This window comes from Methylobacterium marchantiae (assembly GCF_042679825.1).
In the GTDB taxonomy this organism is placed as follows: Bacteria; Pseudomonadota; Alphaproteobacteria; order Rhizobiales; family Beijerinckiaceae; genus Methylobacterium; species Methylobacterium marchantiae.
The window spans coordinates 1-57,671 of sequence record NZ_JBHTND010000027.1 but is presented as its reverse complement, the minus strand read 5'-3'; the positions used below and the strand labels follow the sequence as shown (position 1 = coordinate 57,671).

Annotated in this window: 47 protein-coding genes, 1 tRNA gene and 1 riboswitch (1 of these 49 running past the window's edge); of the genes, 25 read left to right on the top strand and 23 right to left on the bottom strand. The window is 63.1% G+C overall.

The window, feature by feature from the left end:
- Positions 1-1,857, top strand: the 3' portion of a protein-coding gene (locus tag ACFQ4G_RS17425; protein ID WP_238208901.1) for a multicopper oxidase domain-containing protein. 1,326 nt of this gene lie to the left of the window's left edge; 1,857 of the gene's 3,183 nt are visible here — the last part of the coding sequence; its start codon lies beyond the left edge, outside the window; the stop codon is at positions 1,855-1,857.
- Positions 1,858-1,967: 110 nt separating this feature from the next.
- Here ACFQ4G_RS17425 and ACFQ4G_RS17420 read toward each other — a convergent pair whose 3' ends face one another.
- The 5 genes from ACFQ4G_RS17420 to ACFQ4G_RS17400 all read right to left on the bottom strand — a co-directional run bounded on the left by ACFQ4G_RS17420 (position 1,968) and on the right by ACFQ4G_RS17400 (position 6,362).
- Complete coding sequence (locus ACFQ4G_RS17420; protein ID WP_238208900.1) at positions 1,968-2,600, bottom strand: thiamine phosphate synthase; 633 nt, start codon at positions 2,598-2,600, stop codon at positions 1,968-1,970.
- Positions 2,597-3,391 (bottom strand): thiazole synthase, encoded by a 795-nt coding sequence (thiG, locus tag ACFQ4G_RS17415; RefSeq protein WP_238208899.1) that lies wholly within the window; start codon positions 3,389-3,391, stop codon positions 2,597-2,599. Before thiG ends, ACFQ4G_RS17420 begins: the two co-directional genes overlap by 4 nt.
- Positions 3,392-3,412: 21 nt before the next feature.
- Entirely contained in the window at positions 3,413-3,625 is a 213-nt protein-coding gene (gene thiS, locus ACFQ4G_RS17410) for a sulfur carrier protein ThiS (protein ID WP_238208898.1), read from the bottom strand.
- Positions 3,622-4,842: a glycine oxidase ThiO gene (thiO, locus tag ACFQ4G_RS17405; RefSeq protein WP_379040706.1), complete on the bottom strand. Its 1,221-nt coding sequence runs from the start codon at positions 4,840-4,842 to the stop codon at positions 3,622-3,624. The genes thiS and thiO overlap by 4 nt, the downstream gene beginning before the upstream one ends.
- Positions 4,843-4,916: 74 nt before the next feature.
- Positions 4,917-5,047: riboswitch (TPP riboswitch) on the bottom strand.
- A 64-nt stretch (positions 5,048-5,111) separates the two neighbouring features.
- Positions 5,112-6,362 carry an adenylate/guanylate cyclase domain-containing protein gene (locus ACFQ4G_RS17400; RefSeq protein WP_238208909.1) on the bottom strand — a complete coding sequence of 417 codons (1,251 nt, stop codon included), beginning with the start codon at positions 6,360-6,362 and terminating at the stop codon, positions 5,112-5,114.
- Positions 6,363-6,527: 165 nt separating this feature from the next.
- Between ACFQ4G_RS17400 and ACFQ4G_RS17395 the strand changes: the two genes are divergently transcribed.
- Positions 6,528-6,812, top strand: a complete 285-nt coding sequence (locus ACFQ4G_RS17395; protein WP_238208897.1) for a hypothetical protein — start codon at positions 6,528-6,530, stop codon at positions 6,810-6,812.
- 241 nt (positions 6,813-7,053) lie between these two features.
- On the opposite strand, the gene rpoD is transcribed toward ACFQ4G_RS17395, so the two are convergent.
- The 3 genes from rpoD to ACFQ4G_RS17380 all read right to left on the bottom strand — a co-directional run bounded on the left by rpoD (position 7,054) and on the right by ACFQ4G_RS17380 (position 11,729).
- Positions 7,054-9,054 carry an RNA polymerase sigma factor RpoD gene (gene rpoD, locus ACFQ4G_RS17390; RefSeq protein WP_238208896.1) on the bottom strand — a complete coding sequence of 667 codons (2,001 nt, stop codon included), beginning with the start codon at positions 9,052-9,054 and terminating at the stop codon, positions 7,054-7,056.
- Between the two features lie 200 nt (positions 9,055-9,254).
- Complete coding sequence (gene dnaG, locus ACFQ4G_RS17385) at positions 9,255-11,174, bottom strand: DNA primase (protein ID WP_238208895.1); 1,920 nt, start codon at positions 11,172-11,174, stop codon at positions 9,255-9,257.
- Positions 11,175-11,267: 93 nt separating this feature from the next.
- Complete coding sequence (locus ACFQ4G_RS17380) at positions 11,268-11,729, bottom strand: GatB/YqeY domain-containing protein (RefSeq protein ID WP_238208894.1); 462 nt, start codon at positions 11,727-11,729, stop codon at positions 11,268-11,270.
- Positions 11,730-11,948: 219 nt separating this feature from the next.
- Between ACFQ4G_RS17380 and carA the strand changes: the two genes are divergently transcribed.
- The gene (gene carA / locus ACFQ4G_RS17375; protein ID WP_238208893.1) at positions 11,949-13,187 is read left to right on the top strand and encodes a glutamine-hydrolyzing carbamoyl-phosphate synthase small subunit; all 1,239 of its coding nucleotides are present in this window, start codon (positions 11,949-11,951) and stop codon (positions 13,185-13,187) included.
- Between the two features lie 202 nt (positions 13,188-13,389).
- Complete coding sequence (locus tag ACFQ4G_RS17370; RefSeq protein ID WP_238208892.1) at positions 13,390-13,767, top strand: hypothetical protein; 378 nt, start codon at positions 13,390-13,392, stop codon at positions 13,765-13,767.
- Between the two features lie 52 nt (positions 13,768-13,819).
- Here the strand turns inward: ACFQ4G_RS17370 and ACFQ4G_RS17365 are convergent, their stop codons facing one another.
- Positions 13,820-14,260, bottom strand: a complete 441-nt coding sequence (locus ACFQ4G_RS17365) for a pseudoazurin (RefSeq protein ID WP_238208891.1) — start codon at positions 14,258-14,260, stop codon at positions 13,820-13,822.
- Positions 14,261-14,579: 319 nt separating this feature from the next.
- Between ACFQ4G_RS17365 and carB the strand changes: the two genes are divergently transcribed.
- The 6 genes from carB to ACFQ4G_RS17335 all read left to right on the top strand — a co-directional run bounded on the left by carB (position 14,580) and on the right by ACFQ4G_RS17335 (position 22,388).
- Positions 14,580-18,065 carry a carbamoyl-phosphate synthase large subunit gene (gene carB, locus ACFQ4G_RS17360; protein WP_238208890.1) on the top strand — a complete coding sequence of 1,162 codons (3,486 nt, stop codon included), beginning with the start codon at positions 14,580-14,582 and terminating at the stop codon, positions 18,063-18,065.
- A 127-nt stretch (positions 18,066-18,192) separates the two neighbouring features.
- The gene (gene greA, locus ACFQ4G_RS17355) at positions 18,193-18,669 is read left to right on the top strand and encodes a transcription elongation factor GreA (RefSeq protein WP_187273304.1); all 477 of its coding nucleotides are present in this window, start codon (positions 18,193-18,195) and stop codon (positions 18,667-18,669) included.
- A gap of 17 nt (positions 18,670-18,686) precedes the next feature.
- On the top strand, positions 18,687-19,226 hold the full coding sequence (locus ACFQ4G_RS17350; protein WP_238208889.1) for a hypothetical protein: 540 nt from the start codon (positions 18,687-18,689) through the stop codon (positions 19,224-19,226).
- A gap of 30 nt (positions 19,227-19,256) precedes the next feature.
- The gene (locus ACFQ4G_RS17345) at positions 19,257-20,285 is read left to right on the top strand and encodes a mitochondrial fission ELM1 family protein (RefSeq protein ID WP_379040702.1); all 1,029 of its coding nucleotides are present in this window, start codon (positions 19,257-19,259) and stop codon (positions 20,283-20,285) included.
- A gap of 5 nt (positions 20,286-20,290) precedes the next feature.
- Positions 20,291-21,265 (top strand): thioredoxin-disulfide reductase, encoded by a 975-nt coding sequence (trxB, locus tag ACFQ4G_RS17340; RefSeq protein ID WP_238208888.1) that lies wholly within the window; start codon positions 20,291-20,293, stop codon positions 21,263-21,265.
- A gap of 232 nt (positions 21,266-21,497) precedes the next feature.
- Complete coding sequence (locus tag ACFQ4G_RS17335) at positions 21,498-22,388, top strand: LysR family transcriptional regulator (protein ID WP_238208887.1); 891 nt, start codon at positions 21,498-21,500, stop codon at positions 22,386-22,388.
- Positions 22,389-22,400: 12 nt separating this feature from the next.
- On the opposite strand, the gene msrP is transcribed toward ACFQ4G_RS17335, so the two are convergent.
- The 4 genes from msrP to ACFQ4G_RS17315 form a co-directional block, all read right to left on the bottom strand.
- Complete coding sequence (msrP, locus tag ACFQ4G_RS17330) at positions 22,401-23,357, bottom strand: protein-methionine-sulfoxide reductase catalytic subunit MsrP (protein ID WP_238208907.1); 957 nt, start codon at positions 23,355-23,357, stop codon at positions 22,401-22,403.
- A gap of 142 nt (positions 23,358-23,499) precedes the next feature.
- The gene (locus ACFQ4G_RS17325; RefSeq protein WP_238208886.1) at positions 23,500-25,203 is read right to left on the bottom strand and encodes an AMP-binding protein; all 1,704 of its coding nucleotides are present in this window, start codon (positions 25,201-25,203) and stop codon (positions 23,500-23,502) included.
- An 85-nt stretch (positions 25,204-25,288) separates the two neighbouring features.
- Positions 25,289-25,993 (bottom strand): hypothetical protein, encoded by a 705-nt coding sequence (locus ACFQ4G_RS17320; RefSeq protein ID WP_238208885.1) that lies wholly within the window; start codon positions 25,991-25,993, stop codon positions 25,289-25,291.
- Positions 25,990-27,492 (bottom strand): leucyl aminopeptidase, encoded by a 1,503-nt coding sequence (locus tag ACFQ4G_RS17315; RefSeq protein WP_238208884.1) that lies wholly within the window; start codon positions 27,490-27,492, stop codon positions 25,990-25,992. Before ACFQ4G_RS17315 ends, ACFQ4G_RS17320 begins: the two co-directional genes overlap by 4 nt.
- Before the next feature lie 236 nt (positions 27,493-27,728).
- Here ACFQ4G_RS17315 and lptF point away from each other — a divergent pair, with 236 nt between their 5' ends.
- The 6 genes from lptF (at position 27,729) to ACFQ4G_RS17285 (ending at position 35,734) form a co-directional block, all read left to right on the top strand.
- On the top strand, positions 27,729-28,898 hold the full coding sequence (gene lptF, locus ACFQ4G_RS17310; protein WP_238208883.1) for an LPS export ABC transporter permease LptF: 1,170 nt from the start codon (positions 27,729-27,731) through the stop codon (positions 28,896-28,898).
- 9 nt (positions 28,899-28,907) lie between these two features.
- Positions 28,908-29,996: an LPS export ABC transporter permease LptG gene (gene lptG, locus ACFQ4G_RS17305; RefSeq protein WP_238208882.1), complete on the top strand. Its 1,089-nt coding sequence runs from the start codon at positions 28,908-28,910 to the stop codon at positions 29,994-29,996.
- Positions 29,997-30,052: 56 nt separating this feature from the next.
- Positions 30,053-32,689 (top strand): LPS-assembly protein LptD, encoded by a 2,637-nt coding sequence (locus ACFQ4G_RS17300; protein ID WP_238208881.1) that lies wholly within the window; start codon positions 30,053-30,055, stop codon positions 32,687-32,689.
- 49 nt (positions 32,690-32,738) lie between these two features.
- Positions 32,739-33,758 (top strand): 4-hydroxythreonine-4-phosphate dehydrogenase PdxA, encoded by a 1,020-nt coding sequence (gene pdxA / locus ACFQ4G_RS17295; protein ID WP_238208880.1) that lies wholly within the window; start codon positions 32,739-32,741, stop codon positions 33,756-33,758.
- Positions 33,755-34,591, top strand: a complete 837-nt coding sequence (rsmA, locus tag ACFQ4G_RS17290) for a 16S rRNA (adenine(1518)-N(6)/adenine(1519)-N(6))-dimethyltransferase RsmA (RefSeq protein WP_238208879.1) — start codon at positions 33,755-33,757, stop codon at positions 34,589-34,591. The genes pdxA and rsmA overlap by 4 nt, the downstream gene beginning before the upstream one ends.
- 351 nt (positions 34,592-34,942) lie before the next feature.
- On the top strand, positions 34,943-35,734 hold the full coding sequence (locus ACFQ4G_RS17285; RefSeq protein WP_238208878.1) for a DUF2189 domain-containing protein: 792 nt from the start codon (positions 34,943-34,945) through the stop codon (positions 35,732-35,734).
- Between the two features lie 33 nt (positions 35,735-35,767).
- On the opposite strand, the gene ACFQ4G_RS17280 is transcribed toward ACFQ4G_RS17285, so the two are convergent.
- Entirely contained in the window at positions 35,768-36,220 is a 453-nt protein-coding gene (locus tag ACFQ4G_RS17280) for a response regulator (RefSeq protein WP_238208877.1), read from the bottom strand.
- A 55-nt stretch (positions 36,221-36,275) separates the two neighbouring features.
- Positions 36,276-36,743: a BLUF domain-containing protein gene (locus ACFQ4G_RS17275; protein ID WP_238208876.1), complete on the bottom strand. Its 468-nt coding sequence runs from the start codon at positions 36,741-36,743 to the stop codon at positions 36,276-36,278.
- A 246-nt stretch (positions 36,744-36,989) separates the two neighbouring features.
- On the opposite strand from ACFQ4G_RS17275, the gene ACFQ4G_RS17270 reads away from it, so the two are divergent.
- The 3 genes from ACFQ4G_RS17270 to ACFQ4G_RS17260 are packed head-to-tail and all read left to right on the top strand — an operon-like array spanning position 36,990 to position 42,144.
- Complete coding sequence (locus tag ACFQ4G_RS17270) at positions 36,990-38,378, top strand: flagellar hook protein FlgE (protein ID WP_238208875.1); 1,389 nt, start codon at positions 36,990-36,992, stop codon at positions 38,376-38,378.
- 37 nt (positions 38,379-38,415) lie between these two features.
- A complete protein-coding gene (flgK, locus tag ACFQ4G_RS17265) occupies positions 38,416-40,293 on the top strand; it encodes a flagellar hook-associated protein FlgK (protein WP_238208874.1) in 1,878 nt (625 codons plus the stop codon).
- Between the two features lie 60 nt (positions 40,294-40,353).
- Positions 40,354-42,144: a hypothetical protein gene (locus ACFQ4G_RS17260; RefSeq protein ID WP_238208873.1), complete on the top strand. Its 1,791-nt coding sequence runs from the start codon at positions 40,354-40,356 to the stop codon at positions 42,142-42,144.
- A 1-nt stretch (position 42,145) separates the two neighbouring features.
- Here ACFQ4G_RS17260 and ACFQ4G_RS17255 read toward each other — a convergent pair whose 3' ends face one another.
- On the bottom strand, positions 42,146-43,705 hold the full coding sequence (locus ACFQ4G_RS17255; protein ID WP_238208872.1) for a M3 family metallopeptidase: 1,560 nt from the start codon (positions 43,703-43,705) through the stop codon (positions 42,146-42,148).
- 180 nt (positions 43,706-43,885) lie between these two features.
- Between ACFQ4G_RS17255 and ACFQ4G_RS17250 the strand changes: the two genes are divergently transcribed.
- Together ACFQ4G_RS17250 and fliP are read left to right on the top strand one after the other, a co-directional pair.
- Positions 43,886-44,323, top strand: a complete 438-nt coding sequence (locus ACFQ4G_RS17250; RefSeq protein WP_238208871.1) for a hypothetical protein — start codon at positions 43,886-43,888, stop codon at positions 44,321-44,323.
- Positions 44,324-44,413: 90 nt separating this feature from the next.
- A complete protein-coding gene (gene fliP / locus ACFQ4G_RS17245) occupies positions 44,414-45,178 on the top strand; it encodes a flagellar type III secretion system pore protein FliP (RefSeq protein WP_238208870.1) in 765 nt (254 codons plus the stop codon).
- A 22-nt stretch (positions 45,179-45,200) separates the two neighbouring features.
- Here fliP and ACFQ4G_RS17240 read toward each other — a convergent pair whose 3' ends face one another.
- The 4 genes from ACFQ4G_RS17240 to ACFQ4G_RS17225 all read right to left on the bottom strand — a co-directional run bounded on the left by ACFQ4G_RS17240 (position 45,201) and on the right by ACFQ4G_RS17225 (position 49,611).
- Positions 45,201-45,506 (bottom strand): hypothetical protein, encoded by a 306-nt coding sequence (locus ACFQ4G_RS17240; RefSeq protein WP_238208869.1) that lies wholly within the window; start codon positions 45,504-45,506, stop codon positions 45,201-45,203.
- Positions 45,503-47,803: an FdhF/YdeP family oxidoreductase gene (locus ACFQ4G_RS17235; RefSeq protein WP_238208868.1), complete on the bottom strand. Its 2,301-nt coding sequence runs from the start codon at positions 47,801-47,803 to the stop codon at positions 45,503-45,505. The genes ACFQ4G_RS17240 and ACFQ4G_RS17235 overlap by 4 nt, the downstream gene beginning before the upstream one ends.
- A gap of 360 nt (positions 47,804-48,163) precedes the next feature.
- Entirely contained in the window at positions 48,164-49,252 is a 1,089-nt protein-coding gene (locus ACFQ4G_RS17230) for a quinone-dependent dihydroorotate dehydrogenase (protein WP_238208867.1), read from the bottom strand.
- Positions 49,249-49,611 (bottom strand): DUF952 domain-containing protein, encoded by a 363-nt coding sequence (locus ACFQ4G_RS17225; RefSeq protein WP_238208866.1) that lies wholly within the window; start codon positions 49,609-49,611, stop codon positions 49,249-49,251. The genes ACFQ4G_RS17230 and ACFQ4G_RS17225 overlap by 4 nt, the downstream gene beginning before the upstream one ends.
- Before the next feature lie 203 nt (positions 49,612-49,814).
- Here ACFQ4G_RS17225 and ACFQ4G_RS17220 point away from each other — a divergent pair, with 203 nt between their 5' ends.
- The 3 genes from ACFQ4G_RS17220 to ACFQ4G_RS17210 all read left to right on the top strand — a co-directional run bounded on the left by ACFQ4G_RS17220 (position 49,815) and on the right by ACFQ4G_RS17210 (position 52,767).
- On the top strand, positions 49,815-50,447 hold the full coding sequence (locus ACFQ4G_RS17220) for a S24 family peptidase (protein ID WP_238208865.1): 633 nt from the start codon (positions 49,815-49,817) through the stop codon (positions 50,445-50,447).
- Positions 50,448-50,544: 97 nt separating this feature from the next.
- The gene (locus ACFQ4G_RS17215; RefSeq protein ID WP_238208864.1) at positions 50,545-51,657 is read left to right on the top strand and encodes an ATP-binding protein; all 1,113 of its coding nucleotides are present in this window, start codon (positions 50,545-50,547) and stop codon (positions 51,655-51,657) included.
- A gap of 138 nt (positions 51,658-51,795) precedes the next feature.
- Complete coding sequence (locus ACFQ4G_RS17210; RefSeq protein WP_238208863.1) at positions 51,796-52,767, top strand: Tim44 domain-containing protein; 972 nt, start codon at positions 51,796-51,798, stop codon at positions 52,765-52,767.
- 96 nt (positions 52,768-52,863) lie between these two features.
- On the opposite strand, the gene ACFQ4G_RS17205 is transcribed toward ACFQ4G_RS17210, so the two are convergent.
- Entirely contained in the window at positions 52,864-54,501 is a 1,638-nt protein-coding gene (locus ACFQ4G_RS17205) for a peptide chain release factor 3 (RefSeq protein ID WP_379040696.1), read from the bottom strand.
- Between the two features lie 105 nt (positions 54,502-54,606).
- Positions 54,607-55,359: an SDR family oxidoreductase gene (locus tag ACFQ4G_RS17200; protein ID WP_238208862.1), complete on the bottom strand. Its 753-nt coding sequence runs from the start codon at positions 55,357-55,359 to the stop codon at positions 54,607-54,609.
- 90 nt (positions 55,360-55,449) lie between these two features.
- On the opposite strand from ACFQ4G_RS17200, the gene ACFQ4G_RS17195 reads away from it, so the two are divergent.
- A tRNA-Gln gene (locus ACFQ4G_RS17195) sits at positions 55,450-55,524 on the top strand.
- A gap of 1,174 nt (positions 55,525-56,698) precedes the next feature.
- Here the strand turns inward: ACFQ4G_RS17195 and ACFQ4G_RS17190 are convergent.
- Positions 56,699-57,337 (bottom strand): HAD-IA family hydrolase, encoded by a 639-nt coding sequence (locus ACFQ4G_RS17190; protein WP_238208905.1) that lies wholly within the window; start codon positions 57,335-57,337, stop codon positions 56,699-56,701.
- Positions 57,338-57,671 lie beyond the last annotated feature (334 nt).

Below are 57,671 nucleotides of genomic sequence, written 5' to 3'. Positions count from 1 at the left end.
GTGACGCTGCCTACCGAAGGCGATCTTGTGCTCGAGATGCCCCCGCGCGGCGGCGGTGCCAGGACCATCTCACAGCCCGGCATCCTCTACACCAGTAATGGCACCTCGAACCCGACGGCGGTGCTCGGCAGCCTCAGCGTGCAGCCCTCTGCAGTGAGCTATGTCGACGGCTTCTTCGCTTTCCCGACCCAGAAGCTGGCGACCGCGAGCCCTGCCAGCACCGGCGGCACCACGATCGCCTTCGCAGAGGGACAGAAGCTAGGCGCCTACACCTCCTTCGTGGACCTCACCGACGCCACGCCAGACGTGACGCGCAAGATCCTGATCTCCGGAGGATTTCTCAACGACAAAGCGACGGTCAGCGACCCCAAATCCTTCGTCTACGCCTTCGACGCCGCGGCCTTTCCCAACATGCCGCTGATCCAGCCCCGGCTCGGCTCCGTGGAGGAATGGCGCTTCGTCAATCACAACAACGACGAGCATCCGATCCACGTCCACGTGAACGATTTCCAGGTCATCGACTATTACGACCCCACCACCGGACTGCGCACCGGACCCGACCGTTTCGGCGTCGACAACGCCAATGCGCCGGCTCCGACCATGCAGATCGACGAGAGTGTCATCGAGCCGGGCATCCTCACCATCCGCTCACGGTTCGACACCTATGACGGCCTGTTCGTCATGCATTGCCACCGCCTCAATCATGAGGACAACGGGCTGATGGCGCTGATCAACGTCATCCCGGCAATCTCAAGCTACGCTGTCGTCGTGCCCGGCACTAGCGGCAGACCAACCGAGGTCCGTGTGCTCGACGGCGCGGACAACCGACTCATGGCAACACTCACGCCCTTCCCCGGCTACGAGGGGAGCCTGAGCGTCGCCATGGGCGATATCGACGGAAACGGCGTGCTCGACCTCCTCGTCGGCTCGGGTCAGGGGCTAGCCCCGGAGGTGATCGTCTATTCGGGGGAGGCGAGGCCCGGCAAGACCGCCTTCGCAACGGAATTGACGCGTTTCCCGGTCTTCGAGCCAGCGGCGCGCGGCGGCATCAGCGTGGCGGCAACGCAGGTGGACGGGACGACCGCCGATAATATCGTCGTCGGCTCCGGTCCCGGGGCGCAGAGCGCCGTGCGCGTCTACGGCACGGCACTGCCAACGCCGGGTACCGCTCCCAAACTGTTCGCGAGCTTTAGCCCTTATCCAAGCGACACCGCGGGCGTCAGCCTCGCCACCGGCTTCGTCGACTTCTCCACCGGGCGCAACAGCATCGTCACCGCACCTGGCCCTGGCACACCGACCGAAGTCAAGGTGTTCGCCTTCCCGCTCCTCAAACCGATCGCCGGAGCCACGCCGGCAGGCCATGCAGATATGCATGGCGCCAGCATCGACACGCCAGTGAACACCGCGCGATTCAGCCCATTCGGGCCTGCCTACAAAGGCGGCGTCTCGCTCGCGACCGGGTGGCTCGCCGGTGCCCTCGGCGGAGCGAAGCGCATCGTCGTCGGCCAACTCGCTGGGGACGGCACCGTAAAGGTATTCTCCAGCGGCTCGGCCTTGGATGGCGGTCCGGACATGTACCTTCATAGCCCGACCGAACACGGACACGGTGCTCACTTCCGCGAGATCGCCAGCCTCAGCCCGTTTGGCACGTCCGGCGCCGTCCATGTCGCGGCGACGAGCACAACCATGGGAGCGAACCTGCTGGTGGGCGGTGCAGGCACTTCGGGGACCGACGCACGCGTGCTCAAATTCGAGTTCGTCCGCTCGGGCACCGATGCATCGCGTCTGGAAGCGCGCGCCTTGGGAGAAGCCGTATCACTGTCTGGAGCACCCGCCGTGATCCTGGGTGGCGACTGAGTGCATGCTCCGGCATCAAGTCCCGGATACTGCATCGGGGACGATGCTCCATGCTTTCGCTCCTTACGGCGTCTTTCGGACCAGCGGCAGGCCTATTCCGAAGCGACGGCTCAGCTTCGATCATTCCACGCGTCGAGATGGGCGCGCACCGCCGATCGCGTATCGTCTGCCCTCATCACCCCTCCCATCACGGCGACCCCGGCAAATCCGGCCTCGCGGCAGGCGGCAGTGTTTAGAGGGGTGATACCGCCGAGAGCGAGAACCGGGATTTTCTGATCCCGGCAGGATCGCAGGACCTGCGGGCCAAGGGCGGGACCGTATCCCGGTTTGCTCAGCGTCGGGAAGATCGGGCTCAGAGTGGCGTAATTTACGCCAGCCGCCTCCGCCCGATGGATATCGTGCGGCGAATGGGCCGAAATCCCGAGAGTGCATCCGGCTGGAAGATCCCTCCGTGCCGCGTCGATATCCCGAGCCGTGGCACCCCCGCCGAGATGGATGCCGTCGGCACCGATGGCACAAGCCAGCGCCACGTCCCCGCCAATGACGAGCCGAGCACCGGCTTCGCGCACTGGTCCCAATATGTCTTCAGCGAGAGATCGCCGCTCGACCGTTGCAAGGTCACGATCCCTGAACCAGATCCAACGCGCGCCGCCGAAGAGAGCCGCCTCGATCCGTTCGACCAGCGGGCGAGGACTGCCCGTCCTATCCGTCACCACGAGGAGCTGCGACGGAGCGGGCGTCACGAACCGACGAGGCCGAGTTGAGGACTCGATGGCTCGGCGCGGCTACGTTTGGGGATGCGGCCGGCGAGATGAGCGAGACGGCCGGCCTCGACGGCATGGCGCATGGCGCGGGCCATGCGGACGGGATTGTCGGCCTTGGCGACGGCGGTGTTGAGAAGGCAGCCGGCCGCGCCGAGTTCCATCGCCACGACGGCGTCGGAAGCGGTTCCGATTCCGGCATCGACGATGACCGGTACGCCGGCGCGTCGACAGATCAGTTCCAGATTGGCGGGATTGGCGACCCCCATCCCCGAGCCGATGAGCGAGCCCATCGGCATCACTGCCGCACAACCGATATCGGCGAGGCGTTGGCAGATGACGGGATCATCGTTGCAATAGGGCAGCACAGTGAAACCGTCATCGACGAGGTGACGGCAGGCTTCCAGCAACTCGGAAACGTCCGGATAGAGCGTTTCCCGATCACCGATCACCTCGACCTTGATCCAGGTCGTATCGAGCGCCTCCCGTGCCAGTTCCGCCGTCATGATCGCGTCTCGGGCGGTCTCGCATCCCGCGGTATTGGGCAGGAAGCGGTAGCCCTTCAGGCGCCGCACGGTGTCGGAGCCATGGCCCTGAAGCGAGACCCGGCGGATCGAAGCGGTGACGATCTCGGCGCCGGACGCCTCCACGGCATCGACCATGATGCTCTGCGTCGGATACCCGGCCGTGCCGATGAAGAGGCGTGAACTCAACGTGACGCCGGCGATGACCAAAGCATCCTCGGCGGTGGCTTCGATCTTGTGACCGTTCATGATCTCGATTCCTCGATGATTCTAGCCGCCCTGCATGGCGCGCACGATCTCGATCCTGTCGCCCTCGGCGACAGGCGTGGTGTCCCAGTCGCGGCGACGGATGACCGTGCCGTTCAGCGCGATGGCGATGCCCTGCGGGCTTTCGATTCCTGCTTCCCCCGCCTCGATCCGGAAGAGCGCGGACAGATCGGCTGCCTCGATCTCCCGCGGCTTTCCGTTGATGGTGAGCCTCATGCGAAGGCCCTCCTCTCGGTCCGAGCCGGCCGCTGAAACCGACCGAAGCCGAAACCGCCCGCGAAATACGGTAGTGCACCGATGGTGACGAGGGCGACAACGGCATCCGCGGTGGCGGGGGCCAGGAGGTAGCCGTTGCGATGGTGGCCGGTAGCGGCAACGAGGCCCGGGGCTAGCGTATCGATAATCGGCGCATCGTCGTCGGAGGTTGGCCGAAAGCCGCTCCAGACCGCTTCGACCTCCATTTCTTCGATACCTGGCAGGATGCGGCGCGCACCTTCCAGGAGGGCGTAGAGGCCGCCCGCGGTGACCCCTGGAACGAAGCCACAATCCTCCACCGTCGCGCCGACAATGATATGACCATCGGCTTTCGGTGCCATATGGACCTGCTCGGTCCAGACCATATGCGAGAGACTGCCCGTTCGGACCGTGGTCTTCAGTGCCAGTGATTGACCGCGAAGAGGTCGGACAGGCAGAGCAAGCTCGTCCGGGAGAAGCCCCGCTTCGCCGCTCCACGCACCGGCGGCCAGGATCACGGTTCCGGCAGCCACAAGCCCGCGAGGCGTGATGACACCGCGGACGCCGCCGCTCTCCCAATCGAGGGCCTCGACCGGACAATGCTCGACGATGATCACACCGGCAGCCTGTGCTGCACGGGCGAGCGCTGCCATGACCAGGCGCGGATCGACCTGATGATCTCCGGCGCAGAACACCCCAGCGGTAACCGAGGGACGCAGGGCGGGCTCCCGGGCGCGCACCTCCGCCCCCGAAAGCCAGCGCGCGGATAGGCCCGACTTGATCTGCAGGTCGTGCCGGAAGCGCAGGCGATCCACTTCGTCGCGGCCGATCGCCAGGACCAGGGTCCCGTCTTCGCGATAATCGATACCGATGCCGGAGGCCGCTTCGAGTTCGTCGCGAAAGCGCGGCCACCGCGCCAGGCTCTCGAGCGCAAGTGGCAGCAGAGGATCGGAGCCCGGCTCGTGTTCGGCGGCGGGCGCCAGCATACCTGTAGCAGCGAGACTCGCCCCGGCACCGACGGTATCGCGCTCGATCACCGTAACGGAAAACCCGGCCTCGGCCAGACGCCAAGCCGAGGACAGCCCGATCAATCCGGCGCCGACCACGATGACGTCGCTGCGCGCGGGAATCGCACCATGTTCGATAACGATGCCGGCGGTTCGGCGCGAGCCGATCGTTGATATGGCTGAGACGTCCAAGAGGAACCTCCGCGTGATCCGCAGAGATTGGTGTCCTTCAGCTTCTGATCCGAAGCATGTCGGGCTTCTTTGATGAAAAACCCGCGGTCCAATCCCTACGCCGGTATGAGCCGGTTCAGGTTCAAAGGATTTCCGCGCCGCCCGGCCTCTCGGTCCAAGCTCATCGGTTTCTCAGCCCCTTGACGGGGATCTCCCTGGAACAGGCCTGATGTGGGCAAGGATGCGACCGCGGTCAATCCCCTACACGTCGCAAGAAGTCCGGACCGGTATCAAAGCGCTGCAGGTGTCCGACCGGGCCGATAGACGCCCATCGGTTCGGCGAACCCATCCAGGGCATGCTCACCAAGCGATTCCGACTCGTCCCAAAGAAAATCGACGAAAGGCTTCGACATGAGGAGAGGCTCGCCGAGCGTCTTGTTGAGGCGGGCGAGGCGGCTCGCGAGATTCACGTCGCGGCCGATGACGGTGAAATCGAGCCGCGCGCCGGAACCGACATTGCCGTAAGCCGCCTCGCCGTGATGAAGGGCGATGCCCGCCACGACCGGCTTTGCGAAACGGCCGATGGCATTCGCTTCGTCGAGTGCGGCCAGAGCGGTGCGAGCGGCGATGAGAGCGCCCTTCGCAGCGCCACCCAGGTCGTCGCCGCGCTCGCGAAAGATCGCAAGGAGCCCATCACCGAGATATTTGAGCACCTCGCCGCCTTCGCGCTCCACTGCTGGTACGAGACAATCGAAGAAGATGTTGAGAAGATCGACGGCCTCTTCCGGCGTCATGTTCGCGGAAATCTGGGTGTAGTCGCGCATGTCGGCGAATAGGATCGCTGACCGGATCCGTTTGACCTGACCACGGCGGATATCGCCGGACAGAATCGCCCTGTGCGGCTCATCGCCGACATAGATACGCAGGACCTGATCCAGCGTCTTATTGACGATCCGCATCTCCATCACCGCCGCCAGAGTCGGCATGACGAAGCGCAAAATAGCGATGTCCTCGTCCCGAAATCCATTGGACGCGCGGGTCGCGAAGGTGATGCCGTTGCGCGTGCCGTTGGTGAAGAACAGCGGTGCGACGATGTAGTGGGTGTAGCCCTCGGCCTTCAGTTCCGGAATGATCGAGTAATGCAGATCCATCGGCTCCGTTAGGTCGACGATGAGCCACTCGCCGGTCTCGTGAACGGTGAAGAAGGGGCTCTCCTGATAAGCCTTGTCGGAGGCGTCGCCATGCGGGAACAGGCGGACCGTCGATCCTGTCTCACGCGTCCAGAAACGGCCGACGCCGGAATACTCAGAATGCAACGTATCGATGGCGGTCGATGCCCGATCGACGGGTACGCCGAGACCGTTCAGTCGTTCAGACATTCCCGCGAGCAGGCCGTCCGCTTGCGGAAGGCGGGCGCCTTCGCTCAGGAGCCAGTCCCGCAGAGCCACGCAGTCCTGCAATGCGCCGAACGGAACGTCGTTGGCCTCCGACCCGTCTGCATCGGCAGTGGGCGGAGGGTGAGGCGGACCGAGTTCGAGCATAACGCCAAGGTGGGTCGGAGAGAGACGGGCGGCAACGGGCGCCGCCAAAATCGTGACGATTTCTGAAGCGAAACGCAGCTGAAAGCGTGCCATGCTGAATTAAAATTTTCCAGTATGGGCCTTCTACGAAGCTAAAGTCCCTCCGAGACATAGAGTATCCCCATCGTGTCCGTCACCACGCTGATCGGTCTGGCCATCCCTGCGACAGCACAATCCCGGCGCGAGCGTCCGCCGGCCGCGCATACGAACCTGCAGGCTTTGGCCGATCCGGAAATATCCAGCCTGCCGCCGACCACATCCGGCCACGCCGAATCGAACGAGGCTCATATCCGGCGACAAGCATCCTTCGACAAACGCATCGATCAGCGTGGCGAGAGGGCGAATCGCGTCTCTGTGCAACGGCTGTTCGATAGATGCTCCTTGATCGGCAGGGGAGATGTCGCGGAATAATAGTCGGAAAAGCGGACGGGTCCTGCCTGATGCTGAGAGCATCTATTTTGGCTCTCGTGGATTCGACCCTTCGAGAGCGGGCGACGAATAGGATTTCGATACGAAGCACAGCAGTCCGTTTCGAGCCCGTGCAAACCCGGATTCGGTGAAAATGTCCCAAACGACAATGGCGCACCTCTGGGTGCGCCATTGTCGTCTTCGATGGAATGTCGGCCGTCCCTAACTGCGGACCACACGGTGCTCAGTTGTCGAGGAAACTCCGGAGCTTCCGCGATCGGCTCGGATGCTTCAGCTTTCTCAGTGCCTTCGCCTCGATCTGACGGATACGCTCACGGGTCACCGAGAACTGCTGTCCGACCTCTTCGAGCGTGTGATCGGTGTTCATGCCGATGCCGAAGCGCATGCGAAGCACGCGCTCTTCGCGTGGCGTGAGCGAGGCCAGCACGCGAGTCGTGGTCTCGCGCAGGTTCGACTGGATCGCCGCATCGATTGGCAAAACGACGTTCTTGTCCTCAATGAAGTCGCCGAGATGCGAATCCTCCTCGTCACCGATGGGCGTCTCCAGGGAAATCGGCTCCTTGGCGATCTTCAGGACTTTACGGACTTTCTCCAGCGGCATCGCTAGTTTCTCGGCCAATTCCTCCGGGGTCGGCTCACGACCTATCTCGTGCAGCATCTGGCGCGAGGTGCGGACGATCTTGTTGATCGTCTCGATCATATGCACTGGGATACGGATCGTCCGGGCCTGATCGGCGATCGACCGGGTGATCGCCTGTCTGATCCACCACGTGGCGTAGGTCGAGAACTTGTAACCGCGACGATACTCGAACTTATCGACGGCCTTCATCAGGCCGATATTGCCTTCCTGGATCAGGTCAAGGAACTGCAGGCCGCGGTTGGTATATTTCTTGGCGATCGAGATCACGAGGCGGAGATTGGCCTCGATCATCTCCTTCTTGGCCTGACGGGCTTCGCGCTCGCCCTTCTGGACCATGTTGACGATCTTGCGGTACTCGCCGATCTCGAGACCGGTCTCGGAGGCGAGCGTCAAGATCTGCTCGCGGAGGTCGGCGACCTGCTTGGCACCCTTCTCGACGAGATTCTTCCAACCCTTGCCGCCAAGCGTACCGACGCGCTCCATCCAGTTCGGATCGAGCTCCCATCCCTGATAATGCCGAAGGAAGTCGTCGCGGGCGACGCCATGGCTCTCGGCATAGCGCATCAGGCGGCCTTCATGGCTGATCAGGCGCTTGTTGATGTCGTAGAGTTGCTCGACCAGTGCCTCAATGCGGTTCGAGTTCAGCGACAGCGACTTGACGTCGGCGACGACGGTGTCCTTCAGGTCGGACTGCTTCTGGCTCTGAGCCGAGCTCTGCTTACCGCCCCCAGCCTTCAGGTCCGCGTGCTCGTTCTGGAGCTTGCGCAACTTCTTGTAGTTATTGGCGATATTGTCGAACGTCTCGAGAACGCGCGGCTTGATCTCGGCTTCCATCGCCGCGAGCGAGACGTTGTTCTCCATGTCGTCTTCGTCGTCGCCACCCTCGGCCGGGATCGGCGCTTCGGCCTCAGAGTCGTCGCCCTCCTCACCCTCGGTGAGCTGGGGGGCGTTCTTCGCGTCCGGCCCGGCATAGGTCGCTTCGAGATCGATGATGTCGCGCAGGAGCACACGCCCGTCCACGAGCTCATCTCGCCAGATGATGATGGCCTGGAAGGTCAGTGGACTCTCACAGAGCCCCGCGATCATCGCCTCACGACCGGCCTCGATGCGTTTGGCGATCGCGATCTCGCCCTCGCGGGATAGAAGCTCAACCGAGCCCATCTCACGCAGATACATGCGCACCGGATCGTCGGTGCGATCGGTCGGCTCCTTGGCGGTCGTCTCGCGCACGGCCAACGGCTTGGCGGGAGCGATCTCGGCGACTTCCGTACCCTCGGCAGCATCATCGTCGTCGGAGGCTTCGCCATTGGCGGGTTTGTCGCCGCCAGCATCCTCGGTCTCTTCCGCCTCGACGACGTTGATGCCCATCTCGGAGAGTTGCGACAGCACATCCTCGAGCTGGTCCGGATCGGACTGGCCCTCTGGCAGCACCTCGTTGATTTCCTCGTAGGTGATGTAGCCACGCTTCTTGGCGAGCTTCACCATCCGCTTGACCGAGGCATCCGTCAGATCGAGGAGCGGTCCGTCGGTCTGTTGCTCCGGAGCAGCATCCGTGTCGTCCCGTTCCGTTGCCTTCGTCGCCATGTTCCGCCTATTGATGTCCTGGTCGCGTTGAGCGGGAGCGTTCGGCTCACTCCGCGTCGTCCACGCTTCCATTCTAAGTGATGTGCGGCGCGCACGAAGCGACCGCGTCGATATCTCATATGTCGGTCTACAAGCCAGACGCTTGACCAACTGTTAACCATGCGCCGCGAAAGGCGCTCCAAATCTCAGTTCGTCGCGGACTACGAAGCCGCCGTATCGTCTGATTCCGGCACGTCGGCGTCAGCCTCTGCCCCTGCGATCACGGCCATACGTTCCTTGACGTCACATAGCCAAGCAAAGTTGGCCTCGGACTCATCCTCGACCAATGCTCTCTCGGCAGAGCGAAGCTCGCTATTTAGCGCTCCAGATTTCCGGTGCAAGATCACGGCCTGACGCAATGCGTCTTCCAGACGCATCCGATCGGCATGCGGATCGAGCGTCCAGCGATCTCCTGGCCTGACATGGGATGCCAGTCGCGCTGCTGCATCTTTGAGCCCTGCCCTGCTCAAGCGGCTCTCCAGAACCTCGACATCGGGCTGATCTGCATCGGCGGCCTGATCCAGCAACAGAGAGCGCAGCGCCTGCGCATCGGGATCGTCGAGTTTCAGCGCCGCCAGGTCCTCGGCTTCTATCCCCAACAATTCCGGGTGGGCCAGCAAACTCGAGACGATCATCGCCTCGCGATCCCGGAACATGGCGGTCCCGCCCGAATTCGTCGATCCCGCAAATAGCGGATTGAACTTCGTCGTGATTCGCGGCGATGGAGGCGGGTCGCCTAGCCTGGGGCGCCGCTGAAACGTCGAGGCGCTCCCGTTGCGTGGCTCGTAGTTGTTGCGCCGTGAACCGCCACCTCCGGGCGACAAGGCCCGCAGGCGCCCCTCTATTTCGTCCTTGTAGAAGCGACGCACCGTCTCGTCGCGGATCGAGGCGACCATCTCTCGCAGGCTCTTGGCGAGGCCGGCCTTGCGCTCCGGCGTGTCGATGGGCGTCGTCTCGGTGGCACGCGACCAGAGCACCTCGACGAGGGGTCGTGCCCCTTCGAGCACGCGGTCGATGGCAGAGGCGCCGGCGGAACGGAGAAGATCGTCGGGGTCCTGCCCTTCCGGCAGGATCGCGAAGCGAAGCGACTTGCCGGGCGTCAGTCCCGGCAGAGCCACGTCGAGCGCCTTGAAGGCCGCACGTTGGCCGGCCCCGTCCCCGTCGAAACACAGGATCGGCTCGTCGGCGTTGCGCCAGAGCAGAGCCAATTGTTCCTCTGTCAGCGCGGTGCCGAGACCGGCCACCGCATTCGGGTGCCCGGCCATGGTCATGGCGATGACGTCGACATAGCCCTCCACCGCGATGATCGTCCCGCGATCATGGGCGGCCTTGCGGGCGCCGTGCAGGTTGTAGAGCACGTGCCCTTTGTGAAAGAGCGGCGTCTCCGGCGAGTTCATATACTTCGCCTTGGCATCGGCCTGCATCGCGCGACCGCCGAACGCGATCACCCGGCCCCGGCTGTCGGTGATGGGAAACATCACGCGGTCGCGAAATTTATCGAACGGCACGGCGATGTCGTCGCCGCTGACCAACAGGCCGAGTTCGGCCATCAGCTCCTTGTCTACGTCCTTCGCGGCGAGATGGTCGCGCAGGCCGTAACGCTCGGACGTGGCGTAGCCGAGCCGGAACCGCGCGCGAATCTCGGGACCTAGGCTGCGCCGGTCGAGATAGGCGCGGGCGCTTGTGCCGAGGCGGCCCTTGAGCTGGTCTTCGTAGTAGGCGGCGGCAAGTTCCATTACCTCGAAGGCACCGGTGCGCTTTGTCTCCATCTCGCGCGTATCGGCACTGGGCGTGGGCAGGGTCACACCTGCTTCGCCCGCCAGTCGCTCGACCGCCTCAGGGAAGCTCAGCCCCTCGGTCTCCATCAGGAACGTGAAGACGTCGCCATTCTTGCCGGAGGAGAAGCAGAAATAGGCCTGCTTCTGATCGTTGACATAGAAGGACGGCGTCTTCTCAGAATTGAACGGCGACAGGCCGCGCCATTCGCGGCCAGCCTTTTTCAGCCGAACCCGCCGCCCGACCACGTCGGAGGCGGGAAGCCGCGCCCTGATCTCTTCGAGGATGTGGGGTGGGTAACGCACGGGACGACCAGACCTTTGCAGGCCAGCATTCTAGCCGACCGCGTTTAAGGAGTCCCGAACGCTTCGACGCACCGCGCCTTCACGCCTTTGAGGTCAAGACTTGGCGTTCAGCACGTCCTTCACCAGTCCGCTCGCCTTGCCGAAATCCATCCGGCCGGCGAATTTGCCCTTCAGGGCGGCGATGACCTTGCCCATATCCTTCGGGCCGGCCGCACCGGTTTCCTCGACGGCCGCTTCGATCGCGGCCCTGGTCTCGGCCTCATCCATCTGCTGTGGCAGATAGCTTGCGATGATGGCGGCCTCGGCCCGCTCGTTCTCGGCGAGTTCGGGCCGGCCGCCCTGGTCGTAGACGCCGGCCGATTCGTTGCGCTGCTTGATCATCTTCTGCAGCAGCGCGAGGATTTCCTCTTCGGAGGCCGGCTCCTTGCCGAGGCCGCGCGCCTCGATGTCCTTGTCCTTCAGTGCAGCCTGGATCATCCGCACGGTGGCGAGCTTGGCCTTGTCGCCGGCCTTCATAGCTTCCTTCATTTCGGTGGTGAGGCGGGCGCGTAACATTTGGTCGTCTCCTGAAAATCGTCTCGGTGGCTGGACTTGGCGCCCGGATGGTCTGCGAATTGCTGCTAGCAGCCGAACGGGGTGGTTGAGCCGGTCGATAACAGGAGCCACATTGACCCCATCACGGCCCGCTCGTTATGAGCGCCGCACAATGCGCCACCTGCACGCGCCGTCGCACCGGCGTCGATGGGTTGGCCGGACATAAGCGAGATCGCGACGATGCTGCAAGACGAAGGCGCCCAGGCGCAGCCATCCTCCACGCCCGCACACTGGGCGGAGCCCGTCGCCACCGCCCTCCTCGTACTGGCGGACGGAACTATCCTCGAAGGCTTCGGTATCGGCCAGACCGGCGCCGCCGACGGCGAGGTCTGCTTCAATACCGCGATGACCGGCTACCAGGAAATCCTGACCGACCCGTCCTATGCCGGCCAGATCGTCACCTTCACTTTCCCGCATATCGGCAATACGGGCACCAACGACGAAGATCTGGAGAGCCTCGACGCGGCCCCGGCCTCCGGCGTGCGCGGCGCGGTCATCGCCTCAGCCGTGACCAACCCGTCGAGCTGGCGCTCATCGAGCCATCTCGATGCATGGCTGAAGGCACGCGGCATCGTCGGCATCACCGGAATCGACACGCGGGCTCTGACCGCCCTTATCCGTGATCATGGCATGCCCAACGCCATCATCGCCAACGATCCAGACGGCCGATTCGACCGCGAGGCACTCAAGGTGCGCGCCGCCGCCCTCGTCCCAATGGAAGGGCTCGATCTCGTCCCGCCGGTCACGAGCCGCGAAAATTCCAACTGGTCGCAGACGACCTGGGCGGTGAAGAGCGGCTACGGCACGCGGCAGATCGGCGAAGGCCTCAAAGTCGTCGCCATCGATTACGGGGTTAAGCGCAACATCCTGCGCCTGCTCGCCCAAGCCGGCTGCGACGTGACCGTCGTACCTGCTACCACCTCGGCCGAAGAGATCATGGCGATGAAGCCAGACGGCGTCTTTCTGTCCAACGGGCCGGGCGATCCGGCCGCCACGGGCGAATACGCGGTCCCGGTGATCCGTGAACTCCTCGACCGGAAGGTGCCGACCTTCGGCATCTGCCTCGGACACCAGCTCATGGGTCTCGCGCTGGGCGGTCGCACGGTGAAGATGGCTCAAGGCCATCACGGCGCGAATCACCCGGTCAAGGACAAGACCACGGGTAAGGTCGAAATCGTGTCGATGAACCACGGCTTCGCCGTGGACCCGGCCAGCCTTCCGGTGACGGCGGTCGAAACGCATGTCTCGCTGTTCGATGGCTCGAATTGCGGCCTCACCCTCACCGACCGCCCGGCCTTTTCGGTGCAGCATCATCCGGAAGCCTCGCCGGGCCCGCGCGACAGCCACTATCTGTTTGAGCGTTTCGTGACGCTGATGCGCAGCGGCAAGGCCGAGATGGCCCCCACCACCGCCGCGTAGGGCCGTATCGCTCGCCTCGCCGGGCGCATTTTTGCGCCTTCCAACAAACTCCGGCGGATCGCCGCCGGAGCATTCGCGAAATGGTTCCCGCGCCCGTCACAAAAAACCCGACTTTGAGCTGCACTGCCCGAAGCCAGCGACGATCGGCACGATGACGCTGCCGCGACAATCGTCCTGCTGCTATGAGCACGGGGTTTTCCACATGACATTCGACGACGCGCGCGATGATTTCTCGCGCCTGCATCGGGTCTTCTCGTTCCATCTCGGCGTGGCCGTCGCCCTCGCTTGGATGACCGCCCTGTATTCGGCCTGCTACGCCCCCTGGGTCCGCAACATCCGCGCGCTCATCGACCCGGCCGGCGGCGCCCAGACCATCGAGAGCACCTGGTCCTTCCTGTTCGTGCTCCCCGTCGTCCTCACGATCGCCTGGCTCAGCCTATTCTTCGGCCGCGAGATCCTGCGCCGTTCGCAGACCCTGCCCAACGTCGCCCTCGAATTCGCCGCTGCCGCCGCCGTGGCCTTCGGCGTGTTCTATCTCTCCATCGATCGCGCGGTGGCCGCCCTCTATATCGGCCTCTGACGGCACCGCACGGGAAGTCGGAGGCGGCTTGGCGCCGCCTCCTCTCTATAAGTCACTGAACCTGGGCGAGCAGGGGCTCGAACCGCTTGGCGGCGAGCTTGTTGTGCGTCACCGCCTTCGCCGCTTCGAGGTTCTCCGGCTTGTCGCCGACCACCACCACGGCGACCATGCCCATAAGGTAATGCGGCGAGCACTTGATGCCGTAGACCCCGGGCTTGTCGAACTTGACGACCTCCTCCTTGCCCAGGACGGTCTTGAAGGTTTCCGCTCCCTCGGGCGCCATGCCCTTGATCAGCTCGGCATTGTGCCCCTTGTCCTGGGGGACGAACTTGATGCTGTCGCCCGGCGCCAACTTCACGAAGGCAGGGTCGAAGACCATCAGACCACCCGGCCCGCTGTTGAGGGTCTTCACGGCGATCTCGGCGGCGAAAGCGGCTGGGCCGGTGGCGATGCAAAGGGCCAGCGTGCCCACGAGCGTTCCTAGCTTTGTCATTCCCATCCTCGATTTAGTCTTGTTCGAGATCGACGAGGCGCCGATCGTCTTAATTACACGGCTCTGTCGAGGGTGCAATATTTCGCATCTTCTTAGATTTATAGTTATTATAGCCTGATTGTCCTTGGAGGCGGACCGGCGGCCGTCCGGGGCGGGCACAATCGTCGCCAAGCCTCTCGGCGCTCTTCCAAAACCCTCCCGCCGCGTGTAGACGCGAACCCTAACGATCATTCACGCCGCTCGCGTCCATATCCGGCCCGCTCCAGATTGTGGCGCCTTGGCTTGACGGACGCGCGCGTCCGTCAAGCCAAGGCGCCAGATGCCGAAACGCACCGACCTCTCCACGATCCTCATCATCGGTGCCGGTCCGATCGTGATCGGGCAGGCCTGCGAGTTCGACTATTCCGGGACGCAGGCCTGCAAGGCGCTGCGCGAGGAGGGTTACCGGATCGTGCTGGTCAATTCGAACCCGGCGACCATCATGACCGACCCGGACATGGCGGATGCGACCTATGTCGAGCCGATCACGCCGGAGATCGTCGCCAAGATCATCGAGAAGGAGCGCCATGTCCTTCCCGGCGGCTTCGCCCTGCTGCCAACCATGGGCGGCCAGACGGCCTTGAACTGCGCCCTTTCGCTCAAGAAGCTGGGCATACTCGAAAAATTCGACGTCCAGATGATCGGCGCCACGGCCGAGGCCATCGACAAGGCCGAGGATCGGCAATTGTTTCGCGACGCGATGACCAAGATCGGCCTGGAAACGCCGAAATCGGCTGTGGCCAACGCGTCCGCCGCCAAGAAGGTGGATCGCGAAAAGTACCTCGCCGAGATCGCCCGGATCGAGACCTCCACCGAGGAGACCGCCCGCCCGGCCGCCCTCGCCGCGTTCGAGAAGAAGTGGCATGCGGGCGAATCCGACCGGCGCAAGCGCTACGGCGAGCATGCCATCGGGCAGGCCCTGATCGCGCTCGCTGAAGTCGGCCTCCCGGCGATCATCCGGCCCTCCTTCACCATGGGCGGCACCGGCGGCGGCATCGCCTACAACCGGGAAGAATTCCTCGACATCGTCGAGCGCGGCATCGACGCTTCGCCGACCAACGAGGTCCTGATCGAGGAGAGCGTTCTCGGCTGGAAGGAATACGAGATGGAGGTCGTTCGCGATAAAAACGACAACTGCATCATCGTCTGCTCCATCGAGAACATCGATCCGATGGGCGTCCATACCGGCGATTCCATCACTGTGGCCCCGGCCCTGACGCTCACGGACAAAGAGTATCAGGTGATGCGCGACGCGTCGCTCGCGGTGCTGCGGGAGATCGGCGTGGAGACCGGCGGCTCGAACGTACAGTTCGCCATCGACCCGGCTACAGGCCGAATGATCGTCATCGAGATGAACCCGCGCGTCTCGCGCTCGTCCGCTCTGGCCTCCAAGGCAACGGGCTTCCCCATCGCCAAGGTCGCTGCCAAACTCGCCGTGGGCTATACCCTCGACGAGATCGCCAACGACATCACCGGAGGCGCGACCCCGGCTTCGTTCGAGCCGACCATCGACTACGTCGTCACCAAGATCCCGCGCTTCGCCTTCGAGAAGTTCCCGGGCGCCGAGCCGACGCTCACCACGGCGATGAAATCGGTGGGCGAGGCCATGGCCATCGGCCGATGCTTTGCCGAATCGCTGCAGAAGGCGTTGCGCTCACTGGAGACCGGCCTCACCGGCCTCGACGAGATCGAGATCGAGGGCCTCGGCAAGGGCGACGACCACAACGCGATCAAAGCCGCGCTCGGCACGCCGACCCCGGATCGCCTGCTGAAAGTGGGACAGGCACTCCGCCTCGGCGTCAGCCATGACGAGGTCCACGCCTCGTGCAAGATCGACCCGTGGTTCCTGGAGCAACTCCAGGCGATTATCGACCTTGAGAACCGGGTCAAGGCGCATGGCATCCCCACCACACCCGGCGCGCTGCGCCAGCTCAAGGCGGCGGGCTTCTCGGATGCCCGCCTCGCGGTGCTCGCCAAGACCGACGAGGACAGCGTCCGCGCCGCCCGCCGGGCACTGGGCGTCCGCCCGGTGTACAAGCGCATCGACACCTGCGCGGCCGAGTTCAAGGCGCCCACCGCCTACATGTACTCGACCTACGTGGCGCCCTTCGCCGGCACCGTGGTCGACGAGGCGCAGCCCACCGATGCCAAGAAGGTCATCATCCTCGGCGGCGGACCCAACCGCATCGGCCAGGGCATCGAGTTCGACTATTGCTGTTGTCACGCCTGCTTCGCCCTCACCGAGGCCGGCTACGAGACCATCATGGTCAATTGCAACCCGGAGACGGTCTCAACCGACTACGACACCTCCGACCGGCTCTATTTCGAGCCGCTGACGCAGGAGGACGTGCTCGAGATCATCGAGACCGAGCGGCAGGCCGGCACGCTGCACGGCGTCATCGTCCAGTTCGGCGGCCAGACCCCGCTGAAGCTCGCCCGCGCTCTCGAAGCGGCCGGCGTGCCGATCCTCGGCACCTCACCGGACGCCATCGACCTCGCCGAGGACCGCGACCAGTTCAAGCGCCTTCTCGACAAGCTCGGGATGAAGCAGCCGAAGAACGGCATCGCCTATTCCGTCGAGCAGAGCCGCCTCGTGGCCTCCGATCTCGGCCTGCCCTTCGTGGTGCGCCCGAGCTACGTGCTGGGCGGCCGCGCCATGGCGATCATCCGCGACGAGGTCCAGTTCGCCGACTACCTCCTCGACACTTTGCCGAGTCTGATACCGTCGGACGTGAAATCGCGCTACCCCAACGACAAGACCGGCCAGATCAACACGGTTCTTGGCAAAAATCCGCTTCTGTTCGACCGTTACTTGTCGGACGCCACCGAGATCGACGTCGACGCCATCTGCGACGGCAAGGACGTCTACATCGCCGGCATCATGGAGCACATCGAGGAGGCCGGCATCCATTCGGGCGACTCCGCCTGCTCGCTCCCGTCGCGTTCGCTCTCACCCGAGACCATTGCAGAGCTCGAGCGGCAGACGAAAGCCATGGCGCTCGCGCTCGGCGTCGGCGGTCTGATGAACGTTCAGTATGCGATCAAGGATGGCACGATCTACGTTCTGGAAGTGAACCCGCGGGCCTCGCGCACCGTCCCTTTCGTGGCCAAGGTCATCGGCGAGCCGATCGCCAAGATCGCTGCGCGGGTGATGGCCGGCGAGGCCCTGGCGAGCTTCAAACTCAAGCCGAAGGTGCTCGACCATATCGCGGTCAAGGAAGCGGTCTTCCCCTTCGCCCGATTCCCGGGCGTCGATGTTCTGCTCGGCCCCGAGATGCGCTCCACCGGCGAGGTCATCGGCCTCGACGGCAGCTTCGGTGTCGCCTTCGCCAAGAGCCAGCTCGGCTCCGGCACGCAGGTCCCGAAGAGCGGTGCGGTGTTCGTCTCCGTTCGCGATGCCGACAAGGCCCGTATTCTGCCGGCGATCCGGCAATTGTCCGAGGCCGGCTTCACGATCGTCGCCACCGGAGGAACGCAGCGCTACCTCGTCGAGAACGGCGTGCCGACCGAGCGCGTGAACAAGGTGCTCGAGGGCCGGCCGCACGTGGTCGATTCGATCAAGAACGGCGACATCCAACTGGTGTTCAACACCACCGAGGGCGCAGGCGCGCTGTCGGACTCGCGGTCCCTACGGCGGGCGGCCCTCTTGCATAAAGTGCCGTACTATACCACTCTAGCCGGAGCGATGGCGGCGGCAGAGGGGATCAAGGCCTATCTTGAGGGCGACCTCCAAGTCCGCGCTTTGCAGGAATACTTCGCAGCCTAACATTTGATGTGGCATCCGTCTTGAACGGGCACATCAAGTGACGAGGCTTCAGGACCATCTTACTCTGGCCCGGAGGGAGCTTTTTGCTTCCGACCGGGCCTATTCATTGTGGCGCGAGACGATGACGATAGACAAGGTTCCGATGACGGTGCGCGGTTTCGCTGCTCTGGAAGCCGAGCTGAAGCATCGCCAGCAGGTGGAGCGCCAGCGCATCATCCAGGCCATCTCCGAAGCTCGTGCCCTCGGCGATCTGTCGGAGAATGCCGAGTACCATGCCGCCAAGGAAGCGCAGTCCCACAATGAGGGACGCGTGATGGAACTCGAGAGCATGATCGCACGAGCCGAGGTGATCGACGTTACCAAGCTATCGGGCACCAAGATCAAGTTCGGCGCCACGGTGAAGCTCGTCGATGAGGATACCGAGGAAGAAAAGACCTACCAGCTCGTTGGCGAGCCGGAAGCTGACGTTCGTTCGGGACTGGTATCGATCACGTCTCCCATCGCTCGTGCCCTCATCGGCAAGGGAGTGGGCGATACGGTCGAGGTGACCACGCCGGGAGGTGGTAAGTCCTACGAGGTCGTAGCCGTCCAGTACGGCGTCTGACGCCCTTGGGTCGAAACATGCGTCAGACGGTGCTCGGCCGATTCCTCTGGAGCTGGCGAAGGGTTTTCATCGGCAGTTGTGCCGTGATGATCTCGGCAGTATCGGCTGAAGCCGAGGGGCTTTCCTCCTTTGGGGCAGCACGCCTGTCCGGAATCAGAGTCGATGTCGGGCCACTTCTGGCGCAGGGTGGTGGCGTACCCGCCGAGGCGTTGCGAGGAGATCTTCTCAGCGCACTGAACAACGCGTTCGCCGACAAACTCGGTGGGGCCGGGCCAGTTCTGGTGATCCGGATCAAGAGTCTTTCGCTTCGGCCCTATACCGGCAGCGAAGGCGGCGGTCGCAGCGGATTTGGTGGCGGTTCGCCATCAGATTATCTCGACGGAGAAGCGCTGCTCGTCGGTCGTCGCGGGGAAGTCCTGGCTCGCCATCCGCAGCTTTCGGCGCTTCCATCGAGTTCGGGTGGAGCATGGTACGATCCGGATTCCGAGCGCCGGCGCGTTGCCGCGATCGCTCAGCACTATGCCGGTTGGCTGCGTCGGGCTTTCCCGTCTGACTGACTGGCATTGTCGATATCGGGAGCGTCCAGCATGATGCGGTCTGCTGCGGAAACCTATGCCGCCAGCCTCGCCCATGTTAGGGCCTGGATCGTCACGGACGGTAAGGCCGGCGACGAGAATCAATGCATCGGACTCGCGGAGACCCTGGGTCTCGATTTCGAGATCCGCCGCGTCTCACCGCGTCCTCCCTTCGGCTGGCTCGCGCCCTGGGGTCCCATCGACCCGCGCGATCGGCCGGGCCATCGCGGCGGCGTTCTATCGGGTCCATTCCCGGAGATCGTAATTGCTTCGGGGCGCCGTGCAGTTCCGTATCTCCGTGCCATCCGCAAGGCTTCGAAGGGGCGGACCTTCTCGGCATTCCTGAAGGACCCCCGCACCGGCCACGATACCGCAGACTTCATTTGGGTACCGGATTACGACGATCTTCGCGGGCCGAACGTCCTCACCACTCTCACCGCGCCACATCAGGTCACGGCAGCCCGCCTGGCCGCAGCGCGCCGGAAGCCCGATCCACGCCTGAGCGGATTGGCGAAGCCTCGCGCCGCCGTGCTGGTTGGGGGCGATAGCCGCCACCTCAGCTATCGCTCGGCCGACATGAAGCGATTGCTGGCCAACCTAACGAAGCTCGCCGACGGCGGCGTGTCTCTGATGCTCACCGTATCTCGCCGCACGCCACCGCCGTTACGGACGGCACTCCAGCGCTTGGTCGAACAGAAGAGCGGGTTCTTCTGGGACGGCACGGGAGCGAACCCCTATGTGTCAATGCTGGCCATCGCGGATGCGATCGTCGTCACATCGGATTCGGCTAACATGGTCGGAGAGGCGGTGAGCACCGGAGCACCGGTTCTTCTCTTCGATCTCCCGAAGACCTACATCCGTCATAGACGGCTGTTTGCCGGATTGGCTATGGCCGGCGCCCTGAAGCCCTTCATCGGACGCCTGGAAGAGTTGTACTACACACCTCTCGACGCGACGCCGGTCATCGCAGAAGCGATGGCCCGCGCCTATATCGAGCACTGCGCCGGCTTGGCATCTGCGACGCGATCGCAGGAGACGTGAGACATATGGCTCCCCATCATTCGAAACTCATCATCATCGGCTCCGGCCCCGCGGGCTACACCGCCGCAATCTATGCCGCCCGCGCCATGGTCAAGCCGCTGCTGATCTCCGGCTTTCAGCCGGGTGGCCAACTCATGATCACCACCGATGTCGAGAATTATCCGGGCTTCGCCGACCCGATCCAGGGGCCGTGGCTTATGGAGCAGATGCGGCTCCAGGCCGAGCATGTCGGCACTGAGATCGTCTCGGAGTACATCACCAAGGTCGATCTTCAGGCGCGTCCATTCCATCTGGAGGCGGATTCTGGCGAGACCTACACCTGCGATGCTCTCATCATAGCCACGGGCGCCCAGGCGAAGTGGCTCGGCCTTCCGTCTGAAGCCAAATTCCAGGGCTTCGGCGTCTCGGCCTGCGCCACCTGCGACGGATTCTTCTTTCGCGGCAAGGAAGTGGTGGTCGTGGGTGGCGGCAACACCGCCGTCGAAGAAGCGTTGTACCTCGCCAACCTCGCTTCCAAGGTCACGGTCGTTCATCGCCGCGGCGAGTTCAGGGCCGAGCGCATCCTTCAAGACCGGCTATTCAAGCACCCAAACGTCGAGGTCGTTTGGCATCATGCGATTGAGGAGATCTGCGGAACGCAGAACCCAACATCTGTCACGCATCTGCAACTCAAGGACATGCGCTCGGGCGAGATCACCGAGCGCAAGGCCGACGGCGTGTTCGTCGCCATCGGGCACCAGCCGGCGACATCCATCTTCGAGGGTCAGCTCGCCATGCGCCATGGCGGCTATATCGAGACGAAGCCCGGCACGACCGAGACCGCGATCCCCGGCGTCTACGCTGCCGGCGATGTCACCGACGACGTCTATCGTCAAGCGATCACGGCAGCCGGCATGGGATGCATGGCAGCGTTGGAGGCCGAAAAGTATCTGGCAGCCCTGGATCTTGGTGAAACCCCTCGCCAAGCTGCAGCCGAATAGGGAAATCTCCGTTCGGCGCCTTGCATCCGGCCTCAACCTAATCGCAAGATCGTTGTCCTAAAATCAGCGTGGGTCGAGTTTCATCGGCTCGTCGTCCCGTGTTGCGCGGCTGAACCGTATCGAACGGCGGCCGGGCACTCCGAAATACGGCAAGGTCCGATCCCTGCCCGAACTGGGTCCGGCATCAGGCGCTTGGCCGCCGGCACGGGTCTGCGTGAGGGGGTAGGACGCCGTGGACTGGGACAAGATCCGAATCTTTCTCAATGTCGCCGAGGCTGGCAGTTTCACCCGTGCCGGCGACGATATCGGCCTTAGCCAGTCGGCGGTAAGCCGCCAGATCAGTGCGCTCGAACGGGAATTGAAGGCACCGCTCTTCCATCGACATGCCCGTGGATTGATTCTCACCGAACAGGGCGACCTTCTGTTCCGAGCGGCGAGGGACATGAAGCTGCGCCTGGAGAACACCAGGGCACGACTGGTGGAGACGAGCGAGCGCCCGAGCGGTGACCTCAAGGTGACGACAACGACCGGCCTCGGCACGTCGTGGTTGGCGCAGCGGATCGCCGAGTTTCTCGATCTTTACCCGGATGTCCGCGTCGAACTCATCCTGACCAACGAAGAGCTCGACCTTGCCATGCGCGAGGCCGATGTCGCGGTTCGGATGCGGCGCCCTGCGCAGCCCGACCTGATCCAGCGGCGTCTCTTCACCGTCCATTACCACGCCTTTGCGTCGGCCGATTACGTGAAGCGGTTCGGCGAACCCAAAGCGATCGCGGATCTCGACAACCACCGCCTCGTGTCATTCGGCGGGAACGAACCATCCTATCTGCTGGCGACGCACTGGCTCTCGACGGTGGGCCGCGAAGGCCAGGAACGGCGCAGCATCCACTTCACGGTGAACAACATCGCCGCTCTTCAGAAGGCCATGGAGACCGGCGCCGGCATCGGTATCCTCCCCGACTACGCCGTCGAGGGCCAGACCGGCCTCATGCAGGTCCTTCGCGACGTCGAGATGCCGCACATGGAGAGCTACCTCGTCTATGCTGAGGAGATGCGCTCTGTGGCGCGCGTTCAGGCCTTCAGAGACTTTCTCGTCGCAAAGGCCCAGCGCTGGACTTATTAGCAAGCGTTTCCTTCAGACGAACAGCCGCTCGTTCTCGAGCCCTTTATAGAGCCCCGCGACCTGCTCTCCGTAACCGTTGTAGATCAGCGTCGGCACCCGCTGATCGGTGCCAAGCACGCGTTCTGTCGCCTGGCTCCAGCGTGGATGCGAAACGGCCGGGTTCACATTGGCCCAGAATCCGTATTCCGATGCCTGCAGGCCCTCCCAGAAGGTTTTGGGCCTCTCGGCGACGAACGACAGCTTTACGATCGACTTCACCGATTTGAAGCCATACTTCCACGGCACCGCGAGGCGGATCGGTGCGCCGAATTGGTTGGCGAGCGGCTTGCCGTAGACACCGGTAGCGATGAAGGCGAGGTCGTTGTTCGCCTCCTCCATCGTCAGCCCCTCGACATAGGGCCAAGGGTAGAGGAACGAGCGCTGACCCGGCGCCATGGACTTGTCCATGAACGTTTCCATGCGGACGTACTTCGCCCCCGATGCCGGCTTTGCGAGCGCCACCAGCTTCGATAGAGGGAAGCCGGTCCAGGGTACCGACATCGACCACGCCTCGACGCAGCGGTGACGATAAAGCCGCTCTTCCAGGACCATCTTGCGCACCAGATCGTCGATACCGATCTCGAACGGCTTGTCGACGAGACCGTCGATCTTGATGGTCCAAGGTCGGGTCTTGAGTGCGTTCGCCGCCGGAAGCACGGTCTTCGACGTCCCGAATTCGTAGAAGTTATTGTAATCCGCCGAAAATTTCTCGGGCGTCAGGGGCCGGTCGAGACTGTAGGCTTCGTTCCGCGCCGCCGGGTAAAGGCCGCCTTTAGGATCGGCAGCGGCGAAAGCATCCTCTGTTCCGATCAAAGACGTCACGGCGAGGCCTGCGGCACCCCCAAAGATAGAGCGGCGGTTCAAGAATATGCTCTCGGGCGTGGCGAAGCGCTCCGGCAAGTTCCAGGTGCGATGGCGCTTGATATACATATGACGTCCTCGAATAGGGTCCGGCTTGCCGCACGCGGTGCGGCCCTGTCCCGTGAACATCGGCCCCACCGCTCCCGCACGCAAGCACGGCCGACTCTCCTCATTCGGCGAGAAGCCGTCGCAGGTTACATTATAAAGGGCCTCAAACCCGTGGCGACTCGTCGCGCAAGGCCCTGCGCAGTACCTTGCCGACATTGGTCTTCGGCAAGACCTCGTGGAAGACAATGCGCCGGGGCACCTTGTAGCCGGTGAGCTGCGAGCGAGCGTAGGCACGCAGCGTGTCGATGCCGACACTCTTATCCTTTAGCACCACGTGGGCGACGACCATCTCGCCGGTCTCCTCGCAGCGCGTGCCCACCACCGCACATTCGAGCACGCCTGGATGGCCTACAAGGATTTCCTCGACCTCGTTCGGATAGACGTTGAAGCCCGAAACCAGGATCATGTCCTTCATCCGATCGACGATGCGGACCTGACCGTCCGCCTCGAAGACCGCGACGTCGCCGGTACGGAAGTAGCCGTCGCTTGTCGTGGCGCGGGCTGTCTCGTCCGGCCGCTTCCAGTAGCCGGCCATGACCTGCGGTCCGCGCGCGCAGAGTTCGCCCGGTTCCCCCGGGAGAACGTCCCGTCCCTCATCATCGCGCACTGCGACATCGGTGGAGGGAAGCGGAAATCCGATCGTGCCGGTCCAGTCGACATGGGGCACGTTCACACAGACGACCGGGGAGGTTTCTGAAAGTCCGTAGCCTTCGACGATGGACTTACCGGTGATCGTCTTCCACTTCTCGGCCACAGGAGCCTGGACGGCCATGCCGCCGGCGATGACGAAATCGAGTTGAGAGAAATCGACCTCTGCGATCCTGGGATGATTGTTGAGCAGGTTGAAGAGCGTATTCACTCCGGAAAAGTGGGTGAAGCGATTGCTCTTCAGGATCTTGACGAAGCCATCAGCGTCGCGGGGATTTGGAATGAGCAGGCAACAACCGCCAATCTTCATGAAGAAGAAGTAGCAGCAGGTCAGGGCGAAGATGTGATAAAGCGGCAAGGCCGTGACCATCACGCGCTCGACGTTGTCGGCTCGCGAAGCTCCGAACCACGCTTGGCACTGCGCCACATTGGCGACGACGTTGGCATGCGTCAGCATCGCGGCCTTCGCGACCCCTGTCGTCCCGCCGGTATATTGCAGGAAAGCTAGATCCTGCGGCCCTACCGACACGGTCGCTTTCGGAAGGCTTCGGCCCTGTCGCAACACTGTCTCGAAGCGTGAAGTCTTCGCGTCGGGCAAGCTGTAGGTCGGCACGGCTTTCTTGATGTGGCGCGAGGCCAGGTTGATGATCCGCCCCTTGAGCCCGAGCCCATCGCCGGGGCCTGCGATGACGATGCGGTCCAGAGCGAGATCGGCAAAAGCCGAGGAGACGGTGTGGGCGAAGTTCTCGAGGACGAAGAGCGCACGCGCTCCCGAATCGTTGATCTGCGCCGTCAGTTCGCGCGGGGTGTAGAGCGGGTTGACGTTGACGACGACGCAGCCGGCCAGCAGCACCCCATAAATCGTAGCCGGGTACGCGGGAACGTTCGGCATCATGATCGCGATCCGGTCGCCCTTCGCGAAGCCATGCGCGATCAGCCACGCCGCGATCGCATCGGCGGACTCTCCTAGCTCGGCATAGGTGATGGATTTGCCGAAGCAGCGGATCGCCGGTCGCGAAGCACAATGCTCCGTGCTGGTGCGCAAGAGGTCGATGAGTGTGCGCTGGCTCGTAGTATCGATCTCGGCCGGCACGCCAGGCGGATACATGGAAAGCCATGGGCGCGCGGAAACAGGCGCCTGGACCATGCCTTGGATCATCGCGATCCTCCCTCTGATGCGCGGGGCGGCTTAGTGCCGCCTTCGTTCACATGTAAACTATCTTTCCGGTATCCTGGGTTCAGGATCAAGCCGCAAACGATGCTTGCCGGGGTTTGTATCGGAGCGCCAGCCAGACGAGCATGACATGAGGAAAAAAGCCGGCGAAGATGAGGGACACGGCTTTCCCGGCTTCACTCACCGACATGGCGCGGCGTGGCCATGGACCGAAACCGGCGAGATGGGCCGCTCCGATCATCGCGAAAGCGAACCACAGGGCAAGGAATCCCGTCCCGCAGCGGTAGAGCCCTCTGGCGATGCGCTGGCGCCATGAGGCCGCGGGTGTGCTCGCGCCGATGAGAAGACGGCTTACCGCCAGCGCCGCGCCGAATACGAAAGCCGACGCTGCTGCGCCGGTGGCATAGGCGGCGCTCATCGGCTGGAAGGTGAGGAAGGTCATGCCTCCGGTGGCGAAACCAGCCCGCAGGACGAGGCCGCCGAAGGTCGGATGTAGACCGAGACCGAGGAGCAGGCTCGCTCCGACCAGTACTCCGAGGATGCGCCGAACGAGCGAAGTGCCCCCCCTCATCGCCAACATCGCGATCCAGACCAGACCGTAGACCAGGGCGAAGGCGAAGAGTGGATACCGGTCGAGAAAGAATCCGTAGAACCGGGCCCCTATTTCGGGTGGCAGTGGCGAGGCTTGGCTGAACCCGGTCGTGGCGACGGCGCCGATCGCAAGCGCCGCGGCCAGAAGAGGAAGTGCTGCCGACGCGCCGGCGGACGGTTTCATACCTCGTAATTATCGCGCACGAGCCGGTCGAGGAGGCGCACGCCCCAGCCTGCTCCCCAGCTCCGGTTGATCTCGCTGGGGCTCGACGACATCGCGACCCCGGCAATGTCGAGATGCGCCCAGGGCACGTCGTTGACGTAGCGCTTGATGAAGGACGCGGCGGTAGCGGCACCGCCATGGCGACCACCGGTATTCTTCATGTCCGCGAATTTCGAATCGATGGCCTTGTCGTAGGCGGGAATCAGCGGCATGCGCCACACCGCCTCGCCGGTCGCCTCGCTGGCGGCGGTGATCTTGGCGGCAAGCGCATCGTCGTTCGAGAACATGCCCGCTATGTCCTGCCCGAGCGCCACGATGATCGCGCCGGTGAGCGTCGCCAAATCGATCATGAACTTAGGCTTGTAGGCGCTCTGCACGTGCCAGATCACGTCGGCGAGGACGAGGCGGCCCTCCGCATCCGTGTTGATGATCTCGATCGTCTGACCCGACATGGACGTGACGATGTCGGCGGGACGCATGGCACCGCCATCCGGCATGTTCTCGACGATGCCGATCGCACCGATGGCGTTGACCTTCGCCTTGCGCGACGCCAAGGCAAACATCGTCCCGACGACGCAGGCGGCACCGCCCATATCACCCTTCATGTCTTCCATACCACCGGCGGACTTGATGGAGATACCGCCGGAATCGAAGCACACGCCCTTGCCGATGAAGGCGATCGGCGCCTCCGCCGCGTCGTCGCCTCCGTTCCATCGCATGACGACGACGCGAGCTTCCCGGGTGGAGCCCTGTGCTACGGCAAGGAGGGCCCCCATCCCCAAGGCTTGCAGTTTGCCGGGACCAAGAACTTCGACCTCAACGCCCAGCTCGGTCAATTCCTCCGCACGCCGGGCGAACTCTTCGGGATAGAGCACGTTCGGCGGCTCATTCACCAGTTCGCGGGCGAGCAAAACGCCACCAGCCACGGCATCGGACGCCTTGGTGGCGGCTTCCGCCGCCGAGGGATCGGAGACCATGAGGGTCAGCGCGGTGACGCGGCCTTCCTCACCCTCCGGCTTCTTCTTCGTCTTGTAGCGGTCGAAGCTGTAATGGCGCAGGCGAGCACCGAGGGCGAAATCGCCGGCATTTGCCGGACTCACCGAAGCGCCGGGCCAATCGAGAGCGACGTTGGCATTGCGACCGCTGACCTTGCTCGCGGTAAAGCCTCCGAGCGCCGGCCAATCGATCTTGGCGCGGTCCTTCTCCGAGCCGAGTCCGATCACGAGCAGCCGATCGGCGTCGAGGCCGGCGGGTGCAGGAAGCGAAAGCGAGGTCAGAGACTTGCCCTTGAACCGCTCGCTCGCGGCGGCACGCGCCACCAGATCGGACACGCCGCGGCCGACCGCCTGCGCGACGGCGGGCGAGAGAGCCAGATCGTCGCCGACGAAGACGACGACGTCGCCGTGGCCGTGGCCGACCGGACCGAGAGGCCCGAATGCGATCGTGATACCGTCCGCCATAAGTCACGCTTTCCGAAGGTTTGGATTGGTCAGTGCGGCTCGGCACGCGGCGCCGCGATGCTCCCTGTGTACCCCTTGAGGCGAAGAACGCAACGCGATCCGGCTGCCGCGAAACCGCCCGATTTGGAGCGCCCCAACGAGCTCGACATCGGTGGACGGGCGCGATGCCGGGGGGCATGAAGAACGCCTGGGGAGCTTCCCATGGAAGCCGTTCTAATGGCCCGCCACGAGATTCAATGACGCAGATCGAGCGCTACATATTCAGGATCGTGGCCGGGGCCTTCCTTGCTTGCCTGATCGGCCTCACGGGCACGATCTGGGTGACCCAGGCCTTGCGCGAACTCGACCTGATCACGGCCAAAGGCCAGACGCTCATCATCTTCTTCCTGATCACCGGTCTCTCGGTGCCGACGCTGATCACCGTCATCGCTCCCGTGGCCCTGTTCATCGCCGTGGTCTACGCCCTGAATCGGCTTAACGGAGATTCCGAACTCATCGTCATGTCGGCCGCCGGCATGCAGCCGCGGCGCATCCTCCGCCCTTTCCTCACACTCGGCCTGATCGTGAGCGCGGGCGTTGCATTCCTCACCATCCAAGTGATGCCCTCGTCCTTCCAGGAACTACGCGACGTGCTCACGCGCGTGCGCGGCGACTTCATCTCCAACGTGGTGAAAGAAGGCCAGTTCACCGAGCTTGACAGCGGCATCACCTTCCATTTCCGCGAGCGCGGTCCCGGGGGCACGCTGCAGGGCATCTTCATCCAGGACAAGCGTGAGGCCGGCAAGACGGTGGTCTATATCGCCGAGCAGGGACAGGCAGTGGAGTACGAGGGTCAGAGCTACCTCGCTCTGGAGAAGGGCAGCATCCATCGGCAGCAGAAGGATTCGCGGGATTCCTCGATCATCACCTTCGAGCGATACACTGTGGATCTCGCGGCTTTCACCCCGCCGGATGCAGAGACCGTCTACAAACCGCGAGAGCGCTCGACGGCACAGCTCCTCTTCCCCGATACGAGCGAGGGTTACTACCAGTCACAGAAGGGCCGCTTCCGCGCCGAGGTTCACGATCGGCTCTCGGCATGGCTCTACCCTCTCGCTCTGACCCTCATCGCCTTCGCCGCTCTCGGCGATCCGCGCACGACGCGTCAGGGGCGCGGCCTTGCGGTGGCGGGGGCCATCATCGCCGTCATCGTGCTTCGCATCGCCGGCTTCGCCGCCAGCAGCGCGGCCGTGAGGAGCCAGGGCGCCGTCATCGCGATCTATGCTGCTCCGGCCCTAACGCTGGTCTTCTCCTGCCTGATCGTCTTCAACGGCGCCGCGGTACGGGACTGGAATGCACGGGTGGCCAAGACCCTCTCGAATTTCGGCCGCTTTCTGCTGCGGCGGCCCCGCCTCGGCAACGGTTGAGGCCCCGCCATGCTGATCGGCTTCACCCTCGGCCGCTACTTCGCCCTGCGCTTCCTGCGCACGGTGCTCGGCGTGTTCATCACCGTCTTCGCGCTGGTCTACACATTGGATTTCGTCGAGTTATTGCGACGGGCGGGGGATACCGAGGGCGCGTCCACAAGTCTGATGGCGCAGCTGTCGCTCTACAGAACTCCGGCGGTCGCCGAAGGCGTCCTGCCCTTCGCCATCTTGTTCGGATCCATGGCGGCCCTCCTTCAGCTGTCGCGCAAGCTCGAACTCGTGGTGGCGCGGGCTGCCGGCATATCAGCCTGGCAGTTCCTGCAGCCCGGCATCCTGGTGGCCCTCGCCATCGGTGCCTTCACGGTGGGAATCTACAATCCGGTCTCCGCGGCAATGAAGCAGCGTTCCACTGAAATCGAGGCCAAGATCTTCACCAGATCCACCAAACTGAGTTCCGGCAAAGATCTGTGGATCCGTCAGAACAGTCTCGACGGGCAGGCGATCTTGAGGGCAGGAACGGCCATTGAGGGCACCACCACCCTCGCGGGCGTTTCGGTCTATACGTTCGACGATACAGGAGTTTTCATATCGCAGATCGAGGCCGCCCGCGCGACGCTCCATGACGGCTACTGGACCCTTCAGGATGCACGGCTTCTTACCAAGGGCCAGCCGCCGGAGGCCTTCGATTCTTATCTCCTCGCCTCGAATCTTGATCCGGGCCAGGTGAGGCAGCGCTTCACGCCTCCGGAATCTGTGCCTTTCTGGCAACTGAACGAGACCATCGTACGGACGGAGAGGGCTGGGTTGGATGCGACGCGCTACCGACTCCAGTATGATGTGCTCATGGCGAGACCCATCCTCTTCGTTGCCATGGTGCTCGTGGCAGCCAGCGTTTCCTTAAGGTTCTTCCGCTTTGGTGGAGTGGGCAAGCTTGTGCTTGGCGGTGTGGCGGCGGGGTTCTTCCTCTACGTCGCACGACAGGTCATGGAGGGCCTCGGTGCATCAGGGATCGTGTCGCCACCGGTGGCAGCATGGTTCCCGGCCGTGGTAGGGAGTCTTCTCGGTACGCTCACGCTTCTCTATCAGGAGGACGGCTGATGCCGTTGTCGGTGACGGGATGCGAAACGAGGCCGAGGCAGAGGTTGGGACACGGGTTGCGTAAAGTCTCCGACATCGTGAAATTCGCCGGGTTGTTGGCATTCGTCTCAGGCTTTGCGCTCGCGCTGGCCTCCGATGGAGCGCGTGCGCAGACGGCTGGGCGGAACGATACCGCTCAGTCACGCAAAACCGTGGCTCGCAAGCCCCCCGCGGCGCAGCCCGTACTTTCGGGCAAGCCGGCGGAGCGTCTCCTCGTCGAGGCGGCCGAGCTGATCTACGACAACGACAACAACACCGTCACGGCCCGCGGCAACGCAGAGCTGCATTACGGCCCGCGCACCCTCCAGGCCGACCGTGTCCGTTACGACCGGGCCAGCAGCCGCGTCTTCGCCGAAGGCAACGTCCGCCTGACCGACGAGACCGGTGCGGTAGTGACCGGCGAGACGATGGAGCTGACGGACGACTTTAAGAACGGCTTCGTCGACGCCCTGCGCATCCAGCACACCGTCGAAATGCGGGGGCAGCCCGTTCGCACACGCTTCTCCGCGCCACGCGGCGAACGGGTGGACGGCGAACAGACGACCTTCGAATCGGGAACGTATACGGCCTGCGAGCCGTGCAAGAACAATCCCGAGATACCGCCGCTCTGGCAGGTGCGAGCCGCCAAGATCGTTCACAACAACGAGACCCATACGATCTCGTTCGAGGAATCGGTCCTGGAACTGGCGGGCATTCCTGTCGGCTACCTGCCGTATTTCGAAGCGCCGGACCCGACGGTGAAGCGCAAGACCGGCTTCCTCACGCCGCGCTTCATTACATCGACGGCACTCGGACGCGGTGCGGCGCTGCCGTTCTTCATCAACGTCGCTCCGAATTTCGATATCACTCTGTCGCCAGCTTTCCTGAGCAACCAGGGAATCCTCGGCCAGGGCGAGATACGCCATCGGCTCGAGACCGGAACCTACATCGTCCGCGCCAGCGGCATCTTCCAGACGACCCCCAGCGCCTTCCTACCCGGTCCCCTCGGTGCGGGCGACCGCGACTTCCGCGGAGCGATCGAATCCAAGGGACAGTTCTACATCAACGACCGTTGGCGCACCGGTTGGGACGTGGTCGGCGTCACGGACAAGTGGTTTCTCGACAATTATCGAATCCGCAATTCGAACATCACCACGGATTATTTCCGCGAGGCGGTGTCGACCGCCTACCTGATCGGCCAGGGCGACCGCTCGTGGTTCGAGGCGCGCGCCTATTATTTTAAGGGCCTGTCGAGCTACGATTGGCAGAAGGAACAGCCGATCGTTGCGCCGGTGATCGACTACGACAAGCGCATCAACGGCCCGAGCTTCCTCGGCGGCGAAGTTCGATTCGAGGCGAACATCACCCATCTCGATCGCGAAGCCACGGATTTCCAGGGCATCCCGCGGACGGGATCCTACCTCTACAATCCCACCGTCAACGGTGTGACCTATCCCCTCTACGAGACCTGCACCACTTTCACACGCAGTACTTGCATCATCCGCGGTCTGGCAGGGAGCAACACACGCGCTTCGGCGCAGCTGTCTTGGCGGCGCACCTTCATCGACGATGCCGGGCAGGTCTTCACGCCGTTTGCCTATCTCCGCACGGACGCGTTCTTCGTCGACCCGAAGAATTCTGGCTATCAGAACGCGCTCGCACAGACGATCAGCACCACGGATTCGGATTTCTCCGGCCGCGTCATGCCGGCGGTCGGCCTCGACTACCGTTATCCGTTCGTGAGCAATTTTGGACCTCTCGGCGTCCATACGTTGGAGCCGATCGCTCAGGTCGTGATCCGTCCAAGCGAAACACATATCGGACGCCTCCCCAACGAGGATGCGCAGAGCCTCGTGTTCGACGACACCTCGCTGTTCGAATGGGACAAGTTCTCGGGCTACGACCGCGTGGAAGGCGGCGTCCGCACCAATCTCGGTGCCCAGTACTCTGTGGTGACGCCATCGGGTTGGTACGCGAACGTGATGTTCGGCGAATCCATCCAAGTTGCCGGAGTCAACTCGTTCCGGCGCGGCGACATCGCCAATGTCGGCCTCGATTCAGGTCTGGAAAGGCGGGAATCCGATTACGTCGGACGGTTCCAGCTGTCGCCTAACCAGAACATCAGCTTCATTACACGCGCTCGATTCGAGCAGCGCGACTTCTCCATCAACCGTATGGAAACGGGCGTCATCGCGCGCCTCGCACCCTTCGCACCCGTCGACCTGTCGATGTTCTATTCCTACTACGACGCTCAGCCCCAACTCGGCTTCAACAACCGAAGGGAAGGCGTGATCGCGACGGCGACCTACCACATCACCCCCAACTGGTTCGTCACAGGTTCCGCGCTCGTCGACCTCACCCACTACATCGACGTGCGCGACACCTTCGCTAACGCCTATACCGCCTATCTCGCGAACCCGGTCGGAGCTGCGCCGGTCTATACGAATCCCGGCCGCACCTATCTGGCCGGATTGAGCGTCGGCGGCGGCTATCAGGACGAATGCACCACCTTCTCGCTGAACTACATCGTATCGCCGACCGCTGCCGCCCTCGGCGTCACCGAGCGGAACCGCACCGTCCTGCTACGCGTCGAATTGAAGACCCTCGGCGAGGTCGACCTGCGCCAGAACGTCAACATCGCGACCACGGCCGACGGCATCGCGGCAACCCGGTGAGATCCGGCGGGAGCCTGATCTCGCCCTCACGCGACGACCAAAGCAGGCGATGACGTTGCACAGACCCATTGCGCTCACGATGGGCGATCCTGCCGGTATAGGGCCTGAGATCGCGCTGATGGCCTGGCAGGCCCGTGACGAAGGTAACGGGCTTCCCCCATTCTTCCTCGTCGGCGACCCGGATTTCATCGAAGCGCGAGCGAGCGGCCTCGGGCTCCAGGTTCCGGTCGCCGAAGTCGGCCCCGACCTCGCGGTCGAGGTCTTTCCTCGCGCGCTTCCGGTGATGCCCCTGCCGAGCGGCACCCGCGTCGGCGCCATCGCGGGACGGCCCGACGCGGCGAACGCCGGCGCGACGCTCGAATCGATCATGACGGCGGTCGGTCTCGTTCGATCCGGCCAGGCCGTCGCCCTCGTCACCAATCCGATCGCGAAATACGTCCTGACCAGCGTCGGCTTCGCCTATCCCGGCCATACCGAATTCCTCGGCGCTTTGTCGGTAGAGCCTGGGGAGACCCCGCCTCTCGCCGTGATGATGCTGTGGAGCGAGACCCTGGCCGTGGTCCCTGTCACCATCCACGTCGCCTTGCGGCAGGTACCCGAACTGCTGACCCAGGATCTCGTTGTCCGTACGGCGCGCATCGTGGCGCACGATCTCAGGGAGCGCTTCGGAATCGACCGTCCCCGTCTCGTCCTGTCCGGGCTCAACCCCCATGCGGGAGAGGCCGGCACGATGGGAACGGAGGACCGGGACGTCCTGGAGCCCGCCGTCGCACAGCTTCAGGACGAGGGGATCGACATCAGAGGACCACTGCCGGCCGATACCCTGTTCCATCCCCGGGCCCGGGCGACCTACGACGTCGCATTGACGCCGACCCACGACCAGGCCCTGATCCCGATCAAGACGATCGCCTTCGACGATGGCGTTAACGTTACCCTCGGGCTTCCCTTCGTCCGGACGTCACCCGATCACGGCACCGCCTTCGACATCGCGGGTAAGGGCTTGGCGCGGCCGGATAGTCTCATGGGCGCTCTGCGGCTCGCAGCGAGACTTGCTGGGCGACGGCCTTGAGCGACGACGGACTTCCCCCGCTGCGCGATGTGGTGCTCAAGCACGATCTCGCGCCGAAAAAGGCCCTCGGACAGAACTTCCTGTTCGACCTTAATCTCACCCGGCGCATCGCCCGCGCCGCGGGTCCATTGAACGGCGTCACGGTGGTGGAGGTCGGCCCCGGCCCGGGCGGCCTTACACGTGCCCTACTGTCCGAAGGTGCCGCCCGTGTGATCGCGATCGAGCGGGACCCACGCGCCCTGCCGGCGCTCGCGGAAATTGCCGCGCATTATCCCGGACGACTCGACGTGGTCGATGCCGATGCGCTGCGCTTCGATCCGCGTCCCCTTGTTGGCGACGGTCCGGTGCGGATCGTCGCCAATCTTCCCTACAATGTCGGGACGCCGCTGCTCACGGGATGGCTGACCGAGGCGGTTTGGCCGCCATGGTGGGAATCCCTTACCCTGATGTTCCAGCGCGAGGTCGCGGAGCGCATTGTCGCGGATGAAACCGACCGGGCCAATTATGGTCGTCTCGGCGTTCTCTGCGGCTGGCGCACTGAGGCGCATATTCTGTTCGACGTTGCTCCCTCCGCCTTCGTACCGCCGCCGAAGGTGACATCGAGCGTGGTTCATTTGAAGCCAAGGCGCGCCCCCCTCCCCTGCTCGGTGGCAGCACTCGAGCGCATCACGCGAGCGGCGTTTGGCCAGCGCCGCAAGATGCTGCGCCAGAGTCTGAAGGCCGCGACGCCTGACCCCGCACGTCTGCTGGAAGCGGCGGCCATAGTGGAAACGGCCCGTGCCGAGGAGGTTCCTGTAGCGGGATTCGTTGCGATGGCGCGGATGCTGGACTAAGTCCTGCTCGGATGTTCCAGGATGCTGGATGACTTTTGGCCGGATATCCATTTTCTAGCAGGAGCATCGCATAATCTCGACCATCTGCGGGATGTGGAAATCTTGTATCTCCGCCCGCGGATGCGACGCCGCTTTTCAAATAATCCGATGCCGAATAAAGACTTATAGCAACATTCCAAATACGGCATCGATTCAGTGCGTCACCTTCAATGCACACTGATCGCTACCCATGGACATTTGTCGATATTGGGCGTTAACTGATAAAATACTGCTATCGGCGCCGTCATGCGCGAGCATGTGTATCAAGGTGTGGCCGGCGTCGTGAGCTTCATCACCTGGAGGCTTCGACCCATGACGACGTTTCCTGTCAGTTCTTCCCGCTCAGTCACCACCCCCTTTCCCATACGCGAAATCGGGCTCGCCGACTTGAAGGCCGCTCTTGTGCTCGGCGTCGACGACTTTCTCGCCATGCCGACCCATGTTCTGTTTCTCGGCCTGATCTATCCTCTCGCCGGCCTCTTCATCGCCCTCATGGCCTTCGGCGCGGACCTGATGCCGATGATCTTTCCACTTGCATCGGGATTCGCGCTGATCGGCCCATTCGCAGCGGTCGGCCTCTACGAACTTAGCCGGAGACGCGATAGCGGCCGAAATATTGGATGGAATGCAGCCTTCCTGAGCTTGAGCCGGCGAGCATCGACGGGGCTTGCCACGATGGGAATCGTCCTGGCGATCGTGTTCATGGCGTGGCTTCTGGCGGCCCAGGGTCTGTTCTGGACGCTCTATGGTCTGGACGTCCCCGCCACCCCCGCTGCCTTCTTCAACGACGTGCTGACGGCGCCGCGCGGTTGGGCGCTGATGGTGATCGGAACGGGGGTAGGCTTCGCTTTCGCGCTTATCGTCCTCGCGACGAGCATCGTATCCATTCCGATGCTCGTCGACCGGGACGTGGATGCAATGACAGCCGTCGAGACTTCTCTCGATGCATTCCGGCGCAATCCGCGTACGCTTGCTGCCTGGGGATGTATCGTGGCGGCGTTGCTCGTCGTCGGTTCGATTCCGCTCTTCACCGGCCTCGCCATCGTGATGCCGATTCTCGGCCACGCCACCTGGCACCTCTACAAGCGCCTCGTGGTGACATGACGGTGGCGATACCGACTCGAACGACGGGGACGATCAGAATTTCCCGAGCATCGGGAAGTCGACGCTCAGCGTCGATTCCGCCGCGAGCGGCGCTTCGCGCCGGCGCGGCTTCCGGTTGATCACCTGTTTCAGCTTCGATTTGAGGACGGACATATCAAACGGCTTTAGGATGAAGGCGTCGGCGCCGGCCTGATGCGCCAAGTTGATATCCTCGAAATCGAAGGAGGTTTCGGTGAGGATGAAGGGCGTATTCATCAGCACGTCGCTGCCGCGGATTTCCCGCAGGAGCGTGAGTCCGTCCATCGGCTCCATCGTCAGGTCGGAGATGACCAGCGCGTACTTGCGCTCACGCATATGCTCCAGCGCCTCGACTCCGCTGGTCACACCGTCGACATCGGGGAAACCGATCCGCGTCATCAAGAGAATGACAAGCTTCAGCAGTTTCTCCTGATCGTCGACGATCAGGATCGGTGGCGTCTCGCTCATGGGCTTTCGAGGCTCAGGGCCGGATATACGGCATCAGGGTTGTCGGCGGATCTGGCTAAACGAAGAGGTGGTCGATGCCCTGCTTGGACATGGATTCGGCTTGCAGGGCTACGGCCAGAGAATGGATCGCGGCGGCCTTCGGTGTGCCGCGTTGGAACATCGGCAGAAGGTTGGCCTTCTGGAAGACGGCATCGTTCACGGGATTGCGGACAGCGGTCACGAACGAATTGACGAATTCGCGCTTCACGATTTCGCGCCACTCGACGATCTGAACGTCGCGATGTCGCGAATCACTGTTGATCCGTCCGAACGTGTCGTTCACCGACGTGCGCTCGCCCTCGATGATCTGGGCCGCGAAATTCTGCTCCACCAGAAGGAAGCTGGTGATGACCGAGAACTCGTTCTTCTTCTGCGCCTGCCGGGTGATCTCGCCGAGTTGGCGGGTTCGGCCCGCTGCATCGGCGGCGAGGTTGAGGCGCGAGAAGTAGATGAGGTGGACAAGGGTCGTCCGCTTGCTCTTCATAATCCTCGTCCGGTTCGGTTCTGCACGATGATAGCCCCTCCCGGCATAACGCTGGGTAAACGCCGCCGCGTCACCGACAGGAACCGGCAAAAGCTGCCGGGGCGTCACCCGCCATTGATCCTTCTTGCCGAGCAAGAAAAATCTTTATCTCATCAAATCAGCTACTTAGTCTTGGCATCGCGATTGCTGAAACCTTTTGGCGAGCCGGTCTCCGGTCGACGTCACTAGAGTCAAAGGTTGCCGGTCATGGATGTCTTTACCGCGATGCAGACGGCGGTCTCGGGCCTGAAGGCCCAGGCTTTCTCCCTCGAGAACATCTCAGGCAACATCGCCAACTCGCAGACGACGGGCTTCAAACGGGTCGATACCAATTTCGTCGATCTCGTCGCCGAACAGGCACCCAATCGCCAAGTGGCCGGCAGCGTGATGGCCAATTCTCGGCTCACGACTACGATCCAGGGCAATATCAACGCGACCGAGGTTCCGACGAACATCGCCCTGAACGGCGAGGGCTTCTTCGTGGTCCAGACCAAGAGCGGCGACGCCAACAACCAGACAACCTTCTCGTCGAACAATCTCTATACCCGTCGGGGCGACTTCGCTCCCGACAAGGATGGCTATCTTAAGAATGGCGGTGGCGCCTATCTGACGGGGACCAGCCTCGACCCGGTGACCGGACGGGCAACGAGCGAGGGGCCGATCCAGATCTCGACCTCGACACTGCCAGCCAAGGCGACGACGACGATCAACTACTCGGCCAACCTCCCGAAGACGCCTGCGACGACCAACTACTCATCCACGGTAGCAGGATCGGAACTGCTTCCCGCGACAGGATTTGCGACTGATCCTCGCATTACGACCGGCACGGGTGCAGCGACAGTGCCTGCTACCGAAGCTTCCAAGCTGTTGGCGAACAGTATCGATGGTCCAAGCCTGACGGCATATACGACAAGCGGGGCTCCGGTTACGATCAACACAGTCTGGGCCAAGGTTCAGAATGGAAACGCATCGGCCACACCGGCAACGAACGACGTCTGGAACCTGTTCTATCAGAACAATAATGCAGTTACGGATACAGCCAGCGCATGGACGAATGCTGGTACTGCTTTCGAGTTCAACAGCAGCGGACAGTTAGTGACGCCAGCGGCAACGTCGGTGTCCGTTCCCAACGTCACCGTCAATGGAATTAATCTCGGGGCAATCAGCGTTGCCTACGGGGCCGGTGGCTTGACGGCCTATACGGCTACTGAAGCGACCACCAGAACGCTGACACAGGACGGATACAGCGCCGGCCAACTGAACAGCGTTTCCGTCAATTCGGACGGAGAGGTCGTCGGAAGCTACAGCAACGGCAACAGCATCGCGCTTGCCAAGATCAAGGTCGTGCAGTTCACGAACCCCGATGGATTGAAGGCGGATTCGTCCGGCAATTATCTTCAGACCCTCGATTCCGGCGCGCCGCGAGTAGGCCTCAACGGCACGACGATCGAAGGCAGCAACATCGAGCAGTCGAATACCGACATTGCGAGTGAATTCTCGAAGATGATCGTAACCCAGCAGGCCTACTCAGCCAATACTAAGGTCATCTCGACCGCGCAGGATATGATGTCCGCCCTGATCAACATCATTCGCTGAAAGCTGAGACATCCAGTGACGTAGAAGGAAGGCGACCGTGTCGTTCACAGCCCTGAGTACCGCAGCTGCCGGCCTGAAGACCACTCAGGCCGCCATCGGCGTCGTCTCGCAGAACATCGCGAACGTCGGCACCGCCGGCTACGTCAAACGCACGCTCGATACCGTCGCGCAGGGAGTCGGGAATTCCGGCGTTGCCATCGGTACGATTGGCCGAATCCTCGACGACGCGGCTCTCAAACAGTTGCGCCTCGAGACCTCGGGGTCGTCCTACACGAGCATGATGGCGGACGTTCGGACCCAACTCGACAAACTCTACGGCACGCCCGGCACGACGACCGCCCTCGACGGCGTGATGAACGACTTTACTCTCGCGCTTCAGACACTCGCGGCGGACCCGACCTCGGCTCCCGCCCGCTCCACCGTCGTCTCGGCGGCCTCGAACCTCGCTTCGAAGATCGGGACTATCGCCGACGGCGTGCAATCGCTTCGAACGGCCACGGAGAACCAGCTCTCCAACGACACGACGACAGCGAGCGGCCTTCTGTCTTCGATCGCAGCGCTCAATACGAAAATCGCCGCGACGAACGACGATTCGGCCAAGGCCGATCTCCTCGACCAACGCGATCAGACCATCAACTCGCTCTCCGGCTATCTCGATGTGCAGACCTCGCCGCAGCGGGACGGCACCGTCACGGTCATCACGGCGTCCGGCGTTACCCTGGTGGACAGGGGAGCGGCCGCGAGCTTGAGCTTCGACGGACGCGGGACGCTGACGCCGGACTCGACCTATTCGACCGATCCGGCGAAGCGCGGCGTCGGGACCATTACGGCGACCACGCCGGGCGGCGCCAAGATCGATCTCGTGGCCTCGAACGCTATCCGCTCGGGGTCGCTGGCCGCCGGCATTGAGCTGCGCGACACGGTGCTACCTCAGGCTCAGCGTCAGCTCGACGATCTCGCGGCCGGTCTCTCGCGCTCGCTCTCGGACAAATCCGCAATGGGAACGGCCGCGTCGACATCTGTCGGGGACGGTTTCGACATCGATCTCACGGGCTTGAGCGCCGGCAATGCCATCAGGATCAGTCTGAAGGATGCGTCGGGGACGCAGCGCAACCTGATCCTGATGCCGTCGAACAAGTCTCCGGCAGCTACCGTAAACCCGGCCGATACCAGCGACCCGTCGGCCACCATCGTTCCGATCACCGTGACCAGCGATCCGACCAGCATCAGCACCGCGATTGCCAATGCACTCGGCTCGACCTTCGCCGTGACGGCACAGACCGGCATCGGCGCGGGGGGCGTGCGAATCCTGGCGAAGACCGGCAGCGGTGCTCCTGCGATCCAGGGCATCAGCGCCAGCGTCACCCAGTCGGGTTCGCCCACGGACGTTCAGAACGGCCAAACTCAGATCCCCCTCTTCATCGATTCCAATGGCAAGGGCAGTCTGTACACGGGCTCATTCGACGGTGGATCGCAGCTGACTGGGTTTGCCCAGCGCATCACGGTGAACCCGACGGTGGTCGCCAAGACCGATACGCTGGTGAAGTCGTCAACGTCGACCCAGACCAGCGATGCGACGAGACCGCAATATTTCTACGACGCCCTGACCAGCGCGAGCCGCACCTTCTCGGCGGCGAGCGGGATCGGCGGCATCAGCGCGCCCTACACGTCCTCGGTGCAGGACTTCACCCAGCGTATCATCGACGCGCAGGGCGCCGCCGCAGCAACCGCGCAGAACCTCGACGAGGGCCAAGGCATCGCTCTGGCTACAGCCCAGAGCCGGTTCGCCAGCTCGTCCGGCGTCAGCATCGACGAGGAAATGTCCAAGCTCGTCGAACTGCAGACCGCCTACAGCGCCAATGCACGGGTGCTGACGGCCGCACGCGACATGATGGATACCCTCCTCCGGATCTAGCGAACGGTTTCCGCCGATCCCTGACAGCCCCTGTTCGACGTTCACTCCGCCGAGGTCACGATGACGATCAACGCCTTCACGGCCGGCACATATTTCCAGGATCGCAATACGACGAACCTGGTAGGCCTGAAGAGCCGGCTCGACACGCTGGCCGGCCAATTGGCGACGGGCCGCAACTCCGAGACCTATGGCGGCATCGGCGCGGCGCGGACTACGAGTCTCAGCGCTCATGCCTCCCTCAGCGCTCTCGACGGATATGACGCGGCCATCACCGCGAACAATACGCGGGTGAAACTGACCACCACGGCGGTGACGCAGGTCGCCACCCTGGGCGACGCAGTACAGGCCTCGCTGACAGCCACAAGCGCCATTGCGGCCGGCACCGTCGTGCAGAGCGCCAGAAACAGTCTCGACGCGGCGGTCGAGGCTCTAAACCAAGAGGTAGCAGGCAACTACGTCTTCGGTGGACGGGCCACCGACGCGCCGCCCGTGGCTTCGTCGGACGCAATCCTGAACGGGGTGGCGAGCCGGGGGCTCGACGGTCTCAAGACCACTGTGAGCGAGCAGGTCGCCGCCGATATCGGACCAAACGGGAATGGCCGCGTCTCCACGAGCGTGTCGGGCCAAACCGTGACGGTCAGCGAGGAGGGGACGGGCGCTGCAGGGACCGAGGCGCGAGCCAATTTCGGGTTCAACCTCGTCTCGGCCACGAGTTCCAATCCGACGGCCATCACGGCCGGCGCAACGATGGGCGGCACTGCACCGGACGTCACCTTCACGGTCGCGAACGCCCCGAAGGATGGCGACCGAATCCGCGTCGCCGTGAATCAACCGGATGGGACGCAGACCTTCACCGACCTCACCCTGACGGCGAACCCTCCGGCCGGTTCGACCGACACGATCAAGCTCGGCACCGCAGCCGAGACCGCGGCGGCCTTGAACGCCCGGTTCGCAGGCAAGCCGGTCGCAAGCATCCAGGGCGACGCGTCCCTCGGCCTGGCTGCGAATTTCGGGACCGGGGCGCCCGCCTCGGTGGCGCTGACCGTCAATACTCCGCCAACGGCGGGAGACACGCTGACCTTCAATCTCGGACTGCGCGACGGAACGACTCAGACGATCACTCTAACAGCCAAGGCTACGGCGGATTCCACGTCGACGAGCGAGTTCTCGCTCACCGGAGACGTAGCGGGCAACATCTCGACAGCCCTTTCGAACGCCCTGAAGCAGGCAGCGGGAACGACTCTTTCGGCCAGTTCGGCATCGCGGGCCTCGCAGGACTTCTTCGCGGGTTCGAGCTCGGCCGGCCTAGCTCCGCGCAGAGTGTCGGCGGACGGCAACGGCTACGCCGAGCAGGCCAGCACGAAGACCGTCATCTGGTACACCGGGGACGACACCTCCAGCGATCCTCGCGCGACGGCGACAGTCCAGGTCGGGGCCGACCGCAAGCTGAATATCGGCGCGCAGGCCAACGAGGCGCCGATCCGCTCGGTTCTCGCCGGCATCGCGCAGGTAGCGGTGCAGAGCTTCACCACGACGCAGACAGGATCCAAGGAGGAGGCGCGCTATCTCGCCATCGCCGAGCGGTCGCGCTCCCTGCTGTCGTCGAGCAGTGGGCAGGACGGCGTGAAGGGAATCGCCAGCGAGCTGAGCCTCGCTGCCAAAAGCATGGCGGATGCCAAATCGCAGAACAGCTCCACCCGAGCTGCGCTGCAGGACAGCCTCGACGGGGTCGACACCGTGTCTACCGAGGAGGTGACCGCCAAGCTCCTGGCGCTGCAGACGCAGCTCCAGGCAAGCTATCAGGTCACATCGATGCTCTCGAAACTGACCCTCGTGAACTACCTCGGCTGAATCAGGCCGCGGCCAGACCGCGCTTGCGCAACAACGGGTCGATACTCGGCAGTCGACCGCGGAAGGCAATATAGGCTTCGCCGGGATCACGCAGGTTTCCGGCTCCGTAGACGAACTTGCGCAGGCGCGCCGCCGTCTCGCGATCGAAGATGTCCCCAGCCTCGCGGAACGCATCGAACGCATCGGCATCCAGAACCTCAGACCAGAGGTAGCTGTAATAGCCGGCGGCATAACTGTCGCCAGAGAAGATATGCGCGAAATGCGGTGAGCGATGCCGCATGGAGATCTCCGCTGGCATGCCGATGCGCTGCAGCGCATCTGCCTCGAAGGCCAGCACGTCGAGCCCATTCTCGCCCGCACTCGACAGGTGCAGTGTCATGTCGACGATGGCCGAAGCGGTATATTCGATCGTCGAGAAGCCCTGGTTGAAGGCCCGCGCCGCTAGCAGCCGCTTCAGCAATTCCTCCGGCATAGGCTCGCCGGTGCGATAATGCTTCGCGTGGGCGCGCAGAACTTGAGGCTGTTCGAGCCAGTGCTCATACAGCTGAGACGGCAATTCAACGAAATCGCCGGCCACCGCTGTGCCAGAGAGGAGCGGATAGGTCACGTTCGACAACAGCCCGTGCAGAGCATGGCCGAATTCATGAAACAGTGTGCGCGCATCATCGAAGGACAGGAGCGGCGTCTCACCGTCCGGTGCCTTGGCGAAATTCATCACATTGACGATGATCGGCGTGATGGTCCCGTTGAGCCGCTCCTGCGAACGGAAGGCACTCATCCAGGCACCACTGCGCTTCGACGAGCGCGCGAAATAATCGCCGAGGAAGAGGCCGACCTCCGAACCATCGGCATTGCGCACGGCCCAGGCGCGCACGTCCGGATGATAGCGGGGGAAGTCGATCAGTTCCTCGAAGCGCAGATCGAACAAGCGCTCGGCTGTGTCGAACGAGGCCGCGATGACGCCGTCGAGAGGTAGGTAGGGCTTGATCTCTCCCTCATCTAGGTCGTGCTCGGCACGCCGAAGCTTCTCGGCGTAATGGCGCCAATCGTGTGGTCCAATGGCGATGTTGGCGCCTTCGGCCGACGCCAGCGCCTGCAGACGGTCGCGTTCGGTGCCGGCCCGGGCATGGGCCGGCGTCCAAACATTGCGCAGAAGGTCCATGGCCGCGTCCGGCGATCCCGCCATGGTGTCCGACAGCTTGAAGTGGGCGAAGCTGTCGAAGCCGAGCAGGCGGGCCCGCTCGGCGCGAAGCGCGACGATCTCGGCAATGATCGTCCGATTGTCGGTGGCGCCGCCACTCTCGCCGCGGCGGATCCAGGCCTGGTAGGCCTTCTCGCGCAGGTCGCGGCGAGTCGAGAATACCAGGAAAGGCTCGATCAGCGAGCGCGACAGGGTGATTACGTGACCATGCTCTCCGCCGCGATCCTTGGCTGCACTGGCTGCGGCGGACAGAAGAAAATCGGGGAGACCGGCAAGATCGCCATCACCGTCTAGCGGAAGAATGAAGGCGCCTTCATCCGCTAACAAATTCTGGCTGAAATTGGTGCCGAGTTCGGCCATGCGCCCCGCGATCTCCGCCATCCGCGCCTTGGCGTCGGGCGCGAGATCCGACCCTGCCCGCCGGAACCGCGTGCGGTAGCGATCGAGGACGCGGCGCTCTTCGTCTACGAGGTTCTCGGCATCCGCATCGACTGCGGCGATCCGCTCCCAGAGCAGAGGATTGAGGTAAATGGCACTGCCATGGCGGGCGAGTCGCGGCGCCATGGCCCGCTCCACGGCCTGAAGTTCGGGACTGGTATTGCTGCCGCTGAGGTTGAAGAAGACCGAGGCGACGCGGTCGAGATCGAGGCCCGCGCGCTCCAGGGCTTCAACGGTGTTGGCGAAGCTCGCCGCTTCGGCATTGCCGGCGATAGCGGCAATCTCGGAATCGTGCGTGTCGAGAGCTGTCTCGAAGGCGGGCAGAAAATGCTCCGGCCGGATGCGTTCGAAGGGCGGAAGGCCGAACGGCGTCTGCCATACGGCTTCGGCGAACGGTCCGATGTCCCGGGCTTCGGTAGCGGCTGGGTTCGTCATCATCATCCTTCAGCGTCGGCCGGCCCTGTTCGAGGGAACCTAGCCATCCCAGGGGGCCAGCGCAAAGAATTCCATCGGCATTCCCGGATCGGTGCCGCCCGTTGACGAGGCGAAGCCTCTTTGCTCTCGATCAAGCCTTCTTATCGTACCGGCGGCTTGCGCCCGAGCCTCAGGGGACGCAGTTTGCCGCCCGCTATGAAACCTGTGATCCGAACGCCCTCGCCTCGCCTCCAAGCCGCCGGCTTCGTCCTGACGGCAGGCGGCTTCCTCGCGGTCGGGATCGGCGCGGCCGAGGCGCAGAGCCTTTCGGTCGATCTTGGTCAGGGGGGCGTGACCGAGCGGGCGCTTCAACTCGTCGCTCTCATTACCGTCCTGGCGCTCGCGCCGTCAGTCCTCGTAATGGCGACCTCGTTCACGCGGATCGTAGTGGTCCTCTCCATTTTGCGCTCGGCTCTAGGCACCCAGAGCGCACCGCCGAATGCGGTGATCACAAGCCTCGCGCTGTTCCTCACCGCCTTCGTTATGGCGCCGACCGCGCGCGAGGCCTACCGCACCGGCATCGAGCCGCTGATCGCCGGACAGATCACGCAGGGCGTCGCCTTCGACAGGGCATCCGCCCCGTTCAAGACCTTCATGTTGAAGAACGTCCGCGAGAAGGATCTGAAGCTCTTCCTCGATATGGCCAAGGCCCCCGCTCCCGCCGGCCCCGAAGCCATCGGCCTCGAGATCGTCACGCCGGCCTTCATGATCTCGGAGTTGAGGCGCGCCTTCGAGATCGGCTTCCTTCTCTTCATTCCCTTCCTCATCATCGACCTCGTCGTCGCCTCGATCCTGATGGCGGTGGGTATGATGATGGTGCCGCCAGCCACGGTGGCGCTCCCGTTCAAGCTGATCTTCTTCGTCCTGGTGGACGGTTGGACCTTGGTGGCGGGTTCGTTGATCCAGAGCTATGGAACGTGATGCGGGATCGCTTCCCGGCGATTCAGCCGTGGAGATGATCCAGAATCGCAAGCCCCGCTGGCGTCGCCTCGTAGCGTGCCCGTTGAGTACGCTGGTTCCGCTCGGTGACCGCGAGAAGCTCGGCTTCCGTCGACAGTGTTTCGACGGCGCGCAGGACGAGAGCGTGCGCGACGCCGAAGACCCGCGCGAAACTGCGGCTGTCGGCGGCGAGCTTCAGATACAGCCCCGCGAGCAACCCGGCTTCGAGACTGGACAGACCAGGCTGGAGATCGGCGATGGAATCGGTGACGGCTAGGAAGGTCTCGGCATCGGCGGGAGGCGCGCTCACGCAGCCTCCACCGGTCGGCGGATCGAGACCATCACCGATTTGGAGGTTGGCGTATCGCTCTCCGTGCCGAAAGATGAGAGGGGAACAAGGACGTTGAGTTCCGGGTAATAGCCCGCGAGACTTCCCCTCGGCATATCGAACGGGACGAGACGGAAGCCTTCGGCGACCCGCACGACGCCATCGTCATGCGGGCCGACGATATCGACCCGATCGCCCGCCGCAGCACGAATCTCGGCCAGATCGTCGGGATGGGCAAACAGCACCTGGCGCTCGCCGTAGACCCCGCGATAGCGGTCATCGAGTCCGTAGACGGTGGTGTTATATTGATCGTGGCTACGGAAGGTCTGGAGCACGAATGTTCCGACCTTCCCCCGCGCCTGCTGGTGCTCGGTCGCCTCCGGCAATGGATCGGCCGAGAAGGTCGCCTTGCCGGTTGCCGTCTCGAAGTTGCGCTCGGCGGCGAGGTTGCGCAGCATGAAGCCGCGCGGGCGACGAACGCGGGCATTGTAGCCGGCAAAACCCGGAATGGTCCGCTCGATCAGCGCACGGATGCCGTCATAGTCGTCAGCAAGCGCGGCCCAGTCGACCTTGTCCGATCCGACGGTCGCGGCGGCCATGCCGGCGATGATGTCGATCTCCGAGCGAAGTTCAGGCGAAGCCGGCTTGTTGATGCCGCCTGAACCGTGAACCATGCTCATGGAATCCTCGACCGTGACGATCTGGACCTTGCCCTTCGAATTCCGGTCGATCTCGGTGCGGCCGATACACGGCAACAGGTAGGCGACGCGCCCGGGCACGAGGTGCGAGTGGTTGAGCTTGGTCGCGATGTGAACGGTGAGTTCGCAGGAGGCCAGCGCCTTCGCCACCAGCGCGGTATCCGGCGTGGCGCGGGCGAAGTTACCGCCGAGGCCGATGAAAGCCTTCGACGATCCGTCGAGCATGGCACCGATGGCTCCGATGACGTTGTGGCCGTGCTTGCGCGGCGCGGTGAAGCCGATCTCACGCTCCAGGGCATCGAGCAGGGAAGCCGGCGGCTTCTCATTGATGCCCACCGTGCGGTCGCCCTGCACGTTGGAATGGCCGCGAACGGGGCAGAGGCCGGCACCGGGACGTCCGATGTTCCCGCGCAGAAGCATGACATTGGTCATCTCGCGGATGGTCGCCACCGAGTGCTTGTGTTGGGTGACACCCATGGCCCAGGTGCAGATAACTTTGTCGGCGCCGAGATAGACATCGGCCGCGACCTCGATATCGGCGCGAGACAGTCCGGACTGGTCCTCGATCTCATCCCAGGTCGTGGCCGCGACCACGGCCCGATAGGCTTCGTGTCCAGCGGCATGATGGGCGAGGAAGGCGACGTCGAGCACCGAAGGCCGGCCGGCGGCGAGCGCCGCATTGTCGGCAGCGAAGACCGCCTTGGCGATGCCTCGGAAGGCCGCCATGTCGCCGCCCGGACGCGGCTGGTAATAATGGCTCGCCACTGGAGCACTGGAGCCGCGCAGCATCTCCACGGTGTTCTGCGGGTCGGCGAAACGCTCCAGGCCGCGCTCGCGCACGGGGTTGAACACAACCACACGGGCACCGCGTGTGGCGGCCTTGCGCAAGTCGCCGAGCATGCGCGGATGGTTGGTGCCGGGGTTCTGCCCGACTACGAAGATCGCATCCGCCTTCTCGAAATCCTCTAGCAGGACAGTGCCCTTGCCGATGCCGATGGCCGCCTGGAGGGCGATACCACTGGCTTCGTGGCACATGTTGGAGCAGTCGGGGAAGTTGTTGGTACCGTAGAGCCTGGCGAACAGCTGGTAGATATAAGCCGCCTCGTTGGAGGCGCGTCCGGACGTGTAGAATTCGGCCCGGTTCGGGCTGTCGAGACCGCGCAGGGTGGTGCCTATCTCGGCGAAGGCGTCGTCCCAGCTGACGGGCAGATAGCAGTCGCTCGCAGCATCGTAGCGCATGGGATGCGTCAGGCGGCCTTCACCTTCGAGAGCATAGTCGGTCCACCCGCGCAACTCCGACACGGTGTGCTTGGCAAAGAACTTGGGTGGTGTGCGCTTGTCGGTCGCCTCCCACGAGACCGCCTTGACGCCGTTCTCGCAGAATTCGAACGAGGAACCGTGCGCCGGATCACCCCAAGCGCAGCCAGGACAATCGAACCCGTCGGGCTGGTTGGCCTTGAGCATGGCCCGAGCGCCGGAAAGCGGGGCACGGCTACTCAGAAGATGCTTTCCACAGCTCTTCAACGCACCCCAGCCTCCGGCGGCGGATGAGCGCTTTGGCGACGCGACCGGGTGATCCATGGACGATCCTGGGTTCGGCAAATGATGGCCGGACGGCGCTATCGCGGAGCGATAACATCGTTGATACCAGCAGCGATATCGCGCCGCACAAGACTCACTCAATCGGGATGGGACGCAGGCCAGTCATGCGCTTGTCGCGGCTCATTGGCACGAAACCGAGCAACCTTTTCGAGTTCTAAACTCGGCCCCGCTTCCAACGCATGCGGATCATGCAGAAATGCGGCATTCAAACAGCTCGGCCAATCGTCAAAGAGCATGATCCGATCGCGTTCTTCGCGACGCGGGAAAACCACTTGAAGCGGCTGAACCGGAAGGACGTAGAAGACGGACGAGCACCCCTTATGCTCCGCTTCTGACCGCCTAATCCGCCTTCATCCCGAGCTTTGCCAACTCCGCAGCATCGCGCCCGACGATCGTCGACAAGTCCTGGCTTCCCTCGGTGGCAAGCCTGCGCACGAGGCCGGTCTTGATCGAGCCGACGAGGCGGGGGCCGGCATAGACCAGGGCCGAGTAGAGCTGCAGCAGACTCGCTCCAGCGCGGATCTTCGTCCAGGCCGCCTCAGCGGAATCGATTCCACCGACGCCGATGAGCGGGATGGTGCCACCGACTCGAAGATAAGTCTCGGCCAGGAGCCGGGTCGCCGGCGCGAAGAGCGGCCGGCCGGACAATCCACCGGTCTCGGTCGCCAGCGACGCCTCGGACAGGTTCGCCGGCCGCGCGGTGGTGGTGTTGGAGACGACGAGGCCCTGGACCTTGCGGCGCAAGGCGGTGGCGACGATGGAATCCAGTGCCTCGAGGGAGATGTCTGGCGCGATCTTCAGAAGGATCGCCGTCTCTGCGGAGGCCTTGTCGCGGGCTTCGACCACGCGGCCGAGCAGGTCGTCGAGGAAGGCCTCGCCCTGAAGGTCGCGCAGGCCGGGCGTGTTCGGCGAAGAGACGTTGACCGTCACGAAGGCGACGTGCGGCGCGAGCGCCGTGGTGCAGGCCACGTAATCCGCGATTCGATCGGTCGAATCTTTGTTGGCGCCGATGTTGATGCCTACCAATCCGGGCTGGCCGCTCCGAGAGGCGAGCCGGTTGCGTACGACGTCGAGGCCTTCGCTGTTGAGACCGAAGCGGTTGATCACGGCCCCGTCCCCGCTCAAGCGGAACACCCGCGGACGCGGGTTGCCGGGTTGGGGCTTCGGCACGACTCCGCCGACTTCGACGAAGCCGAAGCCAAGGCCGAGCAGCGCGTCTGGGACCTGTGCGCCCTTGTCGAACCCTGCTGCGAGCCCGATCGGATTAGGAAACCGTCGACCGAAGGCGGTGACCGCGAGCTTGGCATTGTCTTGTGTCGGACGGCGTGGTGGCAGCAGCGCGAGACCACGAAGGGTCAGATTGTGCGCGGTCTCTGCGTCGAGACCGTGCAGGATAGGCCTTGCCAGCGGGAAGAGAGCGCCGATCATGCTGCGTCTCCTGACGCCGTCACTCCAGCCGGAAAAACGTGTCGACCGTCCGGCCCTATTTGAATTTCGACAACGGACCGGACTACATGAAGCGGCAGTTCGCCGTAGAGATGGGGAAACAGAGCTCCGCCGCGGGACGGCTCGTAGCGCAGGGCTTCTCCCAGCGAATCGGCATCGAGTTCGATGAGAACGAGATCGGATATCCCCGCAAAATGGCGGGCCGCCGTCTCCGTCACCTGATCCGCGGTGGAGAAGTGTATGAAGCCATCGGCCAGATCGACGGGGGCACCGGCGAATCGCCCGGCTGCTTCGGCTTGCTGCCAAAGTGTGCGCGGACAAATCTTATAGATCAGGGGCATCGCGCATTGCCTTCCGGTACGGTGGCTCCGCGATAGAACGGGTCCGCATTCATCGCAACCATGAACGATCTCTACCTTAAGTCGTTAGCTTTAAGGCTCTGCACCCTGGAGATAATGGCGACGTGCCGTTGCTTTCGACGTGTTTTAGTTCTACTTTCCTAAAGCTAGGTGGTCTGTCTTAGTCGCCATGATCGAGTCTCCCCATGCTGTCTCACGAGCAGATCTGGACCGCGATCGACCGACTCGCGGAACGTCACGGATTTTCCGCCTCGGGTCTGGCGCGGCGCGCTGGCCTCGACGCGACGAGCTTCAACCGGTCGAAGCGGATCGGGCCGGATGGACGCAAGCGCTGGCCGTCCACCGAATCGGTTTCGAAGGTCCTTGCGGCTACCAACGCGACGCTCGACGATTTTCTGCACCTGATCGAGCCGCGGGAAGGCATGCCGCGCGCGATGGTCCCGCTGATCGGCCTTACGCAGGCCGGTGCGGGCCGGCTTTTCACCGAGGAGGGCATGCCTACCGGCGGCCCCGGCTGGGAAGAGATCGAGTTCCCGGATCTCGGCGAGGATCGTGCTTTCGCCCTCGAGGTTCAGGGCGATTCCATGGAGCCGCTCTACCGCGACGGCGACGTCCTCATCGTTTCCCCCACGGCCAGCATTCGCAAGGGCGACCGTGTCGTAGTGCGATTGACCAGCGGTGAGGTGCTGGCCAAGGAACTTCGTCGAAAGACAGCTCGGACGATCGAGCTACTCTCGCTCAACCCTGATCACGCGGAACGAACCGTTCAAGTGGGCGAGATCGCCTGGATCGCACGGGTGATGTGGGTACGCCAGTAGGGATTGCTGGGACAGGCCGAGCCGGGACAAACTTGGCGATAGCGTCCGATGCGACTAACCCTGGGGCCCAATTCGCTCCGAGGAGCCAGGACATAGCATGGCACTGTCTCACAAGGACGGCGGATTGCGGGATGCGCCGAGCCCGGGCATCGATCTCCAGGCCGCTCTCGATGCCAGCGCCGTCCCTGCCCTGATGATCGACCCAGCGAAGACGATAATCGTCTACGCCAATCCGGCCTTTGCCGCTCTCGCAGGTCATGAACGCAGCGCCCTCGCCGGACGGGACGTGCATCTCCTCCTTGGCTCCAATAGCGACAAAGACGCTCGTACCGCCTTCGCGGCAGCTCTTGCAGGTGACCGGCCTGAAGGTATCGAGGTTCTGGCATGGCGGCGAAACGGATCGACTTTCTGGGCGGAGATCTTCGCGGTACGCCTAGCCGATGCGGGCTTAGTACTCGTTCAAATGGTCGACGTGACACGGCGGCGGGATGCCGAAGGGGCGCTGGCCCTTTCGCGTCAGCGCGAGGCGCTGGGCCTTCTCACCAACAGCGTCGCCCACGAGTTCAATAACTTCCTGCAGATTCTCATCGGTTACATCGACGGGCTGAAGCGGCGGCTCTCGGACCGGGAAGAGCCCTTCATCCAACGGGCAGTGACACGATCAACCGACGCGGCCGAGCGGGCGACAGTTCTGACGCGTCAGCTTCTCACGTTTTCACGGCGGATAGCGCCGGATGTCCGGCCGGTGGACATGAATGCCCTCATCACCGCCTTCGGAGTACGCATGCGTGCGACCCTCCCTCCCGGCGTTGCACTGACGATCCGGACCGCCTCGGACCTCCCGAACGGCCTAAGCAACCCGACCCAGGTCGATCTTGCCCTTTCCCACATCCTCGCCAATGCCTGCGAGGCCATGCCACGCGGCGGCACCGTCGAGATCGCGAGCTTTCTCGTGCCTCCGGGCGACCCGGCGATCCGCCGACCAGGAGACGGCGCCGTCGGCATCTCGGTGCACGATACGGGACATGGCATGTCGCCCGAGATGGCGGCGCGGGCACTCGCTCCTTTCATCACGACGCGGGAGGCTGGGCGGGGCACCGGACTCGCCATCGTCCATGGATTGGTAAAACGCCAGAACGGGACGGTCGCCCTCGACAGCAAACCCGGCGAAGGAACAACGGTGCGCATGATCTTTCCTGCTGCGGGCTGAGAACGTCACGCTTCCTTCATCACGTTTCGCGGGACAAAAGGGGCACCGAAAATGGACTAAAACTCTCCCCGAGACGTCACCATATGAGGTTCGGCATTCCCGCCAGGACTATCTCAGACTTCGTTCAGAGGCGTATTCATGTTCACCTCATCCACGCGTCGCACGCGCGCCGCGACCATCTTCGCGCTCGCCGCGGTGCTGGCCGTCGCAGCGCCCGTTGCCGAGGCCCGTCCGGGCAGTGGCGGCGGCATGGGCTCGCGCGGCTCGAAGACCTTCAACGCGCCCTCGTCCACCACCACGGCTCCGAGCGCAGCTCCGATCCAGCGCTCGCAGACCCAGCCCGGCCCGGCCATGGGCAATCCCGGCATGAGTAGCGCTGCCACACAGCGTCCCCGCTTCGGCGGCGGCTTCATGGCCGGTCTTCTTGGTGCAGGCCTTCTCGGTGCACTCCTTGGTGGCGGCTTCTTCGGCGGCCTCGGCGGCATCGCCTCGATGATCGGCCTCCTGCTTCAGGTTGGCCTCATCGTCATGGTCGTCGCCTTCGCCGTGCGCTGGTTCCGTCGTCGCCAGGGTAACCCGGCTCCCGCCGGCTATGCCCGCTCCGATCTGTCCGGCAATTCCAATCCGGGCGGCTACGGCGCTGCTCCGGGTACGGGGACAGGCGCGGCACTGGGCGCTGCCCCGCGCGGCGCTCCCCAACCGAGCATCGGCAAGGTCGATATCGGCCCCGGCGATTATCAAAGCTTCGAGATCGCGTTGAACGATGTGCAGACGGCCTATGGCCGCGAGGACGTCCAGGCGTTGCGCAATCTTGCGACACCGGAAATGGCGAGCTACTTCGTCGAGGAACTCCGTGCCAATGAATCCCGCGGCGTAGTCAATCGGACCTCGAACGTGAAACTACTCCAGGGCGATCTTTCGGAAGCGTGGAGCGAAGGCCGGATGGAATACGCAACCCTGGCGATGCGGTACGCCATCACCGACGTGACGATCGACCGCCGCACCAACCAGACGGTCGGAACCGGCGAACCGGAGGCCCTTGAGCTCTGGACCTTCGTGCGCGAGCGCGGCGGCCGATGGATTCTCTCGGCCATCCAGCAGGGTCGCTGATCGCCGCCTTTTCGACCTGATCAAGAATAACAAAGAGCCGCGCAGCTTTAACTGCGTGGCTCTTTCTGTATCGGTGCCGCATGACACTCTTGGGATTCACACGGCGCGCTTCTGATAGTCCTTGATGTCGGTGAACCGCACTTTCGGCGCACGCTCTTCCTCGTAGCGCAAGGAGAAAGCGGTGGTCGCCATGAAGACTGGCGATCCATCGAGATCGCTCGCCATGGCCGAGCCATGCGTACCGACGAAGGAATCCAAGTCGGCTTCCAGATCCGACTCGATCCAGCGACAGATCGAGAAGCGTGTCGGTTCGTAATCGATCGGAAGGCCGTACTCGGCCAGGAGGCGTTCCTTCAACACATCGAGCTGCAGCGCTCCGACCACGCCGACGATCGCTTGCGAACCATCATGAGGGCGGAAGACCTGGACGACGCCCTCTTCACCCATCTGCTGAAGCGCTTCCCTAAGTTTCTTCGCCTTCATCGCGTCGGTGAGTTTGATCCGGCGCAGTATCTCAGGCGCGAAGCTCGGCACGCCACGGAAAACGATCTCTTCACCCTCGGTGAGAGTGTCGCCGATGCGCAGGGTTCCGTGATTGGGAATACCGACCACGTCGCCAGCGAAGGCCTCGTCGGCGATGGCACGGTCCTGGGCGAAGAAGAATTGCGGCGCGGAAAGCGACATCGGCTTGCCGGTCCGCACGAGCTTGGCCTTCATGCCGCGGCTGAGCTTGCCCGAACAGACGCGCATGAAAGCGATGCGGTCGCGATGGTTCGGGTCCATGTTCGCCTGGATCTTGAAGACGAACCCCGTCATCTTCGGCTCGGTCGGCTCCACCAGGCGCTTGTCGCAATCCTGGCCGCGAGGCGGCGGCGCGAATCGGGCGAGGCCATCAATGAGGTCACGAACCCCGAAATTTCGAAGCGCCGAGCCGAAGAAGACCGGCGTGAGGTGCCCTTCGCGAAACGCCTCGAGATCGAAGCGCTTCAGGCCGGATTCTGCAAGCTCCGCTTCCTCGCGCCATGTGGCGACCTCACCCTCCTCCGTGAGAAGCTGGTCGAAAAGCGGGTCGTCCACGCCTGACACGGCCACGGTGCCGCCGTCGTCCGCTGCGTCGAGCCGGCGGACACGGCCGTTGCCGAGGTCGTAGGTGCCGGCAAAGCTCCGCCCGCGGCCTATGGGCCAGGTGACCGGCGCCACGTCCAGCGCCAGGGTCTTCTCGATCTCGTCGAGAAGCTCGAACGGATCGCGAGCCTCACGGTCGAGCTTGTTGATGAAGGTAACGATGGGGATGTCGCGCAGGCGGCAAACCTCGAACAGCTTGCGCGTGCGCGCCTCGATACCCTTGGCGGCATCGATCACCATCACCGCCGAATCGACGGCCGTTAGAGTCCGGTAGGTATCCTCGGAGAAGTCTTCGTGGCCCGGCGTGTCGAGAAGATTGAAGACGCAGCCGCCGTATTCGAAGGTCATCACCGAGGTGACGACCGAGATGCCGCGCTCTTTCTCGATGCCCATCCAGTCCGAGCGGGTGGAGACGCGGTTGCGCTTGGCCTTCACCTCGCCAGCGAGCTGGATCGCGCCGCCGAACAGGAGCAGCTTCTCGGTGAGAGTCGTCTTGCCGGCATCCGGGTGTGAGATGATCGCGAAAGTGCGGCGACGGGCGACGGAGTCTCTCGCCTTGTCGGCGGTGTCCTTGGCCGTCGTATCCATGAGTGCGGTCTGCATCAACATCGCGGGCGGTTGCTTCTCTGGTCCGCCGGGGCGGGTATGTCGGTATGAGGTCTGGCGCGTGCCCTGTCTGTAAGGCCAATAGGCAACAGACGAAAGCAGGTGGCCTCAGCCCCTGCCGATATAGGGCATCTTCGTCGCCATGACGGTCATGAACTGAACGTTGGCGTCGAGGGGCAGTCCGGCCATGTAGACCACCGCGTCTGCCACGTGACGGGCATCCATGACTGGCTCCGCCTTCAGCGACCCGTCGGGCAGGCGAATACCCGATGCCATCGGCTTCGTCATGTCGGTCTCGGCATTGCCGATGTCGATCTGCCCGCAGGCGATGTCGTGGTCGCGACCGTCTAGGGAGGTGGACCGGGTCAGACCGGTGATCGCATGCTTCGTGGCGGTATAGGGCGCCGAGTTCGGGCGCGGCACATGGGCGGAGATCGAGCCGTTATTGATGATGCGGCCGCCACGCGGATTCTGGGCCTTCATCATGCGGAAGGCTCCCTGCGTGCAGAGAAACGCGCTGGTGAGGTTGGCATCCACCACCACTCGCCATTGTTCAAGGGTGATCTCTTCGAGGGGAACCGAGGGCGCGAACAGGCCGGCATTGTTGAAGAGGAGATCGAGCCGGCCGAACCGTGCCTTCACCGCCGCGAAAAGCCGCTCTACCGCAGCAGCATCACCGACATCGGTCTCAACCGGCAACGCCTCGACGCCAGCACTGCATACCAGTTCGGCTACCTCATCGAGTGGGTCCCGGCGACGGCCCGCCAGAGCGATATTGAAGCCGGACCGAGCCAATCCGACGGAGACGGCACGCCCGATGCCAGACCCCGCCCCTGTGACGATGGCGATGCGTCTCGACATCCGGCCTCTCCTCTTTCGTTGCCCATCAACGCGAACAGGCTGTTGCAACACGCCGACGTGGCGTCTAGACAACGCGCGGCCTTGCGTCGATGGGGCGTCGCCAAGTGGTAAGGCAGCGGTTTTTGGTACCGCCATCCGGAGGTTCGAATCCTCCCGCCCCAGCCAATCACGCGGACGCAGCGACCTTTCCGTTTGTTCTTTTACTAAATAGGCAGCCAAATTTATTAAAATTCATTAGATAAGTCATTCTTTTGAATAAAGATCCATTAATAACAATATATATAATATATTATTGCTCATTTACTTGAGAATCAGATCTATACTTCCAAGATCGTGACAAACTATATGAGATTATAAGTCAATTTTGATATATATATCTAGGTTGTGCTATTTAAAATAGAAAATTATTCTAATAGCGAGCGGACTACATTTTGTCTCTGAGTAGAGATAAAATCCGACTAACGTGCTCTTAAATGCAGCCCCACGGACGACGACGATCAGGAATAATACTCTAAGAAAGATTGTAAATTCTTACAAGTAGTCGTACGATCCTAGTGCCATTTCGTAAATTTTATTAATATGCATTAAAAAGCCAGATTTTTTCCTTTTTATGGCATTTTAATGCGAGTAATTGTTGGATGCTTCGCCAGCCAACGAAAACAATTTGCGAGTTCGCCATGGTGCCCGCAGCCTTCACAGCCGGTCTCGGGGTCGGCCTTTCGTTTCTCTTGGGTCCGAATATCGGGGCTATTGCGCTTGTCCCGGTGCTCGTCCTAGCCTTCGTCCGCCTCTGCGGGCGGAGAATTCTTCAATTAATGGAGGATCGATAGACGTTTAGAGACACATAAAATTTGCATCATCGAATGTGGAAGCTCACAAGCTGTCCGGTTCCTCGCGATGAGTCATCCATTCGGATCACGATCGAACTCATTACATTTCGAGCCGGAAAGCCTAAAATCCAAGGCTAAGGTCAGTCGTGTGCACCAATTGAGTCACCGCAGCCGCTTCTCCGTTAGCCGAAGACGATGGATGAGGTCCGCAAAAAGCTCGGAAGTCTCGCGCGCCGAGATTGATCTGATAAGCGGTTCGCAAACTGTCTATCAGACTTTCGACGATGCTTTTGCCTGAGGATCGATGTCCCACCGCACTCTGGGCAGCTGAAATGAGATTCGGTTAATCCGGAGAATTGGCATGGCTCTGAATCAGCATCGTGCACATCCGTTCTCACCAAGGATCCCAGGGTCTTGCGCGTCGCGACGGAGTTCGGCAATCCGGCTGGGGCACCATCCCCGTTTCATAATGCACTTTTATACAGAGATGATGCGTGCTGGTGACAGTATTAGGTGTGCAAAGACCAGATCGTCTTCGCGATGTGGCTTGGATGTCCAAAAATCAGGGTAGGTTGCGCCGCAGCCAATACATCCCCTCTGGTGTACCCCCAGGACACGGCTCCGAAATCACACCCCGCCGCCTTTGCTGCGTCATGGTCTCTCAACTCGTCACCAACATAGATGGTATCGCGGCCGAGACCGGTCTTTTGCATCATGGCGGTCAGACGTTTGGCCTTCCCGAACATCGATGCGCCGCAGGCATAATGCCGGAAGCTTGAGGCGCAGGGACCCAGGACGTGGCGAACATTGGCTTCACTGTTCGAACTGACAATGGCGAGCACGATGCCAGCGTCATGGAGGTCCCGGATCATCTCCCACACTCCAGGGAACAGAGCGAATGCACCGATGTCACGGGCCGCTAAGTCGTGCATGTGCCGGGTAATGAAGGGCAGCTTCCATGCCGGCACACCAAGCTCGCGGATGAGAGCACGAGCAGACAGGCCGCGAAGCGCTTGAGTTTCCGCCAGGCCAATCTGCCGAAAACGATAGCGAAGGGCTACATCGTTGATAACGCTGCAGAACCATGGGAACGTATCGGCCAGCGTTCCGTCGAAATCGAATATGGCCAGTCGGTACGGTCTGCGCATCACGCGCGCGGATCGCTTCGCGGAGATAGTCGACTGATCTCAACTGCGCAGAATGACATCCAACGGACAAGGACTGAGAGACTGTATGGCTCGCCGACGGTGCCGCCTGTTTTCAAGTTGGATATGGCTACGCTGATTGAGGCGCCGTGAAACCATGATTCCGAAAGATCGAACAGTCGACCCATGCGCTTCTTTTGGACAATTTTGACAGACCTATCCAGACGTACTTCCCCACTGAGAGTCTGTCCGGCATCATGATGTTTTCTGACAGAGCTTTCGGGTCATTAGGCGGATGGAGGCCAAGAGGACGAACGCTCGCCCTTTCCGGCTTTTG

Bases quoted from the DNA above. Each gene is read 5' to 3' on its own strand.
- thiG (WP_238208899.1), bottom strand. From the start codon at position 3,391: ATGAACGGTCACAAGATCGAAGCCACCGCCGAGGATGCTTTGGTCATC.
- thiS (WP_238208898.1), bottom strand. From the start codon at position 3,625: ATGAGGCTCACCATCAACGGAAAGCCGCGGGAGATCGAGGCAGCCGAT.
- ACFQ4G_RS17400 (WP_238208909.1), bottom strand. From the start codon at position 6,362: ATGCTCGAACTCGGTCCGCCTCACCCTCCGCCCACTGCCGATGCAGAC.
- rpoD (WP_238208896.1), bottom strand. From the start codon at position 9,054: ATGGCGACGAAGGCAACGGAACGGGACGACACGGATGCTGCTCCGGAG.
- ACFQ4G_RS17380 (WP_238208894.1), bottom strand. From the start codon at position 11,729: ATGTTACGCGCCCGCCTCACCACCGAAATGAAGGAAGCTATGAAGGCC.
- carA (WP_238208893.1), top strand. From the start codon at position 11,949: ATGCTGCAAGACGAAGGCGCCCAGGCGCAGCCATCCTCCACGCCCGCA.
- ACFQ4G_RS17370 (WP_238208892.1), top strand. From the start codon at position 13,390: ATGACATTCGACGACGCGCGCGATGATTTCTCGCGCCTGCATCGGGTC.
- ACFQ4G_RS17365 (WP_238208891.1), bottom strand. From the start codon at position 14,260: ATGACAAAGCTAGGAACGCTCGTGGGCACGCTGGCCCTTTGCATCGCC.
- carB (WP_238208890.1), top strand. From the start codon at position 14,580: ATGCCGAAACGCACCGACCTCTCCACGATCCTCATCATCGGTGCCGGT.
- ACFQ4G_RS17350 (WP_238208889.1), top strand. From the start codon at position 18,687: ATGCGTCAGACGGTGCTCGGCCGATTCCTCTGGAGCTGGCGAAGGGTT.
- ACFQ4G_RS17345 (WP_379040702.1), top strand. From the start codon at position 19,257: ATGATGCGGTCTGCTGCGGAAACCTATGCCGCCAGCCTCGCCCATGTT.
- trxB (WP_238208888.1), top strand. From the start codon at position 20,291: ATGGCTCCCCATCATTCGAAACTCATCATCATCGGCTCCGGCCCCGCG.
- msrP (WP_238208907.1), bottom strand. From the start codon at position 23,357: ATGTATATCAAGCGCCATCGCACCTGGAACTTGCCGGAGCGCTTCGCC.
- ACFQ4G_RS17325 (WP_238208886.1), bottom strand. From the start codon at position 25,203: ATGATCCAAGGCATGGTCCAGGCGCCTGTTTCCGCGCGCCCATGGCTT.
- ACFQ4G_RS17320 (WP_238208885.1), bottom strand. From the start codon at position 25,993: ATGAAACCGTCCGCCGGCGCGTCGGCAGCACTTCCTCTTCTGGCCGCG.
- ACFQ4G_RS17315 (WP_238208884.1), bottom strand. From the start codon at position 27,492: ATGGCGGACGGTATCACGATCGCATTCGGGCCTCTCGGTCCGGTCGGC.
- lptF (WP_238208883.1), top strand. From the start codon at position 27,729: ATGACGCAGATCGAGCGCTACATATTCAGGATCGTGGCCGGGGCCTTC.
- lptG (WP_238208882.1), top strand. From the start codon at position 28,908: ATGCTGATCGGCTTCACCCTCGGCCGCTACTTCGCCCTGCGCTTCCTG.
- pdxA (WP_238208880.1), top strand. From the start codon at position 32,739: ATGACGTTGCACAGACCCATTGCGCTCACGATGGGCGATCCTGCCGGT.
- ACFQ4G_RS17285 (WP_238208878.1), top strand. From the start codon at position 34,943: ATGACGACGTTTCCTGTCAGTTCTTCCCGCTCAGTCACCACCCCCTTT.
- ACFQ4G_RS17280 (WP_238208877.1), bottom strand. From the start codon at position 36,220: ATGAGCGAGACGCCACCGATCCTGATCGTCGACGATCAGGAGAAACTG.
- ACFQ4G_RS17275 (WP_238208876.1), bottom strand. From the start codon at position 36,743: ATGAAGAGCAAGCGGACGACCCTTGTCCACCTCATCTACTTCTCGCGC.
- ACFQ4G_RS17270 (WP_238208875.1), top strand. From the start codon at position 36,990: ATGGATGTCTTTACCGCGATGCAGACGGCGGTCTCGGGCCTGAAGGCC.
- ACFQ4G_RS17260 (WP_238208873.1), top strand. From the start codon at position 40,354: ATGACGATCAACGCCTTCACGGCCGGCACATATTTCCAGGATCGCAAT.
- ACFQ4G_RS17255 (WP_238208872.1), bottom strand. From the start codon at position 43,705: ATGGCCGAACTCGGCACCAATTTCAGCCAGAATTTGTTAGCGGATGAA.
- ACFQ4G_RS17250 (WP_238208871.1), top strand. From the start codon at position 43,886: ATGGCGGGCGAGTCGCGGCGCCATGGCCCGCTCCACGGCCTGAAGTTC.
- fliP (WP_238208870.1), top strand. From the start codon at position 44,414: ATGAAACCTGTGATCCGAACGCCCTCGCCTCGCCTCCAAGCCGCCGGC.
- ACFQ4G_RS17235 (WP_238208868.1), bottom strand. From the start codon at position 47,803: ATGGATCACCCGGTCGCGTCGCCAAAGCGCTCATCCGCCGCCGGAGGC.
- ACFQ4G_RS17230 (WP_238208867.1), bottom strand. From the start codon at position 49,252: ATGATCGGCGCTCTCTTCCCGCTGGCAAGGCCTATCCTGCACGGTCTC.
- ACFQ4G_RS17225 (WP_238208866.1), bottom strand. From the start codon at position 49,611: ATGCCCCTGATCTATAAGATTTGTCCGCGCACACTTTGGCAGCAAGCC.
- ACFQ4G_RS17220 (WP_238208865.1), top strand. From the start codon at position 49,815: ATGCTGTCTCACGAGCAGATCTGGACCGCGATCGACCGACTCGCGGAA.
- ACFQ4G_RS17215 (WP_238208864.1), top strand. From the start codon at position 50,545: ATGGCACTGTCTCACAAGGACGGCGGATTGCGGGATGCGCCGAGCCCG.
- ACFQ4G_RS17210 (WP_238208863.1), top strand. From the start codon at position 51,796: ATGTTCACCTCATCCACGCGTCGCACGCGCGCCGCGACCATCTTCGCG.
- ACFQ4G_RS17205 (WP_379040696.1), bottom strand. From the start codon at position 54,501: ATGTTGATGCAGACCGCACTCATGGATACGACGGCCAAGGACACCGCC.
- ACFQ4G_RS17200 (WP_238208862.1), bottom strand. From the start codon at position 55,359: ATGTCGAGACGCATCGCCATCGTCACAGGGGCGGGGTCTGGCATCGGG.
- ACFQ4G_RS17190 (WP_238208905.1), bottom strand. From the start codon at position 57,337: ATGCGCAGACCGTACCGACTGGCCATATTCGATTTCGACGGAACGCTG.